We start from the raw sequence: 56621 nt of genomic DNA on the forward strand, positions 1-56621 counted from the left end.
AGAGATCTAGGATCTAACGGCGGGCCAGAGGCCCGCCGCAGAGCCCGGCGCCTTAAAGCGCGCGACGGGCGAAGATCAGGTGGTACAGCGCCAAGATCACGACGGCGCCGATCGTGGCCACCAGCAGGCTGTAGAGGTTGAACCCCGACACGCCGCTGTTGCCGAACTGGTTGAACAGCCAGCCGCCGACGAACGCGCCGACGATGCCGAGCACGATGTCGAGCAGCACGCCGCTGCCGGAACGGTTGACGAGCTTGCTGGCGATGAAGCCGGCGATCAGGCCTAGAAGAAGCCAGGCGAGAATGGACATCGTAGGGACTCCCTGAGCGGTCGCCCTGTGCGACCCTGCCCAATCAAGAGCCCAACGGCGCCGTTAGTTCCCGGAAGGCTTAACGCTTCACGCGGTCCTGCACATAGGCGATCAGCTTCTCGGCCGGGGCGCGGCCCAGCGCGATGAAAAAGCCGGAACCCAGAACGGCTCCGATCAGAAACGACAAGCTCATCGCGATATCCCTACGACCGACCCATGGCGAACTGCGATCAGCTATTGCAGACGCCCCGTGGCCAAGCCAAGGCGACAAGGAGGCGCTGCGACGATCGGTCGTTAGCTGCTCAAGCGCGTGGCGGCCGCGGGCGGAGCGAGGATGGTCAGGAAGCAGGTCAGGCCCTCGGGCGCGTAGTCGAAGTCCGCGGAGCCGGCCAGGTCGCCCTTCAGGCTGGCCGCGATCAGGCGCGAGCCGAAACCGCCGCGCTGAGGCGGCTTGACCTTGGGGCCGCCGCGTTCGCGCCAGGTGATGGTCAGTCGTGTGCGGCTGTCGATGCTCCAGCTCACCACGACGCGGCCGGCCTCGGTCGACAGGGCGCCGTATTTGGAGGCGTTGGTGGCCAGCTCATGGAAGATCATGGCCAGGGCGACGGCCGCGTTCGGGGCCAGCGGCACGGCCGGACCGTCCAGTGAGAGCTGATTGGCGTAGGGGCGCAGGGCCTCCGCCAGCAGCTCGCCCAGATCCGCGCCTTCCCAGTTGCGGCGGGTCAGGAGGTCGTGGGCGCTGGCTAGGGCATAGAGGCGGTCGTTGAACTGGGTAAGGCCCGCCTCGCCGCCCTCGCGCAGGCTGTGGCGCGCCAGGGACTGGACCACGACCAGGGTGTTCTTCACCCGGTGGTTCAGCTCGTTGATCATCAGCTGCTGGCGGTCGGCCGCCTTGCGGGCCTCGCCCTCGCGTTCGCGCAGCACGCCATCGGCCGCCTGCAGCGAACCTCGCACCTCGGCGATCTCCTGAAGATGCGACGGGGCTGGGTGCAGCACCGCGCCCGCCGCCAGGGCCTCGGCCTCGGCCACCAGCCCGCGAACATCGCGCGAGATCGGGCGGGCGAAGGCGAAGGCCGCCAGCACGCCGAGGGCGATCATCAACACCGCCCCGGCCAGGGCCGGGCCTAGCGAGCCCAGGACAGCCCGGTTCAACTCCTCGCGCGGCACGCCGACGATGAAGGTCCAGCCGTAGGTCGGCGAGCGGCTGAAGGCCGACAGGGTCGGGACGCCGTCCAGGGTCCGGGTGCGGACCACGCCTTCATTGGCGCGGGCCATGGCGCTTTGCATGTCCGGACTGGCGTGGCGACCCACCATCTTTTCCTGGTCGCGTGAGCGGGCGACCAGGGCGGCGTTGCGGTCGACGATGGCGGCGGTCCAGGTCGAAGGGAAATCCTGGGCGCTCATCAGGCCGCTGAACGACGCCGGATGCTGCACATAGGCCAGGGCGTAAAGCCGACCCTCGACCAGCACCGGGATGTTGATGGCCACCACCGGGCCTTGCGCCGCGACACCCTCGATCAGGTTGGAGACGCTGATGACCCCTCTCTGGAGCGAGCGCCAGCGTTCTTCGGACATTGGTGTTGCGGGGGGCGGGGCGCCAAGCGGCAGCAGGGTGTTGAGCCGCTGACCCTTGTTGTCCAGCAGCACGATCCAGGCGTCGCGGCCCTTCATCGCGTCCCGCGCCTGCTTTTCAAAGGTCGCGAGGTCGCCGTCCGCCAGGGCGGGGGAGACCGCCAGGCCCTGCAGGACGCTTTGGCCCAAGCCCAGCTGGCGATCGGTGGCCAGGGACAGGGCGCGGGTCATGGCGATCAGCTGGGTGGCGAAGCGTCGCTGGCCCTCGCCGTACTGCATGGCCACGAGGGCGCCCATCAGCAGAATGGCCGGCGCGGCCAGGGTGAGGGCCATGAACAGCAGCCGTCGCGCCACCGTCGAGGGCGCCTTCACCGGACTGTTGGTGTTCACGTTCGCCCCGCTCATTCCCCGGCAAGCTGGAGGGCGCCGGCAGCATCGTCAATAGCCGGCGGCCCTTTCCCGGCTCAATGGCGGGACGACACAACCATCCAGATCGCCATGGCCACCATCATCAGGTTCTCGATCAGGCCGGGCCTTGCCCGATCCTCACGGCCTTCGACTAGCTGGTCGCCTGTAGCACGGGCCGCGCCGAGGCGGCGGCGGGACGGCCGCCATCCACCAGGATCGCCAGGGCGGCCAAGGACAGCATCGTGCAGATCAGGATCAGGCGGATGGTCATGACGGCTCTCCCGGCGCGTGTTCCGGGCAGGAAAGGGCGTCGTGGATGAACCTAGGCTGAAGGCTTGGTCTTGCCGTAGATGGTCAGCACGCAGGTGAGGCCTTCCCGCGCGTAGTCGAACCGGGTTTCGCCAGCCAGGTCGCCGCGCAGGCTGGCCGTGATGAGCCGTGAACCGAAGCCGTTCCGGGTGGGAGGAACGACCACCGGACCGCCGGCCTCGCGCCAGGTGATGACGAGGCCGCTCGCGCCGCGAGGCCGCCAGATCACCGTGACGCGCCCGGACTCGACGCTCAAGGCGCCGTACTTGGCGGCGTTGGTGGCCAGTTCATGGAAGGTCATGGCCAAGGCCACGGCGCTGTTGGGCGACAGCGGCGCGGCGGAGCCGTCCAGTGTCACCTGGCGGGCATAGGGTTCGAGGCATTCGGTCAGCAACTCACCCAGATCCGCGCGTTCCCAGCTGCGCCGGGTCAGCAGGTTGTGGGCGCGCGACAGGGCGAAGATCCGCTCGTTGAACTTCTCGAGGCCCACCGGGCCGCCCTCGCGCAAGCTGTTGCGGGCCAGGGACTGGACGATGGCCAGGGTGTTCTTCACCCGGTGGTTCAGCTCGTGGATCATCAGTTGCTGGCGCTCGCGCGCCTCGCTGGCTTCAAGTTGGCGACGGCGCAGCACACTGGCGGCGGCCCGCAGCGAACCGCGCACCTCGGCGATTTCCTGCAGCTGCGAAGGGGCCGGTTCCAGCGGGACGCCGCTGGCCAGGGTCTCGGCCTCGTCCACCAGGCGGCGGACATCGTCCGAGATCGGTCGGGCGAAGGCGGACGCCGCCAGGATGCTGAGCACGATCAGCGCGATCGAACCCGCCAGGGCCGGGCCGAACGACCCCAGCAGGATCCGATAGACCTCCTCGCGCGGCACGCCGATGATGAAGGTCCAGTTCGAGATATTTGAGCGGCTGAAGGCGGCGTAGGTCTTGACGCGGTCCAGGGTCTCGCTCGGCACCACGCCCTCGTTGGCATGGACCATGGCCTCCCGGATCGCCTGGTTGACCTTGCGGCCGACGAACTTCTCGTGATTGCGCGAGCGAGCGATGACGGAGGCGTTGCGATCGACGATCGTGGCGTTCCAGCCCGGCGGGAACCGTTGCGCGGCGATCAGCGCCCGGAACGCCGTGGGGCGCTGGACATAGGCCAGGCCGAAGAGGCGGCCGTCCACGCGAACAGGGACGGTGATCGACACCACGGGACCGCGCGCGGCCGAGCCTGGACCCAGGTTGGAGATGATGGTCTCGCCGCGCTGCAACTGGGCCCAGGGTCCGAGGCCGATCGGCGTGGCGGGCGGGATATCGCCCGGAGGCAGCAGGGTGTTGACCCGCTGGCCCTCCCTGTTCAGCAGCACGAGCCAGGCGTCGCGGCCGCGGATCGTCTCGCGCGCCTGCTTTTCGAAGGTCTTCAGGTCGCCGTCGGCCAGGGCGGGGGACACCGACAGAGCCTGCAGAATGCTCTGCCCCTGGCCGATCTGGCGCTCGGTGGCCAGGGACAGGGCGTGGGCGGTCGCGAGCAGCTGGGTGTTGAAGCGCTGGCGGCTCTCGTTGAACTGCAAAGCCACCAAGGCAGCCATCAGCAGGATGGCCGGCGCGGCGAGCGTCAGGGCCATCAGCAACAGACGTCGCGCTACGGTGGACGGAGCCGTGGCTCCGTTTTTGCTGTTCACGATGAATCGACTCCCCCGTGGGGCAAGCTGGGCGGTCATCGCCCTAGGGTCAACCGGGGGCGGCCTTCAGATTGTATCGACTAGACCGGAGTCGCTCGCGCCAGCGCCAGGAAGCCGGCCAGGTCTATGACCTCCGCGCGGGCGTCCGGATTGACCCCGGCGGCCTCGCACAGGTCCGTCCCGCCCAGGCCTTTGAGGCTGGAGCGCAGCATCTTGCGGCGCTGGCCGAACGCGGCGGCGGTGACGCGTTCCAGGGCGGCTATGACATCGGCTGGTGGCGGATCGGCCTTGGGGACCAGGCGCACGACCGCCGAGGCCACCTTGGGCGGCGGGGTGAAGGCCTTGGCCGGCAGATCCATGATCGTCTTGGCCTCGCACAGGGTCTGGGAGATGACGGCCAGGCGTCCGTAGGCGTCGTCGTCGGTCTGGGCGACGATGCGGTCGGCGACTTCCTTCTGGAACATCAGGGTCATCGACAGTGGGCGGAACGGACCGGTCAGCCAGTTGATCAGGAGCTGGGTGCCGACATTGTAGGGGAGGTTGGCGACCACGTGGGCCGGAGCGCCGGCGGCCTTGGCGGCGTCGACCCTGAGGGCGTCGCCCTCGACCAGCTCCAGGCGTCCGTCCGCGACCTCGGCCAGTTCCGACAGCAGAGGCAGGAAGCGGCTGTCCTTCTCGATCGCCACGACGCGGGCGCCGGTTTCCAGCAGGGCCCGGGTCAGGCCGCCCGGGCCGGGACCGACCTCGACCACGGTGTCGCCTTCGCCGATCTGGGCCAGGCGGGCGATCTTACGGGTGATGTTGAGGTCCAGCAGGAAGTGCTGGCCAAAGCTCTTGCGCGCCAACAGGTCGTGGCGCTCCAGGGCCTCGCGCAGGGGCGGCAGGTCGGCCAGGCTCATTTCAAATTCTCTCAGGCGCCGCGGCGGGCGGCGATGTCGGCCGCCAGCTGGATCGCGGCGATCAGGCTATCGGGACGGGCCAGGCCGCGTCCAGCGATGTCGAAGCCCGTACCATGGTCGGGCGAGGTGCGCACGATCGGCAGGCCCAGGGTGATGTTCACCCCGCCCCAGAAGTCGAGCATCTTGACCGGGATCAGCGCCTGGTCGTGGTACATGCAGAGCACCCCGTCGTAGCGAACGCGGGCTTCCGGATGGAACAGAGTGTCGGCCGGAGCCGGACCGAAGGCGTCGACGCCCAGGTCCTGCAGGGCTCGGACGGCCGGACCGATGATCTCGATCTCCTCGCGGCCCAGCGCCCCGCCTTCGCCGGCGTGGGGATTGAGGGCGGCGACGGCCAGGCGCGGCATGTTGATCCCGAAGTCGCGGCGCAAGGCCTGGGCGGTGACCAGGCCGCTGTTGACGATGGCCTCGATGGTCAGGGCGCCCGGGACCTTGGCGATCGCGGTGTGGATCGTCACCAGGGTGGCGCGAAGGTCGCTGGCGGCCAGCATCATCACCGGTCCACGCGCGCCCTCGAAGCGCTCGGCGGCGGTCAGCTCGGCCAGGAACTCGGTATGGCCCGGAAACTTGAAGCCGGCCTCGTAGAGCGGTGCCTTGGCGATCGGGGCCGTGACCAGGCCCGAGACCGCGCCCGACAGGGCCAGGCCGACGCCGGTCTCGATCCAGCGGATCACCTGGGGCGCATAGGTCGGCGAGGGCCGGCCGGAGACGACCGGCGAGAGCAGGGGAATGTCGATGACCGGCAGGGCGTCGGCGAAGACGCCCATGGCCTCGTCGGGTCCCGTGACGGCGCGGACCTTGATCTCGCCGCCGGCCGAGGCCAGCAGCTGAGCATCGCCGACCACGACGAAGGGCGGACCGTCCTGGCGCAGGGCGCGCCAGGCCTTGGCGATGATCTCCGCGCCGACGCCGGCCGGATCGCCGGCGCTCAGGGCGAGAGGGCGGGCCGTCACCGGGTCTCGATGGTGGCCTGGTTGCGCAGGTCGCGCAGGTAGCGCTTGGCGATCAGCGCCAGTTGCTGGCCGCGCAGGCGGTTCTCGATCTGGTCGTGGTTCGGCGCGTTGACGCCACCCTGGCGCTTACCGCAGACGGCGATCAGGTGCATGCCGGCGTCGGTGCGGATCGGGTCCGAGATCTGGCCGACATCCAGCTTATTGGCCGCGTCCTGGAAGGCGGGGGCCAGGTCGGTGATCTCGGCCTCGCCGAGGTCGCCGGCCACCAGACCGTCCACCTTGCCGGCGGCGGCTTCCAGCGTCTCGCAGCTGGTGATCTTGGGCTTCAGGTCGGTCAGCAGTTTGACGGCCGCGTCGATCTGGGCCTGGGTGGCGTCGGCGGCCAGGGGCGCGGCGACTTGCTTGAGATCGACGATGGCCGTCTTGGAGCCGGCGCGCTTGTCGCGCAGATAGATGATGTAGACGCCGTCCTTGACCTGGATCGGACGCGACAGCTGGCCGGGGCGCAGCTGTTCGAGCGCGGCGTCGACCTCGGCCGGCATCTCGCCCTGGCTGACCCAGCCCACGTCGCCGCCGTTGGCCGCGGTGGCCGAGCCGGAGAACTGGCGGGCGACGGCCGCGAACGGCGCGCCCTGCTGCATCTGGGTGATCAGCTGGTTGGCGCCGCCGGCGGCGACCTCCATGCCGCCGACGCGGTTGGCGTCGAGGAACACTTCGCTGATCTGGTACTGCGGCTTGGCGGCCGACTCGGCCAGGCGGCGCTGATAGGCCTTGATCTGGTCCTCGCCGATCCGCAGGCGCGAACCATAGCGGCCCTGGATCCACGACTGCCAGCTGCTCTCGGCGCGCAACTGGGCGCGCCAGGTGTCCAGGCCGATGCCTTGGGCGACCAGCGACTGGTTCAGCTGCTCGGCGCTCATCTTGTTGGACTGGGCGATGTCGGCGACCTGCTCGTCGACTTCCTTGTCGGTCGAGATGATCGTGATCTTCTGCTGCTTCTCGACGCGCTTGAGCTCCTGCATCTGCAGGCGTTCGTCGATCAGCGAGCGCAGGGCTTCCTGCTCGATCTGAGGCAGGTTTTCCTGGGTCGGCTGCATGCCCGAGGTGGCCATCAGCAGGCGCATGCGCTGCATCAGGTCATAGCTCGAGATCACGTCGTCATTGACGACCGCGGCGACGCTTTCGGAAAGCGGCTGCGGCGCCTGAGGCGCGGCTTGCGGCGCGGCGGCGGGAGCCTGGACCTCTGGCGGGGGAGGGGCGGCCTGAGCGGCCGCCTGTCCCTGAGCCAGAACGGGCAGGCCGAGGCTCGCCACGGTCAGGGCGAGAATGGACGCGGCGCCGGCCGCGAAAGTCGTCACGCTACGCGCAGACCGCATGGATAGTGTCGTTCCTCTAGGCCCAGCCACCCCCCTCGGGGAGCGCGGTCGGTTATCATGTTTTCGGAGGCGGCGAACGCCTGTGCGGCGTCTTCCTGTCGGCTGTCGCCCCCGAGGCGCGCCTGTCTAGCATGCGGGGCTATCCCGCACGCCCCCCAAAGCGCGGTTACTTATTTCGAGCTGTACCCTGTATCACCTAATGTGGCGAGCGTTAGGCGGAGGACGATGGTTCGATCGGGTTGCAGCCGAAGACCGCTGGCCGTCGAGGCGTAACGGTCTTCCTGCTGGTAGATCACATCGATGCGAATGCAGTCGTCCTGGTAGGCCACGCCGATGTCCCGGCGACGCCAGACATCCTCGACCATGTCGCGCTGGCCGAAGGTGGTCAGCGAGAATCGCTTGGTCAGCTTCAGTTCGCCCCGGGCTTCGAAGTTCTCCTGGCGATTGCCGTTGGCGTCCAGTTCGTCCTTCAGATAGCGGATCGAGCCGCTGGCGCGCGTGGTGTAGGCGTCGACGCCCGTTTCGATCCGGTGGATCTCCTGGGTCTTCGAGTCCAGGCGCGTGCGGACGAAGGCGTTGACCCCACGGATCGGCGTGACGGTGGCCGCCACGATCCAGTCCGACGACTTGGTCTGCAGGCCGGTGCGGGCCGGCAGCAGCGGATCGAATTCCGAGCGGAAGCTGCGGCCGACCAGGATGCTACCGCCACGGCCGTCGGGACGGCTGTAGGTGGCGCGGCCGCCCACGTTCACGCGCTGGCCGCCCTCATAGAGGTCGAAGCCGGGCGACTTGTTGGCCTGGAAGAGGTTGGTCTCGTCGAACTCCAGCGTCGCGCTGTCCTCGTTGTAGAGGTACTGCGTCGTACCGTTGCGAGCGACGACGACGGGCACGCGCGAGCTGTCCGAGCCGACCGCGACCTGGGCCAGGGGCTCCAGAACCACGCTGCCGCCGTTGGACAGGGGCTTGTAGAACGGCAGGCTGAAATCCACCCCGCCGACGGCCAGGGCGCGGGTGTAGGTTTCCTTGGACTCGTCGCCCAGGGCCGCGGCGGCGGGGGTGACGTAGGTCTTGATCGAATAGGCGTCGGCTCGGCCCTGGGCGAAGGGCGCGATCTTCAGGCCGTTGCCGACGATGGTGCTGGCGCGCCAGTCGGCCTTGAGGCTGGCGCGGCTGGAATCGACGCCGTTCTGACCCTTGTAGGCGCCCAGATAGTAGGGCGCTTCGCCGTACTGCGACTCCGAGCGGTTCAGCACCACGCCCGAACCCTGCAGGCGCAGACGGCCGCCCAGCACGGGGCTGTTCGGCTCCCAGCGCGCCTCGACCAGCGGGCCGATCAGTGGGAAGGCGCCGCTGTTCTCGAAGGCGTTGGCCGAGTTGGTCGCCGCATTGATGCCCACGACCCGCAGGCCCTGCACCGACACGGCCGAGACCGACAGCCACGAGCGGGCGTCCTGGCGCGTCGTGTAAAGCTGCGAGACCAGACGGTGGTCGTCGCTCGTGAACAGGCCGCGCTGCTGGTAGACGTCGTTGATCTTGTACTTGTCGAACAGCAGGGCGTCGGAGACGCGTTCGGCCGAGAAGCCCCACTTCCACTTGTCGTTGATGTCGAACCGACCGTTGGCCAGGATGTAGCTGCGGAAAGTCTCCTCGCCGAAGCGATCGCCCTTGATGTCGAATTCCTTGTCGTACGTGAAGCCGGCGCGCGCCTCGAGCATCCCCGAGTAGAAGCGCTTGCGGTAGTTCACGTTCAGGAACGGGTTCACGCGGCTGTGGATCTGCGGTGCGATGATCACGTCCGAAGAGGGCGAGATCACATGGTAGTAGGGCTGGTTGTAGGAAATCCCCCGGCCCTTGGAGAAGTCGAGCTTGGGCGCCAGGAAGCCGGAGCTGCGCTTGGCCTGCGGATCCGGATGCCAGAACACCGGCAGGTATAATACCGGCGCGCCCCACATGTGGATGACGGCGTTCTTGTAGTAGATGAGCTGCTTCTGCTTATCCTGCACGATCTTGGAGGCCGACACCGACCAGGTCGGGGTCGGATTTTCGGCGCAGACTTCGCAGGGCGTGTAGATCGCCTTGTTCAGTTCCTGGATATTGGCGTTGCGACGCACGGCGGTGGCCGCTGCGATCTTGATGTTCTGGTCGAGGCGGGCGGCGAAATTGCGCGCGAAGCCGGCCTTCATGTCCTTGTCGACTTCCAGATGGTCGGCGAACTCGGCCGTGCCGTCCGGATTGATCAGTTGGACGTGACCGTCGGCGGTGACCGCGCCGGTCTTGGCGTCATAGACGACCTGGTCGGCGCGCAGGGTGCGGCCCTGATAGCGGCTCTCGACCGAGCCCCGAGCGGTCATCTTCTGGTTCTTGTCGTCCTGGATCAGCAGGTCGGCTTCCAGATAGTGACCCTCGTCGCCGAGACCGTCGGACGGCGTGGCGGACACCACCGGCGTGGGCGGGATCGAGACCAGGCTCTGCTGGGCGTGGGCCGCGCCCGCGCAGGCGAGCGCCATCCAGGCCGAGCCGCCCAGGAGCAGGGCGCGGCAGGCGTGCGGGACGCTGGGACGCTGTTCAGTCATGAACGACCTTGGAAGCAATGACTCACCCATCTTCGGTATAGCAAAGCAGCGTGAAGCCCGCCAAAAGCGCCACGGTCGGCGGCGTCCAGGCGGCGATGAACGGGGCCAGAACGTCCGCCTTGCCCAACGTGCTGCACAGCTCGTTGAAGAAAAAGAATCCGAAGCCCAGGGCGACGCCCGAGCCGGCGAGGGCCGCCAGGCCCCCGAGCCGCATCAGGCGCAACGAGAACGCCGCCGCCAGCACCGACATCGCCGCGAACAGAAGAGGGGTCGCCAGGTCCTGCTGCAAGCGCAGTTTGAACGGCGCCGCCGAGAATCCGGCGTCCTCGGTCCGCTCGATCGTGGCCGGCAGGCGCCACAGCGCCACGGCCTGGGGCGTGTTGAAGCGTTCCGAGGCCGTGCGATCGTCCAGGTTCGAGGGGATCGACAGGCTGTCGGAGCGGATGGCGCCGGCGCCGGGCGTGGCCTCGCGGACGCCCGACAGACGCCAGAAGCCCGGCTCCAGTCGCGCCTCGTTGGCCTCGATGCGGCGGGTGAAGTCCATCACGCCCTTGTTGTTCAGCGTGTAGACGAACAACGACACGCCCTTCAGCCGGACCGAGCCGTCGACCATGTCGCGCGACCGGGCGCGGATGACGATCTGGGTCTTGTCGTCGCCCTGACGCAGCCAGGTGCCCTTGGGCGCTTCCTTCAGATAGCCGTTCATCACCGCGTCGCGCTCGGTCTCGTACTTGGCGGTCATCGCCGTGGTCAGAGGATTGAGCAGGGTGATGGTCATGAGGCCGATCACGAACGAGGCGGCGGCCGCCGGCATGATGAAGCGCCAGGCCGAAATGCCCGCCGCGCGCATGGCGATCAGCTCGCTGCGCCGGTTCAGCTCGACGAAGGCCCACATGGTGCCGAACAGGAAGACGAACGGCGCCAGCACCAGGATCGTCGCCGGAGCCTGCAGGATCGTCAGATAGAGCAGTTGCAGGAACGAGGCGTCCGCCCGGGTGCCGACGTTGCGCGCGATGTCGACGAAGGCGATCAGCATCACCATCGCGCCCAGCACGGCCAGGGCCGCCACCAGGGCGGACATGGTGCGCTTGAGGACGTAGCGTTCGACCATACCCATCGTCAGCATCAGGCGACTCCCGACAGGGCTGGGGCGGTCTTGGCCAGCTTGGCCTTTTGCCGCGCCGAGACCTTCTGACGGAAGATCTGCGACAGGCCCCACCACATCGCGGCCATCGGCACCACGTACTGCAGGATGTTCAGCCACGAGTCGTCCTCGCAGGCGGCCTGGACACCGAAGCCCACGATCCGCACCACGGCCGCGGCGGCGCCGACGGCGGCCATCCGGTTGCCATAGCCCATGCGGCTGAACGGTCCGCCGAGCACGGCCGCCAGGGCCATGGTCATCAGCGCGATATTGTAGAGCGGGCCGGCGAAGCGAGAATGGCCCTCGGCCAGCATCTTGCCCTGGTTCCGCTGCTCCCACTCCTGGGTCAGATCGGGGAAGAACAGCTCGTGCGGATAGCGGTCGGCGATCTTGTAGTGCAGCAACTCGTCGCTGTGGAACAGGCTCGACAGGTCGAAGGTGTACTCGTCGAACGAGGTGTACTGCAGCACGCCCTGGCGCGAGAACTGCTGGTTGCTGCCATGGCGCATGATCAGCACCGGCTCGCCCCTGCGGGTGGCGATTTCGGCCTCGCGCGACGAATAGGTCGAGGCCGCGCCGTTGGGCAGTTCCTGGTGGATGAACAGGTTCTGGATCTTGTTGTCGCGGTCGATCGACTGCGCATAGACCGTCAGGCCGGGGCCTGGCTCGGTGAACTGGCCGGGCTGAACCAGGGTCGAAGCGACGTCCGTCTTGATCTCGAAGGCCGTCTCGCGAATCTGCCGCGCGCTCCAGGGCTGCAGCCATAGGCCGGAGACCAGCGAGACCAGGGCGGCCAGAACCGCCAGGCGCATGGCCGGCGAAATGACTTTCCAACGACTCATGCCGCCAGCGAAGCAGACGACGATCTCCTGCTCGGTGTGCAGGCGGTTCAGCGCCACCAGCGCGGCCACGAACAGGGCCAGGGGCATCATGATGCCCAGCAGCTGGGGCAGGGCCAGCACGATGATCTTCAGGAACACCAGTGCGCTCTGGCGCTGCTCCACCAGCACGTCGAACTCCGACAGGCTGCGGGCCAGCAGGGCGAGCGCCACCAGGGCCGCCGTCGCCAGAAGCGTCGGGCCTAGCAACTGGCGGAAGAGGTAGCGTTGAATGAGGCGCATGAGGAGACGTTCGGGGCGGGTGGATTCGTGGGACGAACCCCGAAGATGCGCCGTTCTACACGGGGGCTTCGCGTCGGCACAACCGGGGACCTAACTTGGCTGTTCCGACTGGGGCCGAACGGAGCCTTTTCTAAGGCGCGGCATTGGACTATGCCGCCTTATCAATAAGCGGCAGCGCCGTAACGGACGCGCCGTCTCAAGTCGCCCATTTGCAGGAGCGCGGCATGCGTATCGAGTTCGTCCCCGTCGACACCCAGGCCGGCGCCACGGCCGCCCTCGCGGTCCTGGCTCACGAGGGCGCGGCCCTTTCGCCGGAAGCCAAGGCGGCCAACGAGGCCACCAGCGGCGCTCTGGCCCGCGCCATCGCCGGCGGCCGCTTCACCGGCGCCAAGGGCCAGACCCTGGACGTCGTCGCGCCGCATGGCCTGGAAGCCGCCCGTCTGGTGCTGGTCGGCGTCGATGGTTCGGGCGCGGTCGAGCCGGAAGCGGTCGAGACCGCCGCCGCCTCGGCCTATCAGGCGGTGAAGGCCACCGGCGTGACCGAGCTGGTCCTCAAGCTGGGCGCTGACGCCGAGAGCGCCGCCCGCGCCGCCTTTGGCGCGCGACTCGCCGCCTATCGCTTCGACAAGTACCGCACCACCGAGAAGGCCGAGAAGAAGCCCTCGGTCCAGGTCGTGAAGGTCGCCGCCGCCGATCCGGTTAAGGCCCAGAAGGCCTATGAGCCGCTCGCCGCCCTGGCCGACGCCATCCTGTTCAGCCGCGACCTCGTCTCCGAGCCGGCCAACATCCTGCACCCGGAAGAGTTCGCCGCCCGCGCCAAGAGCCTCGAGAGCCTGGGCCTCGAGGTGGAGATCCTCGGCGAGGCCGAGATGGCCAAGCTCGGCATGGGCAGCCTGCTGGGCGTGGGGCAGGGCAGCCGCCGCGAGAGCCAGCTGGTCATCATGAAATGGACCGGCGCGGCCGATAAGTCGGCCCAGCCGATCGCCTTCGTCGGCAAGGGCGTCACCTTCGACACCGGCGGCATCTCGATCAAGCCGGCCGACGGCATGGAGGACATGAAGTGGGACATGGGCGGGGCCGCCGCCGTGACCGGCCTCATGCACGCCCTGGCCGGCCGCAAGGCCAAGGTCAACGCCATCGGCATCCTGGGCCTCGTCGAGAACATGCCCGACGGCAACGCCCAGCGTCCGGGCGACGTGGTCACCTCGATGTCGGGTCAGACGATCGAGGTCATCAACACCGACGCCGAAGGCCGCCTCGTGCTGGCCGACGCCCTCTGGTACTGCCAGGAGCGCTTCAAGCCGCAGTTCATGATCGACCTGGCCACCCTGACCGGCGCGATCATCATCTCGCTAGGTCATGACTACGCCGGTTTGTTCAGCAATAACGATGGCTTGTCGGAAAAACTTCTGAGCGCGGGCAAGGCCGAGCGGGAACCCCTGTGGCGCCTGCCGCTGCCGGCCGCCTACGAGAAGCAGATCGAAAGCCCGATCGCGGACATGAAGAACATCGGTGGTCGTCCGGCCGGCTCGATCACGGCGGGCCTGTTCCTGCAGAAGTTCGTCAACGGCGTGCCGTGGGCCCACCTGGACATCGCCTCGGTGGCCTGGCGCAAGCCCTCGACCGACCCGACCGTGCCGGACGGCGCGGCCGGCTACGGCGTGCGCCTGTTGAACCGCCTCGTCGCCGACGCCTACGAAGGCTGAGCGTGACCGCTAGCCCCTGCGAGGTCTGGTTCTATCACCTGGAGCGCAGCGCGCTCGAACAGGTGCTGCCCGAGCTTCTGGAAAAGACGCTCGGGCGGGGCTGGAAGGCGCTGGTGCGCGGCGGCGATCCGCGTCGGATCGAGGCCCTGGACCAGCACCTCTGGACCTGGCGCGAGGACAGCTTCCTGCCGCACGGCCTGGCCAGCGAACCGATGGCCGAGCGCCAGCCTGTCCTCCTGACCGCCGAGGACGGGAACCCCAATGCGGGGGACGCGCTGTTCCTCATCGACGGGGCTGAACCTGGAGATCTTTCAGGGGTTTCGCGCTGCATCCTGCTGTTCGACGGCCGGGATGACCAGGCGCTGGCCCAGGCACGCGGACGGTGGTCCGTCTTCAAGAAGGCCGGGCATCCGGTGTCCTACTGGCGCCAGGGCGCCGAACGCGGTTGGGAGAAGCAGGCATGAGGCGTCTGGCGTCGGTTTTGATTCTAGGCGTGGTCCTCGCCTCGTGCTCCAGCGCGCCCGAGCCGGCTCCCCCGCCGCCGCCGTCCACGCCCACCGCGCCGCCGGCCATCGCCCTCCCGGCCAAGCCCCCGGCCTCGTCGGAGCCCGAGAAGGATCAATGCGGTCTGAAGGACGCCCAGGCCTTCGTCGGCAAGCCGCGCACCAGCCTGCCGGCTCCGGTCGATCCGTCGCGCTGGCGGGTGGCCTGCACGACCTGCCCGGTAACCATGGACTACCGCGCTGACCGCCTGAATATTCTGTTCAACGCCGACACGGGTGTCGTTCGGGAAGTCAAATGCGGCTAGTAACCGTGTTATCTGAAGCTTTTCTGGCGTCTTTCATTCCGAGATGAAATAACGGAATCCGCCGGACATTCCGACCGGCCGGTTCAGAGCATGGTCGAACAGCCGACGATCGGACCCAAGACCCGTGACGACTTGGCGGCCACGCTCCTCGCGGCGTTGGGCGCTGCGCTCGGCTTCGCATTCCTCGCCTATCTCTGCGTCGAGATTCCCCGCGCTTACAATCATGTGACGCCGATCTGGCTGTCGAACGGCTTCCTGGCCGCATGCCTGCTGTCGTCGCCGTCCCGCCGCTGGCCGGCGATCATGATCGGCGCGGCGATCGGGGCCCTGAGCGCCGGCGCCCACGCGGGCGACGGCCCGCTGGTCAATGTCATCCTGGTCACCCTGAACCTCTCCGAGGCGCTGCTGGCGGCGGTCGCCGTGCGGCGCGTGACGGGCGAGGCGATCGACCTGGGGCGGCCGCGCGACATGCTGGCCTTCGTCCTGCTGGGCGGCTTCCTGGCCCCGACGATCGTCGGAACGATGGCCTCGTCGATCCATACGCTGCTGCGGGGCGGCGATCTCTTCCACAACATCGTGGCCTGGGTGCTGAACGACATCCTGGGCATGCTGACCATCGGGCCGTGCCTGCTGGTGTTCTTCAAGACCGGCCTCTATCTGCGCGAGCGGCAGCTGACGCGGGACGGGGTGCTGTCGATCCTGACCTGCTGCCTGATGACCATCGCGGTCTTCGCCCAAACCAAGTACCCGCTGCTGTTCCTGGTGCCGCCGGTCATGCTGCTGGCGGCCTGGCGCCAGGAGGTCCTAGGCGCGGCGCTGAGCTCGGCGCTGGTCGCGGCCATCGCGCTGGTCCTGACCCTGGCCGGTCGCGGCCCGATCCATCTGATCCTGGCCGATACGGGCGCGCAGTCGGCGACGCTGCAACTGTTCCTGGCCGTCTCGACCTTCGTCAGCCTGCCGGTCGCCGCCTTCCAGCGCCAGCGACGCGCCATCCTGGCCAATGTCGTCGAGGCGCGCGCGGAGGCTGAACGCAGCGAGGCCCGCTACCGCCTGCTGGCCGAGAGCGCGCTGGACATCATCGCCCATACCGACCTGACCGGTCAGATGACCTATATCTCGCCGGCCGTGCGCTCGATCATGGGCTACGAGCCCGAGGAAATGCTGGGCCTGCTGTACCTCAAGACCCTGCACGACGACGACAGGGCCGATATCCGGCGCATCGTCCAGGCCCAGCGCGATTGCGCCTGGGACGCCGCCACGCCGCTGGCCGAGACGGTCGAGTACCGCGCCTTCCGCAAGGACGGGGCGATGATCTGGCTGGAATCGCGTCCGACCCTGGCCCGCGACCCGGTCACCGGCGAACCCGGCGGCATCACCGACATCATCCGCGACGTCACCGCCCGCAAGACGCTGGAGATGGAGCTGCGCGCCGCCCGCGCGGAGGCCGAGACCGCCGCCGCCGTGAAGGGCGAGTTCCTGGCCAATATGAGCCACGAACTTCGCACGCCCCTGACCGCCGTGATCGGCTTCGCCAATCTGCTGGCCGACGAGCCGGCGCTGAGCCCCCGCGCCCAGCGCTATGTCGACCGGATCACGACGGGCGGCCGCACCCTGCTGGCGACGATCAACGATATCCTGGACTTCTCGCGCCTGGAGCAGGGGCGCATCGAGCTCACCTCCCAGCCGGTGGCGATCACCAACCTGGTCGCCGAGGTGCTGGAGATGCTGGCCTCCGACGCCGCCGCCAAGCACCTGGTGCTGCGCGCCGAGGGGGACGATGGCGCGCCGCCGGTGCTGTACCTCGATCCGGAACGCGTCAGGCAGGTGCTGCTGAACCTGATCGGCAATGCGGTGAAGTTCACCGAGGTCGGCGAGGTGCTCCTGGAGACCGACTACGACTTCGAGACCGGCCGGCTGCGCATGAGCGTCACCGACACCGGTCCGGGCGTGGCCCAGGCGGACCAGGCGTTGATCTTCGCCCGCTTCGCCCAGATCGACGCGGCCTTGAACCGCGAGCATGGCGGCACCGGCCTGGGCCTGGCGATCTCGCGCGGTCTGGTCGAGCTGATGGGCGGCGAGATCGGCGTCGAGAGCCAGCAGGGCGAGGGCGCCCGCTTCTGGTTCGAGATCCCGGCCCCCGGCGGTCCGCCCACGGCCGAGGATCACGACGACGAGGACGAGATTCCGTTGCCGCCCCCCGGCCGTCGCGTGCTGGTCGTTGACGACAACGCCGGCAATCGTGAGCTGGTCCGGTCGGTCCTCGAGGCCGTCGGCGTCGAGGTGGTCGAGGCCGTGGACGGCGAGGAGGCGGTCGCGGCCGCCACCGCCTCGTCCTACGACGCGATCCTGATGGACCTGCGCATGCCGCGCCTCGACGGCGTGTCGGCCGCTCTGCGCATCCGGGCCGAGCAGGGGCCCAGCGCCCAAGCCCCGATCATCGCCTTTTCGGCCGACGTTCGCTCCGGTCCGCTGGACCCGGTGTTCAACGGCGCGACGCCCAAGCCGCTGACCGTGGCGTCGTTGTTGCGGACCCTCGTGGACGCTTTGAGCGCCTCGCATCCGGCCACCGCCTAGACAACGTTGTCATTCTGCGGCAGGAATTGGCCTGACCAATTCGCGCCGCCCGTTCAAGAGGCGGCCTCGGTCGGGAGGCCTCCGCATGAAATCCTGGCTCGCGCTCGGCGCCGCGCTCGCTCTGCTCACCACCGCTCCCGCTCAGGCCGAGGGCTGGCTGCGCGCCAAGGACGCCCGCATCGTCGACGAGAGCGGCAAGCCCGTGATCCTGCGCGGCATGGGCCTGGGCGGCTGGATGCTGCAGGAGGGCTATATGCTGCGCCTGTCCAAGCTGGGCCAGCAGCACGTCATTCAGCAGCGCATCGCCGACCTCGTGGGGCCCGAGCGCGCGAGCGCGATCCACAAGGCCTGGCTCGATAACCACACGACCAAGGCCGACATCGACGCCATGGCCGCCTGGCGCTTCAATTCCGTGCGCCTGCCGATGCACTACGACCTGCTGACCCTGTCGGTGGACCAGGAGCCCCGGCCGGGCGTCGACACCTGGAAGGAGGACGGCTTCAAGCGGATCGACGACCTCTTGGCGTGGAGCAAGGCCAACGGGATCTATCTGATCCTCGACCTGCACGCCGCGCCGAACGGGCAGGGCAACGACCTGCCGATCGCCGACCGCGATCCGAAGAAGCCCTCGCTGTGGGAAACCCCCGAGGCGCGCCGCAAGACCATCGCCCTCTGGAAGAAGCTGGCCGCCCGCTACAAGGACGAGCCCATGATCGGGGCCTACGACCTGATCAACGAGCCCAACTGGGATTTCGACGGTTCGGGCAACAAGAACGGCTGCAAGGACGAGCGGCAGGAGCTGCTCTGGTCGTTCTATCGCGAGGCGACGGCCGCGATCCGCGAGATCGACCCGCGCCACATGATCATCATCGAGGGCAATTGCTGGGGCAACAATTACAAGGGCATGGGCAAGCCCTGGGACGCCAATATGGCGCTCAGCTTCCACAAGTACTGGAACGTCAATGACGACGCCTCGATCGCCCAGCACCTGAAGCTGCGCGAGGAGACCGGCCTGCCGCTATGGCTGGGCGAGAGCGGCGAGAACTCCAACGTCTGGTTCGCCGACGCCATCCGCCTGGTCGAGAAGCACGAGATCGGCTGGGCCTTCTGGCCGCTGAAGAAGATCGGCTTCAACCAGCCGCTCGAGATCAAGGTCGACCCGGCCTATGACGAGGTCGTCGCGACCCTGACGGGTGAGGCCAAGACTCCGGTCAGCGCCGACAAGGCCTACGAGGTGCTGATGAAGCTGGCCTCGCACGACGTGCGCTTCGAGAACAACGAGGCCCATCCCGACGTCATCGACGCCATGTTCAACCAACCGCGTGACGCAACGGCCTGGCCGTTCAAGACGCATATGGTTGGGGCCAAGGGCGGGACGATCCAGGCCTGGGAATACGACCTGGGCGTCATGGGCGCGGCCTATTTCGACGTCGACGCCGCCAACTACCATGTCTCGAACGGCGGCCAGCGTACGCCCTGGAACAAGGGCCGCACCGGTCGCAACGATGGCGTGGACCTGGCGCGCGACGGGGGCGGCTTGAAGGTGACGGATTTCGTGGCCGGCGAGTGGCTGCGCTACACGATCGGAAGCCAGGCTGGGCGCTACGTGCTGAATCTGGTCGGAACCGGCCCGATGGAGGTCGTGGTCAACGGCGGCGCGGCGCTGAAGAGCGGCGAGGCGGTGACCCTGCTGGAGGGCAATAACACCCTGGTGCTGCGCGCGGTCGGGCCTTCGGAGGTGTCGGCGATCAGGCTGACGCCGGCGAAGTAGTCAGCGCTTGCCGATGCCTGGGAACAACGCGGCCTCGCCGTCGAAGACGCCGAGATAGCCCAGTTCGCCCAGCAACGGCGTCAGGTCCTCGACCAGGTCGCCCGACAGCGGCAGGTGGGCGGGGCGACCGGTCTGGGAATGCAGGCGGTACACCGTCCACATCTTGCCCTTGGGGGCAGGCGCGCCGGGTTGGATGAACTTGTGCTCCCAACCGACGAGCGCCGGCTGGCGGCCGACCTCGACGTCGAACGGACGGTCACGGAAGGCCAGGTCCATCTCGACCCGCATGGCTTCGCCGATCCGGGTGTTCACCCACTCGGCGAAGGCTTCCAACACGATGTCGGCTGACAACCCTTCCGGATTGGCGACGACATGGTTACGCGGGTGGGCGGTGCTCATGGGGCCCACCATGCGCGTCCAGGTGTCGCGGAAGCGCTAAACTTCTTGGTTCACAAGGATTTACCCTATCGCCAGGAGCGATCAGGCCTCGGCGGCCGCCAGTTCCTCGGCCAGACCCATCCACGCCACCTCGGCCTCGTCCAGCTTGGACTTGGCGTTGTCGCGGCGCTTGGTCAGCTCAGCCACCTTGCCCGGGTTCTTCACGTAGAGGTCCGGGTCCTCGAGCTGGACGTCCAGTTCGGCGAGGTTGCGGGCGCAACGGGTCATGACCTGCTCGGCGGCCTCGACCTTGCGGCGCAGGGGCTCGATGGGGACCTTCTTGGCGGCGGGCGTGGCGGCCTTTTCGGGCTCGCGCGCCACCTGGGTCGGCTTCACGGCCTGCTTGGCGCGGTCCAGCACGAACTTGGCGTAGTCGTCCATGTCGCCGTCGAACGGCTTCACCGTGCCGTCGGCGGCCAGCCACAGGCGGTCGGCGACCAGCTCCATCAGAGAGCGGTCGTGGGTGATCAGGATCACCGCGCCCTCGTAGTCGTTCAGCGCGTCCAGCAGGGCCCGGCGGCTGTCGATGTCCAAGTGGTTGGTCGGTTCGTCGAGGATCAGCATGTGCGGCGCGTCCATCGCCACCATGTTGAGCAGAAGGCGGGCGCGTTCACCGCCCGAGAGGTTGGCGACCGTGGTCTCTTGCTTCTCGAAGCCCAGGCCGAACTGGGCCAGCTTCGAGCGGCGCGAGCTTTCCGACGCGTCCGGCATGGCGCGTCGGATGATCTCCAGCGGGGTGTCCACCGGATCCATCGCCTCGATCTGGTGCTGGTGGAACCAGCCCACGCGCATCTTGCGGTCGCGGTGGAATTCGCCCGACTGCACGCCCAGCGCGCCGGCGATCATCTTGGCGAAGGTCGACTTGCCCGCGCCGTTGACGCCCAGGAGACCGATGCGGTCGTCCAGGTCCATGCGCAGGTTGAGGTTCTTGAGGATCGAGCGGCCTTCCTCGTAGCCGACATTGGCGCGCTCCAACCGGATCAGCGGCGGCGGCAGCGGGCGCGGCGGCGAGGGCAGGGTGAAGGGCGCGACGCGCTCCTCGATCGTGGTGGCCACCGGCTGCATCTTGGCCAGGCGCTTCATGCGCGACTGAGCCTGGGCGGCCTTGGAGGCCTTGGCCTTGAAGCGGTCGACGAAGGCCTGAAGGTGGGCGCGTTCGGCGTCCTGCTTGGCCTTGGCCGACAGTTGCAGGCGAGCCTTTTCGGCGCGGCGCTCCTCGAAGTCGTCGTAGCCGCCGGTGTAGAGCTCAAGCTTGCCGCCGGCCAGATGCAGCATGTGCGTGCAGCTGTTGTTGAGCAGTTCGCGGTCGTGGCTGACGATCAGGGCGGTGTGCGGGTACTTCTGGAGGCGGGCCTCCAGCCAAAGCGCGCCTTCCAGGTCGAGATAGTTGGTCGGTTCGTCCAGCAGCAGCATGTCGGGCTCGGCGAACAGGGCCGCGGCCAGGGCCACGCGCATCCGCCAGCCGCCGGAGAACTCGCTCATCGGCCGGGCCAGGTCGTCCTGGCTGAAGCCCAGGCCGACCAGGATCTCCGAGGCCTTGGCGGGGGCGGCGTCGGCGTCGATCTCGATCAGCCGGGCCCAGATCTCGCCCATCTCCTCGGGATCCGCCGTCTCCAGCCGTGTCAGCAGGTCGTGACGCTCCTCGTCGGCCTCCAGCACCGTCTCCAGAAGGGTGAAGGGGGTGGCCGGGTGCTCCTGGTCCACCGAACCGATCCGCGCGGCCTTGGGCAGGCTGATCTCGTCGTCGCCGGCGTGCAGCTGGCCCAGGATCAGCTTGAACAGGGTCGACTTGCCAACGCCGTTGCGGCCGATCAGGCCGACCTTGGCGCCGGGCGGCAGGCTGACGCTGGCGTTGTCGAAGAACTTGCGTCCCCACGCGTTGAAAGTCAGGTCACGGATCTGAAGCATTTTATGAAGGTTACGCGGCGGGGTTGGCGGGGAGGAGGCGCACGGCTATAAGCCCGCAACCTCCCAATTCAAAACTCTTCGTGTGAGATATCTCGTGACCGAACGCACCTTCTCGATCCTCAAGCCGGACGCCACCCGTCGTAACCTGACCGGCGCCATCAACGCTGTGATCGAGGCCGCCGGCCTGCGCATCGTCGCTCAGCGCCGCGTGAAGCTGACCGAAGCCCAAGCCAAGAAGTTCTACGAAGTGCACGCCGAGCGTCCGTTCTACGGCGAACTCGTCGGCCAGATGACCGCCGAGCCGGTCGTGGTCCAGGTGCTGCAAGGCGACAACGCCGTCGCCAAGTACCGTGAAGTCATGGGCGCCACCAACCCGGCCAACGCCGACGAAGGCACCATCCGCAAGCAATTCGCCCTGTCGATCGGCGAAAACTCGGTCCACGGCTCGGACAGCCTGGAGAACGCCGCGATCGAAATCGCCCAGTTCTTCACCGAAGACGAAATCGTCGGCTAAGGCTTTTCCGCCTTATCGATAGCGAGAAGGCCGGGGCGAAAGCTCCGGCCTTTTTGTTTGCGCGGGTGACATGCGAAATCCGGCGCCGCGTGCCTATTCTGCGGCCGCTGACCAGAGTCGCGCGGGGAGGGCGGGTTTGCCGGTTCGGGGGATTATCGCGTCAAGCCTAGCAGCGGCCTCGCTGTTCGCAGGGTCTCAGAGCGCCGCCCAGGCTCAAGCCGCCTCCGTCGACGACGTCGTCGTCTCGCCCCAGGCCAGCGGCCGGTGGCTGCGGGCCGAGAGCGAGCATGTCGTCGTCTATTCCGATGAGAGCGCCGAGGTGTTGCGCCGCGTGGTCAACGACCTGGAAGCGCTCGACCAGACGCTGCGCGCCCTCTACGGCAAGCAGGGCGGTCCGCCGCCGCGCAAGTACCCGATCTATCTGGTTCGGCCCATCGAGCCGGACCTGACCGAGAACCTGACCTATCGCCGCTTTCTGCCCGATGCGCCGGCCTCGTCCTTGTCGATGAACGTCGCCGAGCCCGACGACATCTTCGCGGTCGTCATTCGCGACAATTTCCGGTTCTTCAACGCCGTCGACAGGACGGCGGGCGACGACAGCATCCTGGGCGCCTACGCGCTGCACTTCTTCAGCGAGAACTTCCCGTTCCGCCAGCCACGGTGGCTGATCAAGGGCGCGGCCATCTATTACAGCGCCGTGGACATCCAGGCCGACAAGGTGGTGATCGGCCAGACGCCCGCGCTCTTCGACGAGCGCCGGGTGATCGGCAGCCTGGTCGGCGTCGCCAACGTCATCGCCGAGACGGGCTACGGCGAGACCCCCTCGAACCGTCGGCGTTTCGACGAGCGGGCGGCGCTGCTGGTCCGCTATCTCTGGTCGGATCCTGAACGGAGGGCGCGACTGGACGTCTATCTGAAGCGCCTCGAGAACGGCGAGCGCGACGTCCGCACCGCCTGGACGGAGACCTTCGGCGCGCCGCCCGAGAAGCTGGAGGACGCGCTGGCGACCTTCCTGCAGGCCAAGCCGGTGGTGACGACGGTTTCTCGGTCCGACGGCCCGCCGCCGGCCGTCAAGATCCGCCGCATGCCGGTCGGCGCCGACGACCTGATCCTGGAGGTGCAGCAGCTGAAGGCCGGGCCGCCCAGCGACAACCGGGACGATCTGCTGCGCCGCTTCCGCAAGGCCGTCGCGCGGCGTCCGGACGAACGCTACAGCCGCCAGGCCCTGGCCCGGGCCGAGATCACCATCGGCGACCGCGACAAGGGCGAGGCTCTGCTGGAACGGCTGCTGGTGGAAGACGCCAGCAATCTGGAGGCGCTGCGGCTGATGGGGACCAGCAAACTCTATCGGGCCGCCGCCGATCGCGAGCATCGCCCCGCCTTGCTGGCCTCGGCCAGGGCCTATCTCGCCCGCGCCGACGCCGCCGAGCCGAATGACTATCAGACCCTGTTCCTGCTGGCCCAGACCATGGCCGATGGCGGCGCGCCGTCGCCCGAGCGGCTGGCCCTGCTGCGTCGGGCGGTGAGCCTGGCGCCGGAGGTGACCAAGATCCGGATCGTGGCGGCGGTGGCGTTTCTGAAGGCCGAGGACGGCCAGGCGGCCTTCGACCTGCTCAAGCCGATCTCGGCCGATCCCAATGGCGGGCTGGCGGCCGAACAAGCCAGACGGCTGCTTGAGTGGATGGCGAGCGTGAAGGCGCCGTGATCGCCTAGGCGGCGCGGATACGCGGCGTGCGTTTCAGCCACATGACGCCGAGCCCGATCGCCAGGACCACGGCCAGGGTCAGGCCGCCGGCCAGGGCCGGGTCCGTGCCGAGCATCTGGAGATTGCGAGCCGCCAGATAGCCCGGGGCCAGCAGCGAGACGACCCAGATCGGCGCCGACAGCACGTTGGCGACCTGGAAGCTCCAGGGGCGCGTGCGCGACATGCCGGCCAGGATCGGGATGAAGGGGCGGGCCGGGCCCAGATAGCGCGCCGCGGCGATGGCCAGGACGCCATGGCGACGGGTCAGGAGCTTGGCGCGGGCCAGCAGACGACGCTTGCCGCCGAACAACAGGCGCTTGGCCCGGCGTCCGCCCAGGCCACGGCCCATCAGGTAGGAGAGGGCGTCGCCAGCGGCCGCGCCGGCGCTGCACCACAGGACCGCCTCGACCGGATGCAGCACGCCCTGGGCCACCAGCGCGCCGGCGGCCAGCATGACGCCCAAAATCGGGACCAGCAGGCCCACGATCAGCAGGGCTTCCAGCAGGGTCATGACGAACAGGACCGCGCAGGCCAGGCCGGCATTGTCGGCGACGGCGCGGAAGATGTCGGCGGTCAGGGCGTCCATGCGCAGGATATAGGCGCGAGGGCGTGACAAGTTTCTGACCAAGACGTGCGACACGCCGTCTCAGGGGCCGGTTTCAGGCCCGGATGAGGCGTTCTGTCACGAAGGCCGCCAGGGTCTGAGCATAGAGCCTGTGCTCCTGCTCCAGGACCCGGGCGGACAGGGTGTGGTCGTCGTCGCCGGGCAGGATCGGCACGCGGGCCTGGCCCAGGATCGGACCCTCGTCGACGCCGACCGTGACCAGGTGGACCGTGCAGCCGGCCTCGGCCTCGCCGGCCGCGATGGCGCGGGCGTGGGTGTCCAGGCCCGGATAGGCCGGCAGCAGGGACGGATGGATGTTCAGCATCCGGCCCGCCCAGGCCTCAACCAGGAAGGGCGTCAGGATGCGCATGTAGCCGGCCAGGGCGATGACTTCGATCTGGCGTTCGCGCAGGGCGGCGTCGATGGCGCGCTCGTGGGCCTCGCGATCCTTGCCGAAGGGCTTCTGATCGACGCACAGCGCCTCGATCCCGGCCTCGGCGGCCGTCACGAGCCCGCCGGCGTCCGGCTTGTTGGCCAGGACGAGGGCGATCTCGAACGGGCAGTCCGGCGCCTTCGCGGCGCGGACCAGGGCCTCCATGTTGGAGCCCCGGCCCGAGATCAGCACGGCGACTTTCGTCTTTGCGGCCATCAAGCCTTGACCATCTGGCCGCAGATGAAGGCGTCCTCGCCGGCGTTCAGCAGGGCCGCCAGCACCGGCTCAGCGTCGGCCTGGGCCACGATGACGATGAAGCCGACGCCGCAGTTGAAGGTGCGGCGCATCTCGTGCTCGGAAATGCCGCCGACCTGGGCCAGCCAGTCGAACACGGGCGGCATGGCCCAGGCGTTCCAGTCGAACTCGGCCGCCAAGCCTTCGGCGATGGCGCGCGGCGGGTTCTCGATCAGGCCGCCGCCGGTGATGTGGGCGCCGCCCTTGACGCGACCCGACTGCAGCAGAGGCAGCAGCGACTTCACATAGATGCGGGTCGGGGCCATCAGGGCCTCGGCCAGCGTCTTGCCGTCTTCGAACGGGCAGGGGGCGTCCCAGGCCAGGCCCGAGCGCTCGACCACGCGGCGCACCAGCGAATAGCCGTTGGAGTGCGGACCCGACGAGCCCAGGCCGATGATGATGTCGCCGGCCCGTTGCTTGTCCAGCTTGGGCAGGACGCCGTCGCGCTCGACCGCGCCGACCGAGAAGCCGGCCAGGTCATACTCGCCGTCGCTGTACATGCCCGGCATTTCGGCGGTCTCGCCGCCGACCAGGGCCGCGCCGGCCAGCTTGCAGCCGTCGGCGATGCCGGCGACGACGCTCTTGGCGACCTCGATGTCCAGCTTGCCGGTGGCGAAGTAGTCCAGGAACATCAGCGGCTCGGCGCCCTGGGCCAGCAGGTCGTTGACGCACATGGCCACCAGGTCGATGCCGACCGTGGCGTGCATGCCCGCGTCGATCGCGATCCGCAGCTTGGTGCCGACGCCGTCGGTCGTGGTGACCAGCAGGGCGTCCTCGTAGCCGGCCGCCTTCAGGTCGAACAGGGCGCCGAAACCGCCGAGGCTGGCTTCCGCGCCGGGTCGGCGGGTGGCCTTGGCCAAGGGCTTGATGGCGTCCACGAGCGCATTGCCCGCGTCGATATCGACGCCCGCCTGGGCGTAGGTAAGGCCGTTCGGCAGATCGCTCATTCGCTCGCTCTGGTCTATCGGAGGGCGATATGCCCGCCGAACTCGCGGAAATTTTGCTCCCCGGCGCCGCTTGGCGCGTCTTGACGCTTGCAGACTCGGGGGTGCGCGAGGCTATTAGCAGCGGATGAAGCCGATCACCACCACCGCCGAGCTGGCGGCGTTTTGTAATGCGCTTGCGGGCGAACCTTTCGTCGCCGTGGACACCGAGTTCATGCGCGAGACGACCTACTGGCCAAAGTTGTGCCTGATCCAGGTCGCGTCGCCCACGCACGAAGCCGTCATCGACCCGCTGGCCGAAGGTCTGGACCTTGAGCCGCTGCTGGCCGTGATGCGCGATGAGCGCATCCTGAAGGTGTTCCACGCCGCGCGCCAGGACGTCGAGATCTTCAACAATCTCAAGGCCATGCCACGTCCGCTGTTCGACACCCAGGTCGCCGGCATGGCGGCTGGGTTCGGCGAGCAGATCGCCTATGACGCCCTGGTTCGCCAGATGCTGCGCATCGAGCTGGACAAGTCCAGCCGGTTCACCGACTGGGCTCGCAGGCCGCTGACCGAGGCCCAGCTGACCTACGCCCTGGCCGACGTCACCCACCTGGCCGCGCTGTTCCCGATTCTGCGCGAACGCCTCGAAACCAGTGGGCGACTCGCCTGGGTCGAGGAAGAGATGACCGCCATCTCGGACCCCGCCGCCTATGACGTGGACCCCGAGAAGGCCTGGCGTCGCCTGCGTCCGCGCAAGACCGCCCCGAAATATCTGGCCGTGTTCAAGGCCGTCGCCGCCTGGCGCGAGCGCACCGCCCAGAACCGCGACCAGCCGCGCGGCCGCATCCTGAAGGACGAGGCCATCGACGAGCTGGCCACCCAGGCGCCGACCAGCCTGGACGCCCTGAACAATCTGCGCGGCGTGCCCAAGGGCTTCGGCGGCAGCAAGTTCGGCCCTGACCTGCTGGCGGCCATCAAGGCGGCCCTGGCCGATCCGGAAGGCTACGCGCCCGTCATGGACAAGCCCGGTCCGCCGCCGCCGCAAAACGCCGGCGCCGTGGTCGAGCTGCTCAAGGTGCTGCTGAAGGCGCGGGCCGAAGAGGCCGGCGTCGCCTCGAAGCTGATCGCCACGGTCTCGGACCTGGAAAAGATCGCCGCCGACGACAACGCCACAACCCCGGCCCTGGCCGGCTGGCGTCGCGACGCCTTCGGGGCCGACGCCTTGAAGATCAAGCGCGGCGAACTGGCCCTGGTGCTGGACGGCGCCAAGGTCCGCGTCGTCGAGGTCAGGCGTGCGCCGAAGGCCGAATAGGGCCTTCGGGTCTGGCGCGTTGAGCGGTGGATAGAAGAGGCCGGTGTAGGCGCGGAATTTCGACGCGCGGGCTCGGCTGGGTCATCGCTCCCTAGGCCCTGGGCCTAGAACCCAGGACAGGGCCTGGCGGGGCCCCTTGGTGTCGCCAATCGCCGGCCTTGGGAGGGAACCAGCGGACGCGGCGACACCGAGCCTGGATCCTAGGCGCAGAGCCTAGGGAGGCGAAGCTGTGTCAGTGATGGGCGAACTGGGTGAGGGCGCCGCCGGCGGCCAGCCCCAGGGCGCAGAAGACGCCCAGGTGGAAGACCACCCCGAGGGCGACGGTGCGGCGCACCGACCATTTGCTCTCTTGGGCGAAGACGCGGCTGATCTCGGACTGCAGCGTGCGAACGGCGCTCGCGACCGGGGCGTCGTTGTCATTGACGATACGCAGGTCCGGACGCTTGCGGCCTTCGGGAGCCGGGGCGATGGCGTCCAGGTAGTCGAACTTACGCTTCAGCATCACTGACCTCCACTTATGTCGTTGAGGTCACGCTACGGAAGCAATGCTAACAAACCATGCTCGTCGACCGGCGCTATGCTGCGACAACTTGTCGATTTCCCCGTATTGAGGAAATTCAGGGCCGGTTAAGCATAAGTATCAGCTCGCCAATACCTGAATTTACCCCGTGATAATCTTTGGCTTCAAGTTCAAGTGTAGAGCCGCGGTGTTGGCGCGCTTGTTCGTCTGCTCGCCGAGCAGAAGATCGGCGAAGCCCGGCTCGGCCGCCAGGACCAGGTGAGCCTTGTCCAGGGTCAGGCGCGAATGGGCCAGCAGGCTGGGGCTGCGGCCCGAGAGATCGCAGGCCAGTCGGATCGTCGCCCCCAGCGCCCGAGCGCGTTTCAGCTGCGCGGGGCTCAGCAGCCGCTCCAGGGTGGCCAGTTCCGGCGGATTGAAGTTGGTGGCGTGGCGGGCGTGGGCGGCCACGGCCAGGAAGCAGCGCTCGGCGTGGCTCTGGCCCGCGATCGGCGCGCGCAGCACCTGCTCGAAGACCAGGTCGGCGCGATGATCGGGGTGCAGGCGCGCCCCAAGGTCGGAAAGACGGCAGGCGGCCGAAACCAGCACCGCGTCGCGCCCGCCGAACAGGGAGGGCAGGGTGTCGAACGCCGGAGCGATCCAGGTGTCCAGGGCTGGGCCCAGGTCGTCGGCGACGCCCTGGCGGGCGCCGAGCGCCGAACAGCCTTCGATCAACGGATCCAGCCCCCGCACACGCGGCGGCATGGCCTCGAACAGCAGGCCCTCGCGGACGCCATAGGCCGAGATCTCGATGCGCTTGAGCTGCAGCTGCTCGATCAGCACCTCCAGCACCACGGCGGCGTAGGGCAGGGTCTCCGAGCGCTTCTTGCTCATGCCCTCGATGCGTTCGAGCGAGCTCTTGGACTGATGGGCGACCAGGCGTGCGGCCGCCAGGGCCTCGGGCGCGCTGATCTCGTACTGGTGGACGACGTGCAGGGGGTAGCCGGACAGCCGCATGTGCAGCAGGGCCAGGTTCCGCCAGGCGCCGCCCACGGCATGGAAGGTGTCGGTGCGGAAGTCCTCGGCGACGGGCGCGACGCGTTCTCGGGCCAGGCGGCGCACCCGCTCGGCGTCGAAACCGGCCGGACTGGTCAAGCTGAACGGGCCCAGCGGCAGGGTCACGCCCTTGCCGGCGCCCGTGGTCGACAGGCGGATCAGCTCCAGGCTGGCGCCGCCCAGGTCGCCGACCACGCCCGTGGCGTCGGGCGCCCCCGCCAGCACGCCCACGGCGGCGTAGTGAGCCTCTTCCTCGCCCGAGAGGACACGGACGTTGAAGCCGGTCTCCTCGCGGACGCGGCGGATGAACTCGGGGCCGTCCTCGGCCTCGCGGGCGGCGGCGGTGGCGACCACGAAGGTCTCGGCCGGATCGACGGCCTCCAGCACGGCGCGGAAGCGCTTCAGGGCCTGCAGGGTCTGGACGACGCCGTCGGGCGACAGGCGGCCGCTGCCGCCGAGGTCACGGCCCAGGCCCGCCAGCACCTTCTCGTTGAAGACGGTCCAGATGGCGCGGCCTTCCAGCCGGTACACCACGAGGCGGACCGAGTTGGAGCCGATATCGATCACGGCCGCGTCGCGCGGCGCCTGGGAGGGCATGCGGCTGGTTTAGCCTATTCGAGCGGCGGGGGAAGCGGGGCGTTCCATTTTCCGTGGGGGCGGCCGGGCTGAAAGGCTTGGTGGAGAACGCGTTGAGCGCCTTCAGCCTACGGATTGATCCGGCAGGCCACCGTCTTCCAGGTCCCGCCGACCTTCTGGTGGTAGCAGGTGCCATAGGCCATCTGCTGGCCGTTGGCGCGCGGGCCGCCCTTGGTCAGGGCCCACGGCTCGGGGCCCAGCAGGAGCATGTCGGTGGTGTCGGCCTTCTTGGCGCAGCGGCCCCACCAGGCCGAGGGCCAGAGGCTGCCGGCATAGGCCACGCCGTCCATCTGGGATTTCAGGTCGATCTTGGGCAGCTCGGCGCCGCCCGACCGGTCGAACGCGTCGACGCCCGGCCGCGAGGGCAGGGCCTGGATCGCGCACAGCTCGGCCTGTTGCGCCGGCTTGGGCACGCAGGCGGCCAGGGCCAGCAGCGGCAGGAGAAGGGCGACTCGTCTCATGGCGGGCAGCTTAGCCCTTCCGCTTCGGGCCCACATGGTCGAAAGCGCGGGGCAGGTCGCGGGCCCCATGGCCCCGGCCCGACAGGCTGGGATTGGTCATGAAGTAGTCGTGGGCCGAGAAGGCGCCCTTGCTGTTCCAGGCCGGGTCGCGGGCGTAGTCGCCCTCGCTGTCCAGCTTCCAGCTCTGGGCCTCGTCATTGAGGTTGGCGACCATGATCTGGTCCAGCACCTGCTGGTGGACGGTCGGGTTCTCCACCGGCACCAGGCTCTCGACGCGGCGGTCCAGGTTGCGCGGCATCCAGTCGGCCGAGCTGATGAACAGGCGCGTCTGGGCGCTGGGCATCGGCCCGCCGTTGGCGAAGGCCAGGATGCGCGAATGCTCCAGGAAGCGGCCGACGATGCTCTTGACCCGGATATTCTCCGACAGGCCCGGGATGCCCGGACGCAGGCAGCAGATGCCCCGCACCACCATGTCGATCTGCACGCCGGCCTGGCTGGCGGCGTAGAGAGCGTCGATGATCTGCGGGTCGACCACCGAGTTCATCTTGGCCCAGATGCCCGCCGGCTTGCCCGCGCGGGCGGCGGCGGCCTCGGCCTCGATCATCCGCAGCAGGTCGGGCTTCAGGGTCTGGGGCGAGAAAGACAGCTTCTCCAGCCCGCTGGGCTTGGCGTAGCCGGTGATGAAGTTGAACAGCTTGCCCCCGTCGCGTCCCAGGGCCGGGTCGCAGGTGAACAGGCTCAGGTCGGTATAAACCCGCGCCGTCTGCGGGTGATAGTTGCCGGTGCCAAAGTGGCAGTAGGTCCGCAGGGTCTGGTCGGCCTCGCGGCGCACGATCACCGACAGCTTGGCGTGGGTCTTCCAGTCGACGAAGCCGAACACCACGTGAACGCCGGCCCGTTCCAGGTCGCGCGCCCATTTGAGGTTGTTTTCCTCGTCGAAGCGGGCCTTGATCTCCACGAGGGCCGTGACGTTCTTGCCGTTGTCGGCCGCCTCGATCAGGGCCGCCACGATCGGGCTGTCCTTGGAGGTGCGATACAGCGTCTGCTTGATCGCCAGCACGTTCGGGTCGCGCGCGGCCTGGCGCAGGAACTGCACCACCACGTCGAAGCTCTCGAACGGGTGGTGGACCAGAATGTCCTTCTCGCGGATCGCCGCGAAGCAGTCGCCGCCGTGGTCGCGGATGCGCTCGGGGAAGCGGGCGTTGAAGGGCGGGAACTTCAGGTCCGGACGGTCCGGCGGGATCAGCTCCGACATCTGGGCCAGGCCCAGCTTGCCGTCGACCAGCACCACGTCCTCGGGCTCGGCGCGCAGGCCCTCGACGATGAAGTCGCGCAGGTCCTGGGGCATAGTGGTCTGGATCTTGACCCGCACCACGCGGCCCAGGCGGCGCTTCTTCAGCCGCGCCTCGAACTCGCGCACCAGGTCTTCGGCCTCTTCCTCGATCTCCAGGTCGCTGTCGCGGATCAGGCGGAACAGGCCGCGCCCCTCGACCTCGTAGCCGGGGAACAGGTGGTCCAAAAAGAGGATGATGAAGCTTTCCAGCGCCACGATCTTGCGCTGGCGCTTCTTGCCGCGCGAGACGATCGAGCTCAGCTCCCAGAACCGCCGCACCTGCGAGGGGATCGGGGCCAGGGCGTAGAGGTGCTTGTCGTCGGCGATCCGGCGCAGCTTCAGCGCCAGGCAGAAGCCCAGGTTCGGGATGAACGGGAACGGGTGGGCCGGGTCGATGGCCAGCGGCGTCAGCACCGGGAAGATCTGGTTGAGGAAGATGTCCTCGGCCAGCTGCCGATCCTCGCCCTCGATATCCTTGGCGTCGAGCAGCTTCAGCCCCTCGTCCCACAGCTCGGTGCGGACCTGGCGCCAGATCTTCTGCTGCTCGGCCATCAGGTCGAAGGCCGAGGCGTTGATGCGGGTCAGCTGCTCGCCCGGCGTCAGGCCGTCCTGGCTGATCACCCGCACGCCCTCGCGCACCTGGCCCTTCAGGCCGGCCACGCGGACCATGTAGAATTCATCGAGGTTGTTGGCGCTGATCGACAGGAACCGCAGCCGCTCCAACAGCGGATGGCGCGGATTGCCACTCTCCTCCAGCACCCGCTGGTTGAAGGCCAGCCACGACAGTTCGCGATTGAAGAACCGCTCCGGCGACGCCATCAGCTCGCCGTCGAGCGTCAGGCCCTCGGTCTGGGGAGCATTGGCGGCGATCGGAAGGGTGGCGGCGTCGGTCATGGCATCACTTTAGACGAACTTTGTTCCGCCATGGTGAACGAGGCAAGTGACGGGATGAAGACAGGGGAAGTTGATGGATATTCGCTCGGTGTTCGAGCGGCCGTCCAGACGCCGCGCCGCCCAAAACCCCGCCTTCCTAGGCCTTGTGCCTAGGACCCATCGTTCCGGGACCGCCAAATAGGCCAGCGCTCGCCCGCATCGACGGCGCCCCTTCGGACGCTTTACGCCAAGCCGCGCCATGGATCCTAGGCACAAGGCCTAGGAAGGCGGGGGAGAGGTATGTGAGAAAGGGAGCCGCCCCCTTACCCCTCATCCCCCTCGAAATCCCCCAGCACCTCCCGCGCCAGGGCCTTGTTCAGCTCGCGCTTGCGGTCCGCCGCCGCCTCGTCCAGCAGGTCCGCGGCCGCGATGGCCTCGGCCGCCGAGCGGGGCAGGCGCGAGACGAGGTAGGGATAGAGGTCCGGATCGGGCTTCAGCAGCCGCTGCGCGAAGGCCCGCCGCAGCACCGCCTCCAGCACCACGTCGTCGGGCTCGTCGATCGCCGCCACGGTCAGGGCGTTCAGCCGCGAGCGCAGGTCGGGGACAGAGGTCTCCCAGGCCAGCGGCGCGACGCGGCCGGTCAGCAGCACGGTCCCGCCGTCGACCCCGGCCATGTTGAGGATGTGGAACAGCGCCTCGTCATTGAGCGGCCCGGCGCCGGAGGCGCCTGGAGCCCTGCGGTCGGCGTCCTCCACCAGCACCGCCCGGCCGCGCAGGGCCGACAGGTCGACCGGCGGCGCGTCGGGATCGGCCGCCTCGATGACGACGGCGTCGTGGGCGCGGGCCCAGGCGTGGCCCAGGTGGGTCTTGCCGCTGCCGGACGGTCCGACCAGGGCCAGCCGCCCCTCAGGCCAGGCCGGCCAGGCGTCCAGCTGGGCCATGGCCTCGCCATTGGCGGGGGAGACGGCGAAGTCGTCCCGGCCATAGGTCGGCGCGGCGGTCAGCGGCAGTCTGAACTGGGTGGACAATCCCGGGGGCCCGGCGTGGTGAACTTGTGGTCAAGCATATAGGCGCGCGCGGCGGGAAGGGCGAGGCGGCGGGGCTGGGGATAGTGGGGATGGAGCGAGGGAGGTGTGGATGGGGCGGCTAGGTTTGCCTGCCGTCCTTTTGCATTGGTTGAACATCGTCAGGATTTGCGAGGTACTTGGCTCGTTGTTCGCTGATATCTTGCATTATACGAACACCCCCAAATGACCACCACCCAGCGTAGGCAGTGGAGCCCACGGTGAAGCCAAATAGCGATGCGATGACAACATAGGGTACGTCTGAAAGCACGGATGCCGCAAGCGCAGCCGCTGCGATTGTAGTGGCGATCATTTGAGTGAGGTGAATGTAATCAGTATAGAACTCGTAGTATGAGTCCATTTTTCTCAATCGCATCCATTGGCCGAATTTAGGGTCCGTAATGGCATCGAATATTTTGGCAAACGCGCCCCAGCATACCGCCATAAGTATCGCATTGAGTGTGAGAACGGCCGCATAGAAAGCGACCGAAATTGAGATGTCGTTTGTGAATTTCTCACTCAGTTTCGCTGATGCGAGGGTGCCGACCACCCCGCATGCGATCATGCGGAAGGGGATAGCGGAAAGCACCCCGCGCTTGGCGACTCCATAGGCGGTATCCTGCAATAGGTAAGTTAGAAATCGCCTAGCGCCTCTCGGTAATTTTGACGGGTCCTGAATATTCATTCCTCAGGCTCCTCAAGTGGTGGCGCTGCCGCAGCAAAAAACTCTGCGATAACTTTGACGGACTTTAGCTCCTTCTCTTTCTCATTCTCGGCCTCAATGTATATTCTAAGTTGCTGAGGTCCGCGAAGTCGTTCTAGGTTCTTCTCTCTATCATAGCTAAATGGCTGCTTTTTGACGACGGCCTCTGCGCCACTGGGCGTCTCGCCACGAGCGCCATAGGTTGCGTAGCCGTGTTCAGCTAGGCCGATTGCCTCTTTGATGATGCCATTCGCTTTCGGGTGGATGTGTCTGCCATCGCGGGGCACGGCCACTCCTCGAAACTCACCAATTTCATCTTTCGCCAGCATGTCCGACAGCATCTCACCGGGGTTGGCGGGGTGCGGGTTGAAGGGGCGCGCTTGGAAGGAAAACTGGTCCAAAGACCAAGTGGAAATGGCGCGAGCTAGGTCTTGCGGCGTGCCGGCCTGCGATATCCTCATGGAGTATTTCTTCGTCGCCTGGACGATTGCTTGTAAGCGGCTAGCGCCAGATTGGCCGGAAAGATTCCCGTCTCCAGAGCCATCTTCGACGGCGAGCGCGCCTAGCTCGGGGACGATGACGACGTGTGTTTTTACGACCTCATCAGTTCCGACAAACTCGGCGGATAATGTTTGATTAATTCGATCGGCTTTGACGATTTGTCGAAATCGGACGTCTTTAACAACATCCAGTGTAATGCAATAATAACCAAATATATCTTTTTGCTTTGGAAGCATAAGGTATGTGTCGTAATCGTCGGGTCCTGGATCGGACTTTCTATACGCAATTGGTCTGGCGTCTTTTAGTTGATCGAAAATTCGAAATTGCTCACGCCAGGCAGTTGGAGTGCCGTCTTCGTCGAACTGATAGCGACATAGGATAAGGCTGACGCGGTCGTTCATATTTGGCTCCCCCGGAACTCGCCACGGTGCCATCAACTTGACTATAAGAAAAGTGTCATGGTTGCGGCGACGTAACTTGCTCGCGTCAATAGTGTTGGTGTCATTGATTTATGCCCCTCTCCCCCGACCTTCTCGCCTGGCGCGCCGACCTCACCAAGCCGCCCGGGCCGCTGAACGGCCTGGCGCGCGCCACGCAGCAGCGGATCAACAGGATCATTCCCGAGAAGGTCCACGCCGCCATCACCACGGCCATCGAGGGGATGACGCGGGCGTTGCTGGTCGGGTCGGACTTCGCGATCCCCCTTCCTTCTCCCCTTGCGGGAGAAGGTGGCGCGGAGCGCCGGATGAGGGGTTGAAGGCGAGGGCCGCCGCGACGGCGGTTCGGCGGGCATGGCGGTTGACGATTGTGCGACCCCTCATCCGACCCGCTGCGCGGGCCACCTTCTCCCGCAAGGGGAGAAGGGTTACTTCAAACCCATGCCCCTCTCCCCCGACCTCCTCGCCTGGCGCGCCGACCTCACCAAGCCGCCGGGGCCGCTGAACGGCCTGGCGCGCGCCACGCAGCAGCGGATCAACAGGATCATTCCCGAGAAGGTCCACGCCGCCATCACCACGGCCATCGAGGGGATGACGCGGGCGCTGCTGGTCGGGTCGGACTTCGCCACCGGGGCGCCGCAGATCGGCCTGACCCTGGACGAGCGCCGGGCGCGGGCGGCCAAGGCCATCGACGGCTGGAAGAAGGCGGCGGCGGCCGAGGGCGGGATCACCGGGGCCGGGGGCTTCCTGCTGGCGGCGGCCGACTTCCCGCTGCTGATGAGCTTCAAGATCAAGCTCTTGTTCGAGATCGCCGCGATCTTCGGCCATGAGGGCAAGGACCTGCCCGAGCGCCTGTTCATCCTGCATGTCTTCGAGCTGGCCTTCTCGGACAGCCACCACCGCGCCGGGGTGCTGGCGGCGCTGGAGGACTGGGAGGCGCGGGACCATCCCAAGCACCTGGACGACTTCGACTGGCGGGCCTTCCAGCAGCAGTACCGCGACCACATCGACCTGGCCAAGCTAGCCCAGTTCATCCCCGTGGTCGGCGCGCCCCTGGGGGCGATCGTCAACTGGCGACTCGTCGAGAAGCTGGGCCACACGGCGGTGATGGCGTACCGGATGCGGGCCGAGCAGGGGGCCAATTCATCGACGGGGACGGGTGTCGGAAACCCTCTCCCATAGGGAGAGGGCGGGGCCCGTCGCGTAGCGGTGGGAGGGTGAGGGGTTACACCGCTGACCGCAAAATCCTCGTCATCCCGGCCGCGGCGCAGCGGAGCGCCGGGACCCAGGGGCGACCGCGATGCGCCGGCCCCTGGGTCCCGGGTCGGCTACGCCGCCCGGGATGACGCGATGATTTGAGCGTCACGCTGATGGGGACTGGACGGGCGTTCACCGCTCTCCATCCCCCGCCCCAAAACCTGCCGTACAGTCTACCCACCTCGTCGCGGGGAAAGGGCGCATGGCCAGCGACCGATTGCGGCGGCGGGGGGCGATCGAGCGGGCGCGCTCGTCGGCGCGGAGCAATCCGCAACGGCATCCATCCCCGAGGTAGTCGACCCTGGAACACAGAAACGACGGTGGACGCAGGCTGACGAGAACGACAGGGGAGTCGAAAGGCTCCTGGCCGGGACCGGATTTCGCGATCCGGCCCGCCCGCCGGAGGCTTCAAGGGCGACCAGGCGCCAACAGCGTCGGGGCGTCACGCTTCCGGATAACGATCGCGCGGAGCGTCTGGCTTCGTCGAAACGGTACTTAAAACTCACACTCCGGACGTCGTCCGGCGCTCCGCAGCCCTTTCCGAACCTTCAGCGGGAAACCGCGTGAAGCGGCGGAGCCGTGCGGATCTTCAGCCTTGCGCCGCGGCCTGGTCGATAGCCTCGACGATCCGCTCGGGCGTCTCGGCGCCGACCACGGCGACCTTGCCGGCGAAGATCGCGAACGGCACGCCGGTGACGCCGCCCTGGACGGCCATGGCGTGTTCGCGCGCGACGGACTCCTTGTCGGCGCCCTCCGACAGCAGCTGCAGCACGACCATGCGCTCCATGCCAGCCGCCTCGCGATGTCGGCCAGCACCACGGGATCGCCGATGTCGAGGCCTTGGGTGAAGTAGGCGGCGAACAGCGCTTCGACGACATGGTCCTGCACGCCGGCCGTCAGGGCCCAGCGGATCAGGCGGTGGGCGGCGTTGGTGTTCGGCGAGAGTTCGATGGCCTCGAAGTCGAACGTGATGCCGTCCTCGGCGCCGCCCTCGACCAGGGCCGCATGAACGGCCTTCAACCGCTCGGGATCCTTGAACTTCTGGGCCATGTAGGCCTTGCGGTCGACGCCTTCCTCGGGAAGCGACGGATCCAGCTGATAGGGCCGCCAGACCAGCTGGGCCTGGATGTCGGGACGCAAGGCCAGCGCCGACTTCAGTCGCCGCCAGCCGAGATAGCACCAGGGGCAGACCACATCGGCGACGACGTCGACGATCATCGGGGCCTTTTGGGACTGGGCCTGGCTCACGGCGCGCTCCGTTCGACACTCTGTCCGCTACAGGACAGGTTCCATATAGGGCGAGGGCGTTCGAGCCCCAAGCCTCAGCTGGCTTCGCGTTTCAGGGCGTTGGCGGCGGCGCGCTCCAGGGCCTTCACCGGGCCTTCGCCGGGCTGGACTTCGGCGACGCCGATGTCGAACTCGCAGACGAACGGCGCCCGATCCTCGCCGGCGTCGAAGGCGGTGCAGCCGATCACGGCGGCGATCCGTTCGGCGGCGGCGCGGGCGGCGTTCAGATTGGTCGCCGGCAGGGCCAGGGCGAAGACCTCGGTGGCCAGACGGGCCGGAGTGTCCTCGACGCGCACCAGCCGGCCGACCATCGAGCCGATCTGCGGGATGGCGCGGTCGAGCCAGCCGTTCTGGCGGGCCCAGACGGTCTCGGGCTTGTCGGCGACGCGCAGGACGCAGATCGACAACGGCCGGGAGCGCTCGCGGGCCGCCGTGGCCAGGCGCGCCAGGTGAGCGGCGAACAGGTCGCGGGTGAAGAGGCCGGTGGCGGCGTCCATCAAGCCCGAGCTACGGGCCTTTTCCAGGGCGCCGCGGATGGCTTCGCCGCGACGATAGCTGCGGGCCAACTCCATGACGCGCTGGGCGGTTTCGACCTCTGGCGTCTCGGGCGAGGCCACGTCGGAGACGCCGCGATGGAACGCCTCGGACATCGTCACATAGCTCTCGGCCTTCAGGTACAGCATGGCCGGGATGTGGAAGAGGCGGGTGTTGCGGCGCATGCCGGCCGCGATCGACAGGGCTTCCTGCTGGCTGTCGCCGGCCCAGAGAACCACGGAATCGAAGGCCCGCTCATGCAGGTAATCGAAGGCCGTATAGGCGGTGAAGGCGCCGACCACCTCGGCCCCGCTGCTCTGCAGAGCGTTGGACAGCGCCAGAAACTGTGGGGCGGGCTCGCCGACGGCAAGGATGCGGCAGGGCGTGTCCGGCGGCTCGGGCAGGTCGAGGCGACGGCCGCGCTCGCCGAAGGTTTCGAGGCGCAGCTCGAACTCTTCCTCGGCGATGGCGGTGCGCACCAGGCTCTCGAGGCGCAGAGCGGCCTGGGACGGATGCAGCGGCGGCGACAGGGTCAGGTCGAAAGCCTGGTTGCGATTGTCGCCTTCCGGATCGCCTATGGCGATGACGGGCAGGCGGCGCGGAGACACCGCCGCCTTCAGGCGACGCGCCAGGGTCTGGGTTTCGGGACCGGCGCTGGCCAGGTCGACAATGACCGCCTCGATCGGCAGGTCGCCCAGCGCCGCCAAGGCGGCATAGGGACCCCGAGCGGTGATCGTGCGCCAGCCCAACCGGTCCAGCCCTTCGGCCAGCGGTCCGGCGCGAACGTCATCGCGCGCCACGATCAGGATCCGGGCGTCAACCGCCAAACCAAACCTCCGCCCGAATGCTCGCCTGCCGGCCCGACACGGGCGGCCGAGATTCGACGCCGCACCATAGCAGAGGCTTTGCAGGGTCAAAGGTACGGAACGCCGCAGGCTGGGGGCGAATCCAAGAACGCCTCGAACCCATGCGCGAAGGCTTGCATGACCGAACGTCAGGGTCGTTCTAGTGATCCGCATCGGCCGTCGTCGAAGAGCCGAAAAAAGGGAGATCGCTTATGGGCCAGGGACCGCTTTCGGGACTGAAGATCGTCGAGTTCGCCGGCATCGGTCCGGGACCGTTCTGCGGCATGCTGCTGTCCGACCTGGGCGCCGACGTCGTGCGGATCGATCGAAAGGGGCAGGGGCGGGGCTCGCCGGCCGACGTCACGGCGCGCGGTCGCCGCTCGATCGCCCTGGACCTGAAGAACCCCGAGGCGATCGAGACCTGCCTGAAGCTGCTCGAGCGGGCCGACGGTTTGATCGAAGGCTTCCGGCCGGGAGTCATGGAGCGCCTCGGGCTCGGGCCCGATGTGGCGCTGACCCGCAACCCCAAGCTGGTCTACGGCCGCATGACCGGCTGGGGGCAGACGGGGCCCTACGCCAAGGCCGCCGGTCACGACATGAACTACATCGCCATCACCGGCGCGCTGGACGCCATCGGCACGACCGACAAGCCGGTGCCGCCGCTGAACCTGGTCGGCGACTTCGGGGGCGGGGCGCTCTACCTGGCTTTCGGCCTGCTGGCCGGGGTGATCCATGCCCGATCGACGGGGCAGGGCCAGGTGATCGACTGCGCGATGAGCGACGGCGCGGCCTCGCTGATGGCCATGTTCTACGGCTTCAAGGCCGGTGGCATGTGGAACGAGGGGCGGTGCACCAACCTGCTCGATGGCGGCGCGCACTTCTACGACACCTACGAGTGCTTGGACGGCAAGTGGATCTCGATCGGCTCGATCGAGCCTCAGTTCTACCTGCTGCTGCTCGAGAAGACCGGGATCACCGACCCGCAGTTCCAGCACCAGATGAGCCGCGAGGAGTGGCCGGAGTTGCGCGAGAAGCTCGCCGCCGTGATCAAGACCAAGAGCCGCGACGCCTGGTGCGAGATCATGGACGCCACCGACGTCTGCTTCGCGCCGGTCCTGACCATGGAGGAGGCGCCCAAGCACGCCCACAACGCCGCCCGCGAGACCTTTGTCGAGGTGGCCGGCGTCATCCAACCCGCGCCGGCGCCACGCTTCTCGGCCACGCCTGGCGTCATCCAGGGACCGCCGCCCAAGATCGGCGCGCATAATGACGAGGCCTTGGCGGACTGGGGTTTCTCGGCCGAGGCGATCGCCGGCCTGAAAACCTCCGGAGCGCTCTGATCTCGTTCAGGTGCGGTTCAGGCGCGGGGTCATAACTTTCGAAGGTCGATCGGTCGCCGCGACCATCCGTCCCTCGAGAGTGGCGATCGATTCACAGGTACGTCCTGCGGAGACGCGTCGCCTTCCCCAAGGCGGCGCGTCTTTGACGTTCCGGACCGCGCTTCTTTGACTCTGCGAACCCGCCCCGCCATGGTCCGGCGGATGCAAGATCCGCTGCACCGCATCCGCTGGCGCGACCTCGACCTTGATCCGACCCACTGGGCCCGTGAAATCCTCCGTGTGCTGGGCCTTGCCCTGTCTCGCCTGTGGGGCCGCGACGTCATGCTCTACGTCGGCGGGGTCTCGTTTTTCGCCCTGCTGGCCGTGTTCCCGGGCCTGGCGATTCTGATCGGCCTCTATAGCCTGCTGCTGACCCCGGAGAGCGCGGCGCAGCAGGCCGCCAAGCTGGCCGAACTGATTCCCTCCGGCGCTCGCTCGATGTTCCAGGACGAGTTCGGTCGCCTGGCCCATGCGCCTGGCCAGACCATCTCGCTGCAGAGCGCCATCGTGCTGATCGTCGGCGCCTATGCCGCCCATCGCGGCTTCAAGGCGCTGCTGGCGGGGCTCTCGTTCATCCACGACGAGGAGAATCAGCGCGGCTTTTTCGGCTTCAACCTGATGGCCCTGCTGGTGCTGATGGCGGCGTTCGGCCTGCTCTTCATCATGTCGGGCGTCTTCCTGTTCCTGCGCCTGCTGGGCGCGGCGCTGAACCTGCGGCCGCTGGCGGGCGTCTCCTGGATCCAGTCGGAATGGACCTGGGCCAGTCTCGGCATCGTGGTCGGGATGAGCCTGGTCTATCGCTACGCCATGTCGCGCGAACCGGTCGGCTGGCGGGCCTCGATCGCCGGTGGCGCGGCCGCCGCGGCGCTGTGCGTCTTCATGTCCTGGGCCAGCGCCTTCTATGTCGAGAAGATCGTGCACCTCGGTGCGACCTACGGCTCGATCTCAGCGGTGATCATCTTCCTGATCTGGCTGTCCTGGAGCGTGAACGCGATCTTCTTCGGCGGCGCCTTGGCCACCGAGGTCGAGATCGCCTTGGACGAGCGCCCTCGGGCGCTGCTGGAGGGGCCGAAGGCGATCCCGCTCAAGCCGCCTTCAGAATACGAAACCTGATCACGCCGCCGTCCTGGTCGGCGATCTCCAGCACGGTCGCGCCGATCTGGCCGGCGAAGTGCGGCACGTCGATCCGGGCCATGGGATCGGTAGCCAGCAACACCAGCTCGGCGCCGGGCGCGGCGGCCTCGTGGGCCTTGCGCAGCTTCAGGGTCGGGACGGGGCAGTGATGGCCGCGAGCATCGACCAGGATCGGATCAGCCATCGGTGAACACGGCCTCGGCCTCGGCGGCCGACAGGATGCGATACTGGCCAGGCTCAAGGTCGGCGGGCACGGTCAGGCCGCCGACCCGTTCGCGGTGCAACGCGACCACGTGATTGCCGACAGCGGCGAACATGCGGCGGACCTGGTGATAACGGCCCTCGGTGATCGTCAGTCGGGCGGTCTTTTCGTCGACGATATCCAGCTGGGCTGGCAGCAAGGGCTTTTCCTCGCCCTCCAGCATCAGCGTCCCGGCGGCGAAGGTCTCGGCCTCGGAACCGCTCAGCGGACGGTCCAGCTTGGTCAGATAGGTCTTGGGCACGTGCCGCTTGGGTGAGATCACCCGGTGCAGGAAGTCGCCATCGTCGGTGATCAGGATCAGACCACTCGTATCCTTGTCGAGCCGCCCGACCGTGGAAAGCGCCGGATCCCGCAGCCGCCAGCGGCGCGGCAGCAGATCGTAGATCTTCTCCCCGTCCTCCTTGTGCGAACAGGTCACGCCCAGCGGCTTGTGCATGATCAGCACCAGCGGTGCGGGCGGATCAACCGGGAGGCCGCGGATGGTCATGCGGTCGGGCAGGGTGGCGTCGACGGCGATGCGGGCCCCGGCGTCCTTCAAGACCTTGCCGTCCAGCACCACCTTGCCGCTGGCGACCAGGGCCTGGACGTCCTTGCGGCTGCCGTATCCGAGATTGGCGAGCAGCCGGTCCAGCCGAGCCATCAGCGCCTTGCTCATTTCTTCGCCTCGAAGACCTTGTAGCCGCCGCTCTCGGCGACAAGGCTCACCTTGGCGAAGCTCTCGGCCAGGATGGCCTCGTAGGGCAGGTGGCGGTTGGCGACGATCCACAGGACGCCGCCCTTTCGCAGCGCGCCGGCCGCCGCGCGAATGAAGGCCTGGCCCAAGCTCTTGTCCTCGCCGCCCCCCTCGTGGAACGGCGGGTTGCTGACGACGAAGTCGAGATCCTTGAGTTCGGTCTGGCGGACATCGCCCCAGACGAAGGCCGCGCGCGGATCGGTGACGTTGCGCTTGGCGGCGTCGAACGCCCGGCGATCCAATTCCACCAGGGCCAGCTTGGTGACCTTGGCCGAGGCCAGGACGTTCAGCGCCAGCAGGCCGATGCCGGCGCCGAAATCGGCCCCAACGCCGGAGAATTCCGGCAGGACTTGCAGCAAGGCGGCCGAGCCGGCGTCCACGCGGTCCCAGCTGAACGCGCCGGGCTGGGTCCAGAGGCCATTCTCGGCGATCTGCCGCGGCGCGCCGGCGGCGATCGTCTCGCCGAGGCTCTCGATGTTCGAAGGTCGCACCACGACGCAGATGCGATTGTGCCGGCGAGCGGTCTCGCCAACTTCGCAGCCCAGGGCCTGCAGTTCCTTCTTCAGGCGCAGGCCGCCACGGTCCTTGGGCGCGAAGGCGGTCAGGCGGCCATTCGGCGTCAGGACCCGCAATGCCTGGGCGAGGACATAACGTCGCTCCACCGCGCCGGCGGGGGCTCGGACGGCAACGGCGGCGAACGATTCGTCCGGAACCGAAGCGATGTCGGTCGAGCCGACGATCAGCGGCGAGAGCTGCTCCGCGTCGGGCGCGGACGGCGCCAGATCGTGATCGGGCTGGCCGTAGAGCGCGGTGCGTGGAGCCGACATGCTTGTCCTGAAAGGGTTTTTGACGCTGTGCAAGGTCTGGCGGACAGGGTGGGATTCGAACCCACGGTAGGCTTCCACCTACGGCGGTTTTCAAGACCGCTGCCTTAAACCACTCGGCCACCTGTCCGGAGGAGGCGGCTATATCAGCGCTCCTTCGCCTTAACCAGACTTCAAAACAAAGGGGCGACGATGTCGGCTCCAAAGGGTGCGACCCGTCTGGACGGCGTGCAGATGAACCAGCGTATCGATCAGGTCTGGCGGACCGTTCGCAACTTGGGTCTCTTGGCTCTGGCGGCGGCGAGCCTGGCCGCTTGCGCCACGCCCAAATACGACGTCGGAAAAACCTCCGCCATCGCCACGAGTACGGGCAGCGTGCCGCGCGCCGGTTCGACGGTCAGTCGCGACGGCAAGCCGCTGCGCGGCACCGAGAAGCCCTATCAAATCAGAGGCGTCTGGTACTATCCGCACGAGGATAAGAACTACAACGTCACCGGGACTGGCTCGTGGTACGGCGAGCAGTTCCACAACCGCCGCACCGCCAACGGCGAGATCTTCGACATGGATATCCCGTCGGCGGCCCATAAGACCCTGCCGCTGCCGAGCCTTGTCGAGGTGACCAATCTCGACAACGGCAAGAAGATGATCGTGCGGGTCAACGACCGTGGCCCGTTCATTGACGACCGGATCATCGACCTTTCCAAGGCTGCCGCGGACGAGCTGGGCTATCGCAAGAACGGCCTGGCCCGCGTCCGGGTCAAATATATCGGGCCCGCGGCGAAGAGCGCCTTCGACGCGCCGCGCCAGTACGCCAAGGCTCCGACCGCGCCGCGCAGCTTCGAGGACATCAAGGAGCCGACACAGCGCGTCCAGGTGCTGCCGCAGCGCAGCGAGCCTGAGTGGAGCCCGCCGGTCCCGCGGGCATCGGCCATGGAAGAATTCTCCGCGCCGCAGATCAATCCGCCGGATCCGGTCCGTACGGTCGGAGGGGCCGCCTATCGCATCCAGGCCGGTTCCTTCTCGAACCGCGAGAATGCCGAGAAGGCCGTTCGCCAGTTGGCCGGCGCCGGACGAGCGCTGATCGAGCCCGTGGAACGCGCCAGCGGCACCCTTTATCGCGTCACTGTCGCGGCTGGACAGGACGAGGGCGAGGCCTGGAGCGTGCGTGATCGCGTCGAGGCGCTTGGCTATTCCGGCGCCAAGGTCTTGCGCCCCTAGACAAGGCTCGGAATCCGGTCGAATGGAGACCGGTGACTCAAGGCCATTTCATCAGTTTCGAAGGCGGGGAGGGGGCTGGAAAGTCCACCCAGATCCGCCGCCTGGCCGAGCGCCTGCAAGCCGCTGGCCATGACGTCGTCGTCACCCGCGAGCCTGGCGGAAGTCCCGGGGCCGAGGCCATTCGCGAGTTGCTGGTCAACGGCGAGGCCGATCGCTGGTCGCCGGTCACCGAGACCCTGCTGATGTACGCCGCTCGCCGCGACCACGTGGAGCGCGTGATCCGACCAGCCCTGGCGCGCGGCGCCGTGGTGCTTTGCGACCGCTTCGCCGATTCCACCCGGGCCTATCAGGGCGCGGGCGGCGATGCGCCGGCCAGCCTGATCGCGTCTCTCGAGGACCACGTCCTGGGCGCCACGATCCCGCATCTAACTTTGATACTGGACCTGCCGGCGGAGGTGGGCCTCAACCGAGCCGAGGCCCGCGGCGGCGCGGCGCGGTTCGAATCCAAGGGCCTGGCGTTCCATGAGCGGCTGCGCGCCGGTTATCTCGAGATCGCTCGTCGCGAACCTGAGCGCTGCGTCGTCATCGACGCGGACGCCGACCTGGATGCGGTCTCCGGCGCGATCGCCGCTGCGGTGGCCGAACGGCTGGACCTCTGATGCCCGCGCCGGCCCATCCCCGCGACGTCTATCGACTGGATGGCCAGTCCGCCGCCGAGGCCGCCTTCATCGACGCCCTGGAGCGCGGCCGGCTGCATCACGCCTGGCTTTTGACCGGTCCCGAGGGCGTGGGCAAGGCGACCCTGGCCTATCGCATGGCGCGCCGGCTGCTCGGCGCCCGGCCTGACCCTTCCCAAGGACTGTTGGGCGCGGCGCCGTCCGACGTCGTCAGCCGCCAGGTCGCCGCCCGCTCGCATCCCGACCTGATGGTGCTGGAGCGCCTGACCGACGACGGCAAGGCCCGCAAGTCGATCCCGGTGGACGAGGCGCGCCGCCTGCCGGAGTTCTTCGCCAATTCGCCGGCGGTCTCGCCCTATCGAGTGGCGATCATCGACGCGGCCGACGACCTCAACGTCAACGCCGCCAACGCGGTGCTGAAGACGCTTGAAGAGCCGCCGGCGCGCGGCGTGATCCTGCTGATCAGCCACGCGCCGGGCAAGCTGCTGCCGACCATCCGCTCGCGCTGCCGCCGACTGGCCGTGCCGGCGCCCGGTGTCGACGCCGCCGCCGAGATGGTCGAGCGCATGGCCGACATGCAGCCGCGCGACGCCGAGCGCCTGGCCCGCATGGCCCATGGCGCGCCCGGTCGGGCGCTGCAGCTGGCCGCCGCTGGCGCCCTCGCCATGGACGATGCCGCCAACGAGATCCTGCGAGGCTTGCCCAAGCTGGACGAGGGCGCGTTGCTGGCCATGGCCGACACCTTCAAGGGCGCCGAGGGCGCGGCGCGGTTCGAGCTCTTGATGGACCGCCTGGCCGATCAGGTGCGGATCTTCGCGACCCAGGTCGCCGCTGACGGCAAGAACTCGCCCGGCCTGGATCGCTGGGCGGCGGCCTGGGAGCGTCTGGCGCGCTGGCCCGGCGAGGCCGAGGCCGTGAACCTTGACCGCGCCGACGTGTTCTGGAGCGTCATCTCGGACTTGCGCGCGGCGGCCAAGACAGCGATGTGAGCCCTATGCTCATCGACAGTCACGTGAATCTCCACGCGCCCCAGTTCGCCGAGGACAAGGACGCCGTCATCGCCCGCGCACGAGAAGCGGGCATCGGCCTAATGGTCACCATCTGCGACAAGGTCAGCTCGTTCGAGGCTGTGCACGCGATCGCCATGGCCGAGCCGGACATCTGGTGCACGGTCGGAACCCATCCGCACGAGGCCAAGGAAGATCCCGGCCTGGCCGCCGCCCGACTGGTCGAGCTGGCCGCACGTCCGCGCGTCATCGGCATCGGCGAATGCGGTCTGGACTTCCACTACGACCTGTCGCCGCGCGAGGTGCAGGCCGACGTCTTCCGCCAGCACTGTATCGCCGCGCGTGAAAGCGGCCTGCCGCTGGTCGTCCACACCCGCGAGGCCGACGATGTGATGGCCGAGATCCTCGAGACCGAGCACGCCGCCGGTCCGTTCAAGATCCTGATGCATTGCTACACCAGCGGCCCGGAACTCGCCGCTCGCGCCGCCGCCCTGGGCGCCTGGTTCTCGGTTTCCGGCATCGCGACCTTCAAGGCGGCCGAAGAGGTGAGGGCGGTGATCCGCGACATGGCGGCCGACAAGATCATTGTCGAAACCGACTGCCCTTATCTCGCCCCCGTGCCAATGCGCGGTCGCCGCAACGAGCCGGCCTATCTGCCGCATATCTACGACAAGCTGGCCGAAATCCGCGGTTGGACCCGCGCCGAGACGGAAGCGCGCACCGAGGACGCCTTCTTCGACCTGTTCGACCGGATCCCCCGGCCATGACAGGACCGCTGGAGTTCACGATCCTGGGCTCCGGCTCGTCCGGCGGCGTTCCGCGCGCCGACGGCAATTGGGGCGATTGCGATCCGGCCGAGCCCAAGAACCATCGCTCCCGCTGCTCCCTCATGGTGCGGAGAGCGGGAGAGGGCGGTCCCGCGCACCAGACCACGGTCGTGGTCGACACCTCGCCGGACCTGCGCCTGCAGACCGCTCTGGCGGGCGCGAAGCGGGTCGACGCGGCCCTGTTCACCCACGACCACGCCGACCAGGCGCATGGCATCGACGATCTGCGGCCGTTCTTCCTGAACCAGCGCGCTCGGATCCCGGCCTATATGGACCAGGCGACCCACGATGGGCTGCTCACACGGTTCGAGTACATCTTCAAGACGCGCGGCGGCTATCCGGCGATCCTCGAGCCTCGCTTGATCCCGCCGCTGGGCGAGGATTTCTCCATCGAGGGGCCGAGCGGCGCGATCCCTGTCCACACCTTCGACGTCGATCACGGTGAGATCCAAGCCGTCGGCTATCGGTTCGGTGGCGTGGCCTATACGCCGGATGTCCGGGCTATTCCGGACGGCAGCTGGGCCGATCTCGCCGATCTCGACGTCTGGATCGTCGACGCCCTGCGCTGGACGCCGCATCCGACCCACGCCCACGTGGCGCTGGCGCTGGAATGGATCGCTCGCGCCAAGCCGCGCCGCGCCATCCTGACCAACCTGCACATCGATCTGGATTTCAACGCTCTGGCGGCGAAGCTGCCGACCGGCGTGGAGCCCGCCTACGACGGCCTGCGTTTCGCGGTCTAGATTACGCCGTTGTCACTTTTGGCCGCCCGGCGCAGGCGTAAACTGCTCAGCCGGGACATTTCACGGCATATGAGCGTCTCATAGCGCCCTTCGTCGCAACTTTCCCCAAGTTCGGCGAAAACTTGGCCCTACGTAACAGCGTTGAAATAAGCTCGCTCAACAACACCGTCATAGGGACGCGGTAAGAAGTCACTTTCCCGAGCGTCACTCGACACAAGCGCCATGGCCGAAACCGTCACCATCTCTCGCGAAATCTTCCAGCGTCTGCGGGCCCGTCTGCCGGCGGTCACCCGCGAGCATCTGTTCGATTGCTACGCCATCAGCGAAACCACCTGGACCAAGCTGCGGGACGGCAAACCCGTGAAGCGATCGACGCTGGATCGTGTGCTGGCCAAGCTCCAGGCGCTCGACGCCCGTGTAGCCGCCTAGTAGACATTATTTCCGATAATATATCTTAGACGATGTATTGATCGGAATGCCTGGAGCGAATGCCTGGAGCGGTAGTCGGACGGCCAGCGGCAATCGCCCCGGCCGCCCGGTCCCGTTCAAGTCTTTTTCGATTTCTTCGAAGAGCTTGCGGCCAGGTTCAGCCCGACCGCTTCACGAACAAGGCCCTTGAATGCGGCGCCATCAATCTCGGCGCCTTCCGGGAAATCGATCGCGCGGCGCGTGTTGCCCTCGAGGCTGGAATTGAACAGGCCTGACGGATCGGCCAGCGAGGCGCCCTTGGCGAAGGTCGTCTTCACGGCCTTCTTATAGGTCTCGCCGGTGCAGATGATCCCATCGTGGGACCAGACCGGGATGCCCCATTTCCATTCCTCGACAACCTCGGGATCAGCTTCCTTGATGAGCGCGCGCAACCGGGCCAGCGTCTGGCCGCGCCAGTCGCCGAGTTCCTGGATCGCTCTATCGATCAGTTGCGCGGCTGGAACGCCTTCGTCTTCGGGACGGGTCTTTTTCATGGGTCTCGTCGCTCGTGGGTTACATGTGTTCGCCGGGTAACCGGCTGGCTTGTTCGATCCAGTCGGTCAGCTGATCCTCGTCCAGCGGCTCGCCTTCGTGGATGTGAAGGTAGCGCGTGTCCCCGCTCTTGGAGCCGACCGGCGGAACCGGGCTCAGCAAGGCGCCACGGAAGAACGCCACTTTGATGTACTTGTTGAAGCAGTGAAGGCTGAGGAACCAGCCGCCCTGCCCCTCGACGCCGTAGAACGGGGAGTTCCATTTGACGGCCTTGCGGACGTTCGGGATGGCGTTGCTGACCAGGCTATCGAGGCGGCGGCCCACGGCGCTCTTCCAGCCCGGCATGGCGGCGATATAAGCCTGGATCGGCCCCTCGCCCTCTCCCTTGGCGATCTGGGGGTTTCCGCCCGAAAGCAGCCGGGGCGCGTCCGCGGTCATTTCGCGCCCGCCTGGTCGGCGCGTCCTCGGATGAGGTACGGCAGCGCGAACAGGTAGAGGCCCGTAACCAGCAGCAGGATCAGCGGAACCAGCGCCAGCAGCCCGACCCAGGCGGCAGGCTGGCCTTTGCCCGTGCTCATGACGACGATGTAGGTGATGACGCCCAGCGTGAAGGCGATCGACAGCCAGCGGTGGATCTGGCGAACCCATTTGTTCATTTGAACCTCCCTTCGAAGAGTGTCAGTCCAGCCGCGCCAGCAGCTGCTCGAGATTGCCGAAGAAGGTCTTCCAGCCGGCATGGGCGCCGCCGAAAGCCTGCTTCTGATCCGGACGGAAGCCAACCTGCTCCATGCGCAGATGCGTCCCTGCTCCCGTTGGCGTCAGCGTGAAGGTCACGACGCTTTCGAGATCATAGGCCGGATCGTCGTGCTTGAAATTCCACGTGTAGGAGAGTGTCTGGCTGGGCTCGACGGTCAGCACCCCGCAGTCCAGCACCCCGCCCCATTCGCCGCGCAGATTGAACTGGTGGCCGACAACAGGCTGGAAGTCGTTCTGCATCAGCCACTCTGAGATCAGATGCGGCTGAGTGAGCGCGCGCCAGAGCTTCTCCGGCGGGTGGGAAATCTCGCGTTCTACGACGACGGAGCGCGTTTCGGTCATTGGTCCATCCTGTTGAGAAGGTCTTCGAGTTTGTCGAACCGGGCCTCCCAGAAGCCGGTCATCTGGCGCGTCCAGTCGACCAACGGCGACAAGGCGCCGAGCTGCGCGCTGTAGTGCGTCTGGCGACCCTCGTGGCGGTCGCGCACCAGCCCGGCCAGCTTGAGGACGCCAAGATGCTTGGAGACGGCCGGCTGCGAAACACCAGCCTGCAGCGTCAGGGCGCCGACGGTCTGTTCGCCCTCCCGGCACAGGCGCTCGAAGAGAGCCCGCCGCGTTGGGTCGGCTAGCGTCCTGAACAGCAGGTCTTGGGCGGCGGAAGTCGCCAACTCATAACTCCTGGGCTATGAGTTAATTCATAACCGTAGAGATATGGGTTGGTCAACAGGCTATCTCACAGGTCGCCGCAGGTCCGGAGAGACGCTCAGGAGATTTCGATAAGTAACTGAATCTATCTAGAAATATTCCCTTCTGGGAGAATCTTTCACCAGGCGAACGTCCCAGCCGCCCTCGCTGGCAAGGTCGTCTTGAAACGGTTGGCGCCCTCAGAGATCGCGAAGGTAGCCGGTTGGGCGCCCACGTTCAGGACGATCAAGACACGGCCGCCATCGCGATTCTGGAACGCTACGGTGCGCAGATCGCCAATCGTGGCCGGCGAGCCGATCCGCACCGCGCCGGGCTTCACGAACCGGCTGGCGTGACCGAAAGCGTAGTATTCCTGGGTGCGGGTGATCGCTCCCGTCTTGCTGTCGATCGAGACGACGCCACGGCAATCGCCGCAGCCGCCGGCGTGCGGGCCGAACTTCTCGTCCAGGACCAGGTTCCACATCAGGACGCCCCGCGCGCCGCCGCGCGTAGAGCCGATGATCAGTTGCTCGACCATCCACGAGAAGCTCTCGTCGAACTTCGGCGACCATTCCCCGCCCGAGCACTCGGTGAAGAACACGTCCTTGTCCGGATGCGCCGCCCTCACCTTCTCCTGGGCCGAGACCTCGCCCGCGTAGCAATGCCAGGCCACGCCCGCCAGGAAAGCCTTGGCCTTCGGATCGGCGAGCACCGTCAGGGGCTGCTGCGGTTGGTCCCAGTTGTGATCCCAGTCGAGCACCTTGGTCGTGATCTTTTCGCGCTTGAACACCGGCGCCAGGTTCTCGCCGAAGAACCGGGCGCGGTCTTGTGGCTGCCAGCGCATGCCGGGATAGTTCTCCGGCTCGAAGTCCGGCTCGTTCTGGATGCTGAGATAGTCGGTGGGCACCCCGACCTTGGCGGCCTCGCGGATGTAGCGGCCGAAGAAGTCGGCATAGACCGGATAGGCGTCGGGCTTCAGTTGGCCTTTCACCAGCGAGCCCGTGGTCTTCATCCAGGCCGGCGCGCTCCAGGGGGAAGCCATGACCTTGAGATCGGGATTGATCTTCAGGGCCGCGCGCACCGTTGGGAAGACGTATTGCTGCGGCCGCGCCAGCGAGAAGTGCTCCAGCTTCGGGTCCGTCGCGCCGCCCGGCGCCCCAGGGGGAACATCGTCGAGACTGTAGTGGTCCAGCGAGAAGTCCGACGCGCCGATCGTCAGGCGGGTGAAGCTGAAGCCAAGCTCCCCTGCCCCACGCCCATACAGTTCGCGCAGCAGGGCGTCGCGCTGTTGCGCCGAGAGCTTGTTCTGGATGAGCCAGGCCGAGGCGTCGGTGATCGCCGCGCCAAAGCCGACGATCGACTGGTGACGCTCCTTAGGATCGACGGCGATGGTCGGCAGGCCGGCGATGTCGCCAGCCGCCGCCACGCCGGACGGAGCCTGGGCCGTCAGGAGTTGGCTCTTGTCGCCCGTTGTGACCCAGGCCTTCAGCTTCGGCGCGGCCAAGGCAGGAGAACTGGCGTTCGCGCCAAGAAGCACGGTGACCGCGACCGCGGTTTTCAGGAGACGCATCACGGCTTCCTCGACCAGGCCTTCAGGTTTGCCTTGCCGCTGAGAACGGCGTCACCCGCGCTGCGACCGACATAGAGCGAGTAGCCGCCGGCGGAGATCGACCAGCCCGGATTGGCGGTGTCGTAATCGGCCAGAATCCGGGGCTCGACGGTCAGCGTCACGCGCTTGGTTTCGCCGGGCGCGAGGTCGACCTTCTGGAACCCCGCGAGACGCACCATCGGCCGGCGCTGGCCTGCCGTGACATAGAGCTGTGGCGTGTCGGCGCCCGCCACCTTGCCGGTGTTGGTGACGTCGAAGCTGACCTTCAGGGAGTCGCCGTCCTCGACCTTGAGGTTCGCGTAGCCGAAGCTCGTGTACGAAAGGCCGTAGCCGAACGGATAGAGCGGCTGGCGTTTCTCCTGAGCGTACCAGCGGTAGCCGACGGCCGCGCCCTCGACGTACTTCACCGGGAAGGCCTTGATCGGACCGGCCTTCTGGCCCGCGCGGCGCGCGTCGTCGATGGCGGCCTGCTCGGCGAAGCCCGGCGCGCCGGCGCGGGGCGCCTGATCAGCGGTCTTTGGGAAGGTCATGGCCAGGCGGCCCGACGGATTGACCTCGCCGAACAGCAGGCGAGCAATGGCTTGCCCGCCGCGCTGGCCGGGATACCAGGCCTGTAGAACCGCGCCGACGCGATCGAGCCAGGGCATGGTCACCGGGCCACCGGTCTCCAGCACGACGATGGAATTCCTGTTGGCGGCGGAGACCGCCTCGATCAGGGCGTCCTGGTTGTCGGGCAGCACGATCGAGGGGGCGTCCTGGGCCTCGGTCTGCCAGTGCCAGGCGAAGACGATGGCCACGTCAGCGTCCCTGGCGGCGGCCGCGGCGGCGGCCGGATCCTTGCCGTCGACATAGACCACCTGAGCGCCCGGCGCGGCAGCCTTGATCGCCTCGAGCGGCGAAGAGGCGTGCCAGGTGACACGAACGAACGAGGCTGCTTCACCGCCGTTCAGCGGGATTTCGACGGGCGCGCCGCCGACCGAGCGCACCTGGGACGAGCCGCCGCCGGAAATGACTCCGACGTCGGCATGGGCGCCGATCAGGACGATCTTCTTGGCGGTCTTGGCCAGGGGCAGCAGGTTGCGATCGTTCTTCAGCAGCACCGAGCCGCGCTCGGCCACGGCCTGGGCGACCTTGGCGTGGGCGTCGTAATCAATCGGTTGGGCGGTCGCCGGGGTCGGGTGGTCCATCAGGCCCGAGGTGATCACCCCGTGCAAGATGCGGCGGACCATGTCGTCGAGACGCGCCTGGCTGACCTCGCCCTTGGCCACGGCGGCCTTCAGGTCGTCGCCGAAGAAGATCTGGGTGTCGAGCTCTTGACCCGACTGCTGGTCGAGGCCCGCGAGCGTGGCCTTCACCGTGCTGTGCACCGCGCCCCAATCGGACATCACCCAGCCCGGATAGTTCCAGTCGCGCTTGAGCACCTTGTTCAGCAGGAAATCGTTCTGGCAGGCCCAGTCGCCATTGACCTTGTTGTAGGCGCACATGACCGAGGCCGGATTGCTCTTCTCGACGGCGATCTGGAAGGCTAGCAGGTCGCTCTCGCGCAGGTCGGCCTCGTCGATCTGCGCGTCCATCACATGCCGGCCGGTCTCCTGGGCGTTCAGGGCGAAGTGCTTGATCGTCGAGACGATGTGGTTGCTCTGCACGCCCTTGATCTGCTCGCCGGCCATCTCGCCGGCCAGCAGTGGGTCTTCGCCCAGATATTCGAAATTACGGCCCGCCCACGGGTCGCGGGTCAGGTTCACGCCGCCGGCCAGCAGGACGTTGAAGGTCTTGGCGCGAGCCTCCGAGCCGATCATCGCCCCGCCCGCATAGGCCAGCTTCGGCTCGAAGGTGGAAGCCAGCGCCAGGCCCGATGGCAGGGCCGTGGCGACGTCGCCCTTGCGCTGCTCGACCTGGTTGGCCACGCCCAGGCTGGCGTCGCTCTGGCGCAGGGTCGGGATCTTCAGGCGCGGAACGCCCGGCACATAGCCGGCCGAGGGGATCATGTCGGCCGCCACCGTCTTGGTCATCGGCGGAAACAGGCCGTGCAGATATCTGATTTTTTCGTCGAGGGTCATCTGCTTGACCAAGGCGTCAGCGCGAGCCCAGGCCGGGTCGTTGGCGCGGGGCGCCAGCGGGGCGCTGTCCTTGGTCGGCATGACCTGACCCAGCGCGCCCGACACCGGAGCGAAAGAGAGCAGCGCCACGGCGGCGGTAGTCCGGCACAGGATCCGCAAGGCGGATGAAGGCTGGGCGGCGGTCGTCATGGCGTTACTCCGGACAGGTGGTTCTAAGGGGTGGGAACTGGCGGTGCCTGGCAGGCATGGGCCACGAAGTCGGCGTGGCTCGGCATCACGTTCAGGCACTTGCCGATGACGGCTTCGATGTTGCCGAGATAGCGGGCGATCTCTTCGTCCGAGTGGACGCGGACCAGCGGGTCATAGCCGCGCGGGATGACGCCCTGGCCTAGAAAGACCTGGATCCAGCTCTCCTCGGTGAAGAGCTCGTCGTCCTCGCGGAACACCCGGCCGTTGGCGCGGAAGAGGTCCATCTTCCGCTGCAGGGTCGCGGGGACTTCCATGTCGCGGCAGTAGCGCCAGAACGGCGTGTCGTCGCGCTCGGTGGCCTTGTAGTGCAGGATGATGAAGTCGCGGATGCGCTCGTACTCGAAGTCGCTCTGACGGTTGAACTCGTCGATCGTGGCCTGGTCGAAACCGGCGTCCGGCAGCAGGCGGACCATGCGGATCACGGCCGACTGGATCAGGTGCAGGCTGGTCGACTCCAGCGGTTCCATGAAGCCACTGGCCAAGCCTACTGCGACGCAGTTCTTGTTCCAGATCTTCTTCCGCTTGCCGGTCTGGAAGCGGATGCGCAGCGGATTGGCGCGCTGGGCGCCGTCCAGGTTCGACAGCAGGACGCGCTCGGCCTCGTCGTCGTCGATGTACTGGCTGGAATAGACGTGGCCGTTGCCTGTGCGGTGCTGCAGCGGGATTCGCCACTGCCAGCCGGCGTCATGCGCCGTCGAGCGGGTATAAGGCGTGAAGTGCTCCGAGCGGTCGCACGGCACCGCGATGGCCCGGTCGCAGGGCAGCCAGTGCGTCCAGTCCTCGTAGCCGGTCTTCAGCGCCTGCTCGATGATCAGCCCCCGGAAGCCCGAGCAGTCCACGAAGAGATCGGCGGCGATCACCTCGCCGTCATCCATGGTCACCGATTGCACGAAGCCGTCGTCGGGACGCAGGGTGACGTCGACGATCTTGCCCTCGCGACGTTTGACGCCGCGCGCCTGGGCGTAGACCGACAGGTGCTTGGCGTAGAGGCCCGCGTCGAAGTGGAAGGCGTGGGCGATGTGACCGATGGGGGACTCGGCCATGTCCGCCCGGGCGCGCATGAACTTGCCCTCAAGCGCCATGGCGTTGTTGATCGAGAGATTGTCGAACGGCCCCGCGTGGCCCAGTTCGCGCATCCGCAGCCAGTACTGGTGGCAACGCAGCCAGCCCAGGTCCTGACCGAGGACGCCGAAGCCGTGCAGATAGTTCTCGCCCTTGCGCCACCAGTTCTTGAACTGGATGCCCAGCTTGAACGACCCCTGGGTCTTGCGCAGGAAATCGTCCTCGTCGAGGCCGAGCAGTTCGTTGAACTTCTTGATGGCGGGGATGGTCGCCTCCCCTACCCCGACGGTGCCGATGTCCTCGGACTCGACGAGCACGATCTCGTAGAGGCCCTGGAAAAGGCGCGAGCAGAGCGCCGCCGTCATCCATCCGGCGGAGCCGCCGCCGGCGATCAGTATCTTCTTGAGCGGTTGCAACCACCCGCCTCCCGTTGAGCGGAAGGTCGAAGGGCCAAAGCCCCCTCGCCTTCACTGGTTCTTGTCGGTCGGGTCCGGCCGCTCCGTGGAGCGACCGGACCCAAGCCTTGATTAGAACCGATAGTTGACGCCGAACAGGATCTGACGGCCGTACTTCTCGTAGGTCTCTGGCAGCGTGCCGCCGTTGCTGGTCTGGGTGCCGCCAGCGTCCAGACCCAGGCGGGTCCGATACGGCGTGTTGGTCAGGTTGTTGACCTGCAGCAGGAAGCCCAGGTTCTCCATCGGACCGTCCTGGAAGGTATAGCCGATCTGGGCGTCCACCTGCTTGTCGGCCAGGATCTCGGTGAAGCCGCGCGTCGCGAACAGCTGCACCACTTCACCCTTGAAGGCGGAGCGATAGCGCTGGCTGATGCGCGCCTGGAAGCCGCCGCGCTCGTAGTAGCCCGTGAGATTGTAGACCGTGCCCGACAGGCCCGGGATGCGAACCTTCGCCTTCGGATCAGTGCTCGTGGTCGGGTTCAGGTTCGACTTGGTCAGGGACAGGCTGCCCTGCATGCCGAAGCCCTTCAGCAGGTCGGCGAACTGGCCAAAGTCCACCGCGCCGCTGAACTCCAGGCCCTTGACCACGCCGCCGTTGCCGTTGGCCGGGAGGGTCATCTGGCCGATCGGGCTGATTGTGATGCCCGGCGGGATAGCCGAAGCGGTCGTCGGCAGCGGAACGCCGGTGAAATCGAACGTGCCGGTCTGGGTGTAGATGTAGGTGTCGAGCTTCTTGTAGAAGCCGGCCACCGACAGGTAAGTCGCGGGGCTGACGTACCACTCGTAGGCCAGGTCAGCGGCCTTGGCCTCCCACGGACGCAGGTGTGGGTTGCCGCCGCTCGCCGACCATGGATTGACCGTCGTGCCGGGCGCACAGGGTTGGCCCGAGCAGACCAGCGAGTTGAAGCCCGGCGTCACGTTGGCGCGCATGTCGTCCATGCGCGGGCGCGCCATGGTTTTGGACAGGGCGAAGCGCAGGCGATGGCCGCCGCCCAGGTCGTAGATCAGGTTCAAGCTGGGCAGAACGTCGGTGTAGTCGTCCTTGGTGCGGATCTTGGTCGGGGTGATCG

The 56621-nt window shown here is 67.5% G+C and carries 53 protein-coding genes, 1 tRNA gene and 4 pseudogenes (2 of these 58 running past the window's edge); 21 read left to right on the top strand and 37 right to left on the bottom strand.

Annotated features, from left to right (window positions below; translation table 11 throughout):
- Positions 1–10 carry the final stretch of a guanylate kinase gene (gmk, locus tag AC1RRV_RS18890; protein WP_492861190.1) on the top strand. 632 nt of this gene lie to the left of the window's left edge, so only the last 10 of its 642 coding nucleotides appear in the window; its start codon lies off the left edge, out of view; it ends in the stop codon at positions 8–10.
- Between the two features lie 42 nt (positions 11–52).
- Here the strand turns inward: gmk and AC1RRV_RS18895 are convergent, their stop codons facing one another.
- The 10 genes from AC1RRV_RS18895 to lptF form a co-directional block, all read right to left on the bottom strand.
- Entirely contained in the window at positions 53–310 is a 258-nt protein-coding gene (locus AC1RRV_RS18895) for a GlsB/YeaQ/YmgE family stress response membrane protein (RefSeq protein ID WP_492861191.1), read from the bottom strand.
- A gap of 294 nt (positions 311–604) precedes the next feature.
- The gene (locus AC1RRV_RS18900; protein ID WP_492861192.1) at positions 605–2287 is read right to left on the bottom strand and encodes a sensor histidine kinase; all 1683 of its coding nucleotides are present in this window, start codon (positions 2285–2287) and stop codon (positions 605–607) included.
- 154 nt (positions 2288–2441) lie between these two features.
- Entirely contained in the window at positions 2442–2561 is a 120-nt protein-coding gene (locus AC1RRV_RS18905; protein WP_492861193.1) for a hypothetical protein, read from the bottom strand.
- Positions 2562–2612: 51 nt separating this feature from the next.
- A complete protein-coding gene (locus AC1RRV_RS18910; RefSeq protein ID WP_492861194.1) occupies positions 2613–4268 on the bottom strand; it encodes a sensor histidine kinase in 1656 nt (551 codons plus the stop codon).
- An 80-nt stretch (positions 4269–4348) separates the two neighbouring features.
- Positions 4349–5167, bottom strand: a complete 819-nt coding sequence (rsmA, locus tag AC1RRV_RS18915; RefSeq protein WP_492861195.1) for a 16S rRNA (adenine(1518)-N(6)/adenine(1519)-N(6))-dimethyltransferase RsmA — start codon at positions 5165–5167, stop codon at positions 4349–4351.
- 11 nt (positions 5168–5178) lie between these two features.
- The gene (gene pdxA, locus AC1RRV_RS18920) at positions 5179–6180 is read right to left on the bottom strand and encodes a 4-hydroxythreonine-4-phosphate dehydrogenase PdxA (protein WP_492861196.1); all 1002 of its coding nucleotides are present in this window, start codon (positions 6178–6180) and stop codon (positions 5179–5181) included.
- Entirely contained in the window at positions 6177–7556 is a 1380-nt protein-coding gene (locus tag AC1RRV_RS18925) for a peptidylprolyl isomerase (protein WP_492861197.1), read from the bottom strand. Before AC1RRV_RS18925 ends, pdxA begins: the two co-directional genes overlap by 4 nt.
- Positions 7557–7726: 170 nt before the next feature.
- Positions 7727–10159, bottom strand: coding sequence for an LPS-assembly protein LptD (locus tag AC1RRV_RS18930; protein WP_492861198.1), 2433 nt, complete (start codon positions 10157–10159; stop codon positions 7727–7729).
- On the bottom strand, positions 10152–11258 hold the full coding sequence (gene lptG, locus AC1RRV_RS18935) for an LPS export ABC transporter permease LptG (RefSeq protein ID WP_492861425.1): 1107 nt from the start codon (positions 11256–11258) through the stop codon (positions 10152–10154). The genes AC1RRV_RS18930 and lptG overlap by 8 nt, the downstream gene beginning before the upstream one ends.
- Positions 11255–12394: an LPS export ABC transporter permease LptF gene (gene lptF / locus AC1RRV_RS18940; RefSeq protein ID WP_492861199.1), complete on the bottom strand. Its 1140-nt coding sequence runs from the start codon at positions 12392–12394 to the stop codon at positions 11255–11257. Before lptF ends, lptG begins: the two co-directional genes overlap by 4 nt.
- A gap of 224 nt (positions 12395–12618) precedes the next feature.
- Between lptF and AC1RRV_RS18945 the strand changes: the two genes are divergently transcribed.
- From AC1RRV_RS18945 to AC1RRV_RS18965, 5 genes are all read left to right on the top strand, one after another.
- Positions 12619–14100 carry a leucyl aminopeptidase gene (locus AC1RRV_RS18945; RefSeq protein WP_492861200.1) on the top strand — a complete coding sequence of 494 codons (1482 nt, stop codon included), beginning with the start codon at positions 12619–12621 and terminating at the stop codon, positions 14098–14100.
- Between the two features lie 2 nt (positions 14101–14102).
- Complete coding sequence (locus tag AC1RRV_RS18950; protein ID WP_492861201.1) at positions 14103–14564, top strand: DNA polymerase III subunit chi; 462 nt, start codon at positions 14103–14105, stop codon at positions 14562–14564.
- Positions 14561–14908: a peptidase inhibitor I78 gene (locus AC1RRV_RS18955; protein WP_492861202.1), complete on the top strand. Its 348-nt coding sequence runs from the start codon at positions 14561–14563 to the stop codon at positions 14906–14908. Before AC1RRV_RS18950 ends, AC1RRV_RS18955 begins: the two co-directional genes overlap by 4 nt.
- 90 nt (positions 14909–14998) lie before the next feature.
- Complete coding sequence (locus AC1RRV_RS18960; RefSeq protein ID WP_492861203.1) at positions 14999–17482, top strand: MASE1 domain-containing protein; 2484 nt, start codon at positions 14999–15001, stop codon at positions 17480–17482.
- An 85-nt stretch (positions 17483–17567) separates the two neighbouring features.
- Complete coding sequence (locus AC1RRV_RS18965) at positions 17568–19253, top strand: cellulase family glycosylhydrolase (RefSeq protein ID WP_492861204.1); 1686 nt, start codon at positions 17568–17570, stop codon at positions 19251–19253.
- Here the strand turns inward: AC1RRV_RS18965 and AC1RRV_RS18970 are convergent, their stop codons facing one another.
- Together AC1RRV_RS18970 and AC1RRV_RS18975 are read right to left on the bottom strand one after the other, a co-directional pair.
- On the bottom strand, positions 19254–19652 hold the full coding sequence (locus tag AC1RRV_RS18970) for a hypothetical protein (protein WP_492861205.1): 399 nt from the start codon (positions 19650–19652) through the stop codon (positions 19254–19256).
- Positions 19653–19733: 81 nt separating this feature from the next.
- The gene (locus AC1RRV_RS18975; protein WP_492861206.1) at positions 19734–21599 is read right to left on the bottom strand and encodes an ABC-F family ATP-binding cassette domain-containing protein; all 1866 of its coding nucleotides are present in this window, start codon (positions 21597–21599) and stop codon (positions 19734–19736) included.
- Positions 21600–21693: 94 nt separating this feature from the next.
- Here AC1RRV_RS18975 and ndk point away from each other — a divergent pair, with 94 nt between their 5' ends.
- Positions 21694–22113, top strand: coding sequence for a nucleoside-diphosphate kinase (ndk, locus tag AC1RRV_RS18980; protein WP_492861207.1), 420 nt, complete (start codon positions 21694–21696; stop codon positions 22111–22113).
- Between the two features lie 136 nt (positions 22114–22249).
- The gene (locus AC1RRV_RS18985; protein ID WP_492861208.1) at positions 22250–23818 is read left to right on the top strand and encodes a tetratricopeptide repeat protein; all 1569 of its coding nucleotides are present in this window, start codon (positions 22250–22252) and stop codon (positions 23816–23818) included.
- A gap of 4 nt (positions 23819–23822) precedes the next feature.
- Here AC1RRV_RS18985 and AC1RRV_RS18990 read toward each other — a convergent pair whose 3' ends face one another.
- The 3 genes from AC1RRV_RS18990 to purM are packed head-to-tail and all read right to left on the bottom strand — an operon-like array spanning position 23823 to position 26135.
- Positions 23823–24473, bottom strand: a complete 651-nt coding sequence (locus tag AC1RRV_RS18990; protein ID WP_492861209.1) for a DedA family protein — start codon at positions 24471–24473, stop codon at positions 23823–23825.
- Positions 24474–24516: 43 nt separating this feature from the next.
- Positions 24517–25110 carry a phosphoribosylglycinamide formyltransferase gene (purN, locus tag AC1RRV_RS18995; RefSeq protein ID WP_492861210.1) on the bottom strand — a complete coding sequence of 198 codons (594 nt, stop codon included), beginning with the start codon at positions 25108–25110 and terminating at the stop codon, positions 24517–24519.
- The gene (purM, locus tag AC1RRV_RS19000) at positions 25110–26135 is read right to left on the bottom strand and encodes a phosphoribosylformylglycinamidine cyclo-ligase (RefSeq protein ID WP_492861211.1); all 1026 of its coding nucleotides are present in this window, start codon (positions 26133–26135) and stop codon (positions 25110–25112) included. Before purM ends, purN begins: the two co-directional genes overlap by 1 nt.
- Positions 26136–26259: 124 nt before the next feature.
- Here purM and rnd point away from each other — a divergent pair, with 124 nt between their 5' ends.
- The gene (gene rnd / locus AC1RRV_RS19005; RefSeq protein ID WP_492861212.1) at positions 26260–27429 is read left to right on the top strand and encodes a ribonuclease D; all 1170 of its coding nucleotides are present in this window, start codon (positions 26260–26262) and stop codon (positions 27427–27429) included.
- 232 nt (positions 27430–27661) lie between these two features.
- Here the strand turns inward: rnd and AC1RRV_RS19010 are convergent, their stop codons facing one another.
- From AC1RRV_RS19010 to AC1RRV_RS19040, 7 genes are all read right to left on the bottom strand, one after another.
- The gene (locus AC1RRV_RS19010) at positions 27662–27934 is read right to left on the bottom strand and encodes a hypothetical protein (protein ID WP_492861213.1); all 273 of its coding nucleotides are present in this window, start codon (positions 27932–27934) and stop codon (positions 27662–27664) included.
- A 156-nt stretch (positions 27935–28090) separates the two neighbouring features.
- Positions 28091–29578 (bottom strand): Ppx/GppA phosphatase family protein, encoded by a 1488-nt coding sequence (locus tag AC1RRV_RS19015; RefSeq protein ID WP_492861214.1) that lies wholly within the window; start codon positions 29576–29578, stop codon positions 28091–28093.
- 107 nt (positions 29579–29685) lie between these two features.
- Positions 29686–30078 carry a hypothetical protein gene (locus AC1RRV_RS19020; protein ID WP_492861215.1) on the bottom strand — a complete coding sequence of 131 codons (393 nt, stop codon included), beginning with the start codon at positions 30076–30078 and terminating at the stop codon, positions 29686–29688.
- 10 nt (positions 30079–30088) lie between these two features.
- On the bottom strand, positions 30089–32305 hold the full coding sequence (locus AC1RRV_RS19025) for an RNA degradosome polyphosphate kinase (protein WP_492861216.1): 2217 nt from the start codon (positions 32303–32305) through the stop codon (positions 30089–30091).
- Between the two features lie 302 nt (positions 32306–32607).
- Positions 32608–33312, bottom strand: coding sequence for a DnaA regulatory inactivator HdaA (hdaA, locus tag AC1RRV_RS19030; RefSeq protein ID WP_492861217.1), 705 nt, complete (start codon positions 33310–33312; stop codon positions 32608–32610).
- 118 nt (positions 33313–33430) lie between these two features.
- On the bottom strand, positions 33431–34033 hold the full coding sequence (locus AC1RRV_RS19035; RefSeq protein ID WP_492861218.1) for a hypothetical protein: 603 nt from the start codon (positions 34031–34033) through the stop codon (positions 33431–33433).
- On the bottom strand, positions 34030–34953 hold the full coding sequence (locus AC1RRV_RS19040; protein ID WP_492861219.1) for a hypothetical protein: 924 nt from the start codon (positions 34951–34953) through the stop codon (positions 34030–34032). Before AC1RRV_RS19040 ends, AC1RRV_RS19035 begins: the two co-directional genes overlap by 4 nt.
- 110 nt (positions 34954–35063) lie before the next feature.
- Here AC1RRV_RS19040 and AC1RRV_RS19045 point away from each other — a divergent pair.
- From AC1RRV_RS19045 to AC1RRV_RS19060, 4 genes and pseudogenes are all read left to right on the top strand, one after another.
- Positions 35064–35261: pseudogene (locus AC1RRV_RS19045) on the top strand (EcsC family protein); the annotation flags it as partial.
- Between the two features lie 169 nt (positions 35262–35430).
- Positions 35431–36171, top strand: coding sequence for an EcsC family protein (locus tag AC1RRV_RS19050; RefSeq protein ID WP_492861220.1), 741 nt, complete (start codon positions 35431–35433; stop codon positions 36169–36171).
- A gap of 70 nt (positions 36172–36241) precedes the next feature.
- Positions 36242–36343: pseudogene (locus AC1RRV_RS19055) on the top strand (hypothetical protein); the annotation flags it as partial.
- 47 nt (positions 36344–36390) lie between these two features.
- Positions 36391–36492, top strand: a pseudogene (locus AC1RRV_RS19060) (hypothetical protein); the annotation flags it as partial.
- 343 nt (positions 36493–36835) lie between these two features.
- Here the strand turns inward: AC1RRV_RS19060 and AC1RRV_RS19065 are convergent.
- Positions 36836–37404: pseudogene (locus AC1RRV_RS19065) on the bottom strand (DsbA family oxidoreductase).
- A 164-nt stretch (positions 37405–37568) separates the two neighbouring features.
- Positions 37569–38894, bottom strand: coding sequence for a diguanylate cyclase domain-containing protein (locus AC1RRV_RS19070; protein ID WP_492861221.1), 1326 nt, complete (start codon positions 38892–38894; stop codon positions 37569–37571).
- Positions 38895–39124: 230 nt separating this feature from the next.
- Between AC1RRV_RS19070 and AC1RRV_RS19075 the strand changes: the two genes are divergently transcribed.
- Positions 39125–40252, top strand: a complete 1128-nt coding sequence (locus tag AC1RRV_RS19075; protein WP_492861222.1) for a CaiB/BaiF CoA transferase family protein — start codon at positions 39125–39127, stop codon at positions 40250–40252.
- A gap of 189 nt (positions 40253–40441) precedes the next feature.
- Positions 40442–41404, top strand: coding sequence for a YihY/virulence factor BrkB family protein (locus AC1RRV_RS19080; RefSeq protein WP_492861426.1), 963 nt, complete (start codon positions 40442–40444; stop codon positions 41402–41404).
- On the opposite strand, the gene AC1RRV_RS19085 is transcribed toward AC1RRV_RS19080, so the two are convergent.
- From AC1RRV_RS19085 to AC1RRV_RS19100, 4 genes are all read right to left on the bottom strand, one after another.
- Positions 41376–41609: a sulfurtransferase TusA family protein gene (locus tag AC1RRV_RS19085; RefSeq protein ID WP_492861223.1), complete on the bottom strand. Its 234-nt coding sequence runs from the start codon at positions 41607–41609 to the stop codon at positions 41376–41378. The two genes, AC1RRV_RS19080 and AC1RRV_RS19085, sit on opposite strands and share 29 nt — an antisense overlap.
- Positions 41602–42342, bottom strand: a complete 741-nt coding sequence (locus AC1RRV_RS19090; RefSeq protein ID WP_492861224.1) for a pseudouridine synthase — start codon at positions 42340–42342, stop codon at positions 41602–41604. The genes AC1RRV_RS19085 and AC1RRV_RS19090 overlap by 8 nt, the downstream gene beginning before the upstream one ends.
- Positions 42339–43247 carry a class I SAM-dependent methyltransferase gene (locus tag AC1RRV_RS19095; RefSeq protein ID WP_492861225.1) on the bottom strand — a complete coding sequence of 303 codons (909 nt, stop codon included), beginning with the start codon at positions 43245–43247 and terminating at the stop codon, positions 42339–42341. Before AC1RRV_RS19095 ends, AC1RRV_RS19090 begins: the two co-directional genes overlap by 4 nt.
- Positions 43248–43284: 37 nt before the next feature.
- A tRNA-Ser gene (locus AC1RRV_RS19100) sits at positions 43285–43374 on the bottom strand.
- Between the two features lie 104 nt (positions 43375–43478).
- Here AC1RRV_RS19100 and AC1RRV_RS19105 point away from each other — a divergent pair.
- The 6 genes from AC1RRV_RS19105 to AC1RRV_RS19130 all read left to right on the top strand — a co-directional run bounded on the left by AC1RRV_RS19105 (position 43479) and on the right by AC1RRV_RS19130 (position 48145).
- Complete coding sequence (locus AC1RRV_RS19105; protein ID WP_492861427.1) at positions 43479–44462, top strand: septal ring lytic transglycosylase RlpA family protein; 984 nt, start codon at positions 43479–43481, stop codon at positions 44460–44462.
- A gap of 32 nt (positions 44463–44494) precedes the next feature.
- Positions 44495–45121 carry a dTMP kinase gene (tmk, locus tag AC1RRV_RS19110; protein ID WP_492861226.1) on the top strand — a complete coding sequence of 209 codons (627 nt, stop codon included), beginning with the start codon at positions 44495–44497 and terminating at the stop codon, positions 45119–45121.
- Entirely contained in the window at positions 45118–46128 is a 1011-nt protein-coding gene (locus tag AC1RRV_RS19115; protein ID WP_492861428.1) for a DNA polymerase III subunit delta', read from the top strand. The genes tmk and AC1RRV_RS19115 overlap by 4 nt, the downstream gene beginning before the upstream one ends.
- Positions 46125–46913, top strand: coding sequence for a TatD family hydrolase (locus tag AC1RRV_RS19120; protein ID WP_492861227.1), 789 nt, complete (start codon positions 46125–46127; stop codon positions 46911–46913). The genes AC1RRV_RS19115 and AC1RRV_RS19120 overlap by 4 nt, the downstream gene beginning before the upstream one ends.
- Positions 46910–47716: an MBL fold metallo-hydrolase gene (locus AC1RRV_RS19125; protein WP_492861228.1), complete on the top strand. Its 807-nt coding sequence runs from the start codon at positions 46910–46912 to the stop codon at positions 47714–47716. The genes AC1RRV_RS19120 and AC1RRV_RS19125 overlap by 4 nt, the downstream gene beginning before the upstream one ends.
- 222 nt (positions 47717–47938) lie before the next feature.
- A complete protein-coding gene (locus AC1RRV_RS19130; protein ID WP_492861229.1) occupies positions 47939–48145 on the top strand; it encodes a hypothetical protein in 207 nt (68 codons plus the stop codon).
- A 116-nt stretch (positions 48146–48261) separates the two neighbouring features.
- Here the strand turns inward: AC1RRV_RS19130 and AC1RRV_RS19135 are convergent, their stop codons facing one another.
- The 9 genes from AC1RRV_RS19135 to AC1RRV_RS19175 form a co-directional block, all read right to left on the bottom strand.
- Positions 48262–48678 (bottom strand): DUF1801 domain-containing protein, encoded by a 417-nt coding sequence (locus AC1RRV_RS19135; RefSeq protein WP_492861230.1) that lies wholly within the window; start codon positions 48676–48678, stop codon positions 48262–48264.
- Between the two features lie 19 nt (positions 48679–48697).
- Positions 48698–49114 carry a DUF1801 domain-containing protein gene (locus AC1RRV_RS19140; RefSeq protein WP_492861231.1) on the bottom strand — a complete coding sequence of 139 codons (417 nt, stop codon included), beginning with the start codon at positions 49112–49114 and terminating at the stop codon, positions 48698–48700.
- A complete protein-coding gene (locus AC1RRV_RS19145) occupies positions 49111–49332 on the bottom strand; it encodes a hypothetical protein (protein ID WP_492861232.1) in 222 nt (73 codons plus the stop codon). Before AC1RRV_RS19145 ends, AC1RRV_RS19140 begins: the two co-directional genes overlap by 4 nt.
- Before the next feature lie 22 nt (positions 49333–49354).
- Complete coding sequence (locus tag AC1RRV_RS19150) at positions 49355–49774, bottom strand: SRPBCC family protein (protein ID WP_492861233.1); 420 nt, start codon at positions 49772–49774, stop codon at positions 49355–49357.
- Positions 49771–50100 carry an ArsR/SmtB family transcription factor gene (locus tag AC1RRV_RS19155; RefSeq protein WP_492861234.1) on the bottom strand — a complete coding sequence of 110 codons (330 nt, stop codon included), beginning with the start codon at positions 50098–50100 and terminating at the stop codon, positions 49771–49773. Before AC1RRV_RS19155 ends, AC1RRV_RS19150 begins: the two co-directional genes overlap by 4 nt.
- A gap of 155 nt (positions 50101–50255) precedes the next feature.
- On the bottom strand, positions 50256–51686 hold the full coding sequence (locus tag AC1RRV_RS19160; protein ID WP_492861235.1) for a glycoside hydrolase family 30 protein: 1431 nt from the start codon (positions 51684–51686) through the stop codon (positions 50256–50258).
- The gene (locus AC1RRV_RS19165) at positions 51686–53974 is read right to left on the bottom strand and encodes a beta-glucosidase (protein WP_492861237.1); all 2289 of its coding nucleotides are present in this window, start codon (positions 53972–53974) and stop codon (positions 51686–51688) included. The genes AC1RRV_RS19160 and AC1RRV_RS19165 overlap by 1 nt, the downstream gene beginning before the upstream one ends.
- Positions 53975–53997: 23 nt before the next feature.
- A complete protein-coding gene (locus AC1RRV_RS19170) occupies positions 53998–55512 on the bottom strand; it encodes a tryptophan halogenase family protein (protein WP_492861238.1) in 1515 nt (504 codons plus the stop codon).
- 111 nt (positions 55513–55623) lie between these two features.
- Positions 55624–56621 carry the 3' portion of a TonB-dependent receptor gene (locus AC1RRV_RS19175; RefSeq protein WP_492861239.1) on the bottom strand. The gene runs 1861 nt beyond the window's last position, so the window shows 998 of its 2859 coding nt (coding positions 1862–2859); its start codon lies off the right edge, out of view — the gene reads right to left on this strand; it ends in the stop codon at positions 55624–55626.

The organism is Caulobacter sp. GW821-FHT11E10 (assembly GCF_058808375.1).

Coding starts and splice junctions, on each gene's coding strand:
- AC1RRV_RS18895 (WP_492861191.1), bottom strand. CDS start 310: ATGTCCATTCTCGCCTGGCTTCTTCTAGGCCTGATCGCCGGCTTCATC.
- AC1RRV_RS18900 (WP_492861192.1), bottom strand. CDS start 2,287: ATGAGCGGGGCGAACGTGAACACCAACAGTCCGGTGAAGGCGCCCTCG.
- AC1RRV_RS18905 (WP_492861193.1), bottom strand. CDS start 2,561: ATGACCATCCGCCTGATCCTGATCTGCACGATGCTGTCCTTGGCCGCC.
- rsmA (WP_492861195.1), bottom strand. CDS start 5,167: ATGAGCCTGGCCGACCTGCCGCCCCTGCGCGAGGCCCTGGAGCGCCAC.
- AC1RRV_RS18925 (WP_492861197.1), bottom strand. CDS start 7,556: ATGCGGTCTGCGCGTAGCGTGACGACTTTCGCGGCCGGCGCCGCGTCC.
- AC1RRV_RS18930 (WP_492861198.1), bottom strand. CDS start 10,159: ATGGGTGAGTCATTGCTTCCAAGGTCGTTCATGACTGAACAGCGTCCC.
- lptF (WP_492861199.1), bottom strand. CDS start 12,394: ATGCGCCTCATTCAACGCTACCTCTTCCGCCAGTTGCTAGGCCCGACG.
- AC1RRV_RS18945 (WP_492861200.1), top strand. CDS start 12,619: ATGCGTATCGAGTTCGTCCCCGTCGACACCCAGGCCGGCGCCACGGCC.
- AC1RRV_RS18955 (WP_492861202.1), top strand. CDS start 14,561: ATGAGGCGTCTGGCGTCGGTTTTGATTCTAGGCGTGGTCCTCGCCTCG.
- AC1RRV_RS18960 (WP_492861203.1), top strand. CDS start 14,999: ATGGTCGAACAGCCGACGATCGGACCCAAGACCCGTGACGACTTGGCG.
- AC1RRV_RS18965 (WP_492861204.1), top strand. CDS start 17,568: ATGAAATCCTGGCTCGCGCTCGGCGCCGCGCTCGCTCTGCTCACCACC.
- AC1RRV_RS18970 (WP_492861205.1), bottom strand. CDS start 19,652: ATGAGCACCGCCCACCCGCGTAACCATGTCGTCGCCAATCCGGAAGGG.
- AC1RRV_RS18975 (WP_492861206.1), bottom strand. CDS start 21,599: ATGCTTCAGATCCGTGACCTGACTTTCAACGCGTGGGGACGCAAGTTC.
- purN (WP_492861210.1), bottom strand. CDS start 25,110: ATGGCCGCAAAGACGAAAGTCGCCGTGCTGATCTCGGGCCGGGGCTCC.
- purM (WP_492861211.1), bottom strand. CDS start 26,135: ATGAGCGATCTGCCGAACGGCCTTACCTACGCCCAGGCGGGCGTCGAT.
- rnd (WP_492861212.1), top strand. CDS start 26,260: ATGAAGCCGATCACCACCACCGCCGAGCTGGCGGCGTTTTGTAATGCG.
- AC1RRV_RS19015 (WP_492861214.1), bottom strand. CDS start 29,578: ATGCCCTCCCAGGCGCCGCGCGACGCGGCCGTGATCGATATCGGCTCC.
- AC1RRV_RS19020 (WP_492861215.1), bottom strand. CDS start 30,078: ATGAGACGAGTCGCCCTTCTCCTGCCGCTGCTGGCCCTGGCCGCCTGC.
- AC1RRV_RS19025 (WP_492861216.1), bottom strand. CDS start 32,305: ATGACCGACGCCGCCACCCTTCCGATCGCCGCCAATGCTCCCCAGACC.
- AC1RRV_RS19035 (WP_492861218.1), bottom strand. CDS start 34,033: ATGAATATTCAGGACCCGTCAAAATTACCGAGAGGCGCTAGGCGATTT.
- AC1RRV_RS19040 (WP_492861219.1), bottom strand. CDS start 34,953: ATGAACGACCGCGTCAGCCTTATCCTATGTCGCTATCAGTTCGACGAA.
- AC1RRV_RS19050 (WP_492861220.1), top strand. CDS start 35,431: ATGCCCCTCTCCCCCGACCTCCTCGCCTGGCGCGCCGACCTCACCAAG.
- AC1RRV_RS19075 (WP_492861222.1), top strand. CDS start 39,125: ATGGGCCAGGGACCGCTTTCGGGACTGAAGATCGTCGAGTTCGCCGGC.
- AC1RRV_RS19080 (WP_492861426.1), top strand. CDS start 40,442: ATGGTCCGGCGGATGCAAGATCCGCTGCACCGCATCCGCTGGCGCGAC.
- AC1RRV_RS19085 (WP_492861223.1), bottom strand. CDS start 41,609: ATGGCTGATCCGATCCTGGTCGATGCTCGCGGCCATCACTGCCCCGTC.
- AC1RRV_RS19090 (WP_492861224.1), bottom strand. CDS start 42,342: ATGAGCAAGGCGCTGATGGCTCGGCTGGACCGGCTGCTCGCCAATCTC.
- AC1RRV_RS19095 (WP_492861225.1), bottom strand. CDS start 43,247: ATGTCGGCTCCACGCACCGCGCTCTACGGCCAGCCCGATCACGATCTG.
- AC1RRV_RS19105 (WP_492861427.1), top strand. CDS start 43,479: ATGAACCAGCGTATCGATCAGGTCTGGCGGACCGTTCGCAACTTGGGT.
- AC1RRV_RS19125 (WP_492861228.1), top strand. CDS start 46,910: ATGACAGGACCGCTGGAGTTCACGATCCTGGGCTCCGGCTCGTCCGGC.
- AC1RRV_RS19130 (WP_492861229.1), top strand. CDS start 47,939: ATGGCCGAAACCGTCACCATCTCTCGCGAAATCTTCCAGCGTCTGCGG.
- AC1RRV_RS19135 (WP_492861230.1), bottom strand. CDS start 48,678: ATGAAAAAGACCCGTCCCGAAGACGAAGGCGTTCCAGCCGCGCAACTG.
- AC1RRV_RS19140 (WP_492861231.1), bottom strand. CDS start 49,114: ATGACCGCGGACGCGCCCCGGCTGCTTTCGGGCGGAAACCCCCAGATC.
- AC1RRV_RS19145 (WP_492861232.1), bottom strand. CDS start 49,332: ATGAACAAATGGGTTCGCCAGATCCACCGCTGGCTGTCGATCGCCTTC.
- AC1RRV_RS19150 (WP_492861233.1), bottom strand. CDS start 49,774: ATGACCGAAACGCGCTCCGTCGTCGTAGAACGCGAGATTTCCCACCCG.
- AC1RRV_RS19160 (WP_492861235.1), bottom strand. CDS start 51,686: ATGCGTCTCCTGAAAACCGCGGTCGCGGTCACCGTGCTTCTTGGCGCG.
- AC1RRV_RS19165 (WP_492861237.1), bottom strand. CDS start 53,974: ATGACGACCGCCGCCCAGCCTTCATCCGCCTTGCGGATCCTGTGCCGG.